Source organism: Evansella sp. AB-rgal1 (genome assembly GCF_041820985.1).
In the GTDB taxonomy this organism is placed as follows: domain Bacteria; phylum Bacillota; class Bacilli; order Bacillales; family Salisediminibacteriaceae; genus Evansella.
In genome coordinates this window covers 1-57671 of record NZ_JBGUAU010000008.1, presented here as the reverse complement: position 1 = coordinate 57671, position 57671 = coordinate 1, and the positions used below count along the sequence as shown (strand labels likewise).

The 57671-nt window shown below is 35.5% G+C and carries 67 protein-coding genes and 1 tRNA gene (1 of these 68 running past the window's edge); 28 read left to right on the top strand and 40 right to left on the bottom strand.

The window, feature by feature from the left end:
* Window positions 1–1066 carry the 5' portion of a PhoH family protein gene (locus ACERII_RS08435; RefSeq protein WP_373641531.1) on the bottom strand. It extends 266 nt beyond the left edge of the window, so 1066 of the gene's 1332 nt are visible here — the first part of the coding sequence; the start codon lies at window positions 1064–1066; the stop codon falls past the left edge of the window.
* A 128-nt stretch (window positions 1067–1194) separates the two neighbouring features.
* On the opposite strand from ACERII_RS08435, the gene ACERII_RS08430 reads away from it, so the two are divergent.
* Complete coding sequence (locus ACERII_RS08430; RefSeq protein WP_373641530.1) at window positions 1195–1821, top strand: YhcN/YlaJ family sporulation lipoprotein; 627 nt, start codon at window positions 1195–1197, stop codon at window positions 1819–1821.
* Window positions 1822–1887: 66 nt separating this feature from the next.
* Here ACERII_RS08430 and ACERII_RS08425 read toward each other — a convergent pair whose 3' ends face one another.
* A complete protein-coding gene (locus tag ACERII_RS08425) occupies window positions 1888–2343 on the bottom strand; it encodes a pyridoxamine 5'-phosphate oxidase family protein (protein WP_373641528.1) in 456 nt (151 codons plus the stop codon).
* A gap of 154 nt (window positions 2344–2497) precedes the next feature.
* Here ACERII_RS08425 and ACERII_RS08420 point away from each other — a divergent pair, with 154 nt between their 5' ends.
* On the top strand, window positions 2498–2860 hold the full coding sequence (locus ACERII_RS08420) for a DUF5665 domain-containing protein (protein ID WP_373641527.1): 363 nt from the start codon (window positions 2498–2500) through the stop codon (window positions 2858–2860).
* Between the two features lie 75 nt (window positions 2861–2935).
* A complete protein-coding gene (locus tag ACERII_RS08415; protein ID WP_373641525.1) occupies window positions 2936–3142 on the top strand; it encodes a YlaI family protein in 207 nt (68 codons plus the stop codon).
* A 312-nt stretch (window positions 3143–3454) separates the two neighbouring features.
* Here ACERII_RS08415 and ACERII_RS08410 read toward each other — a convergent pair whose 3' ends face one another.
* Window positions 3455–3799 carry a YlaH-like family protein gene (locus ACERII_RS08410; protein ID WP_373641523.1) on the bottom strand — a complete coding sequence of 115 codons (345 nt, stop codon included), beginning with the start codon at window positions 3797–3799 and terminating at the stop codon, window positions 3455–3457.
* A gap of 157 nt (window positions 3800–3956) precedes the next feature.
* Here ACERII_RS08410 and ACERII_RS08405 point away from each other — a divergent pair, with 157 nt between their 5' ends.
* Window positions 3957–4145 (top strand): DUF5325 family protein, encoded by a 189-nt coding sequence (locus ACERII_RS08405; RefSeq protein ID WP_373641522.1) that lies wholly within the window; start codon window positions 3957–3959, stop codon window positions 4143–4145.
* 178 nt (window positions 4146–4323) lie between these two features.
* On the opposite strand, the gene ACERII_RS08400 is transcribed toward ACERII_RS08405, so the two are convergent.
* Together ACERII_RS08400 and ACERII_RS08395 are read right to left on the bottom strand one after the other, a co-directional pair.
* Window positions 4324–5106: an inositol monophosphatase family protein gene (locus ACERII_RS08400; RefSeq protein WP_373641521.1), complete on the bottom strand. Its 783-nt coding sequence runs from the start codon at window positions 5104–5106 to the stop codon at window positions 4324–4326.
* Window positions 5107–5218: 112 nt separating this feature from the next.
* On the bottom strand, window positions 5219–5407 hold the full coding sequence (locus ACERII_RS08395; protein WP_373641519.1) for a hypothetical protein: 189 nt from the start codon (window positions 5405–5407) through the stop codon (window positions 5219–5221).
* A gap of 263 nt (window positions 5408–5670) precedes the next feature.
* Between ACERII_RS08395 and ACERII_RS08390 the strand changes: the two genes are divergently transcribed.
* Window positions 5671–6288 (top strand): YktB family protein, encoded by a 618-nt coding sequence (locus ACERII_RS08390; RefSeq protein ID WP_373641518.1) that lies wholly within the window; start codon window positions 5671–5673, stop codon window positions 6286–6288.
* Window positions 6289–6343: 55 nt separating this feature from the next.
* On the opposite strand, the gene ACERII_RS08385 is transcribed toward ACERII_RS08390, so the two are convergent.
* Window positions 6344–6616, bottom strand: coding sequence for a UPF0223 family protein (locus tag ACERII_RS08385; protein ID WP_373641516.1), 273 nt, complete (start codon window positions 6614–6616; stop codon window positions 6344–6346).
* Window positions 6617–6759: 143 nt separating this feature from the next.
* On the opposite strand from ACERII_RS08385, the gene ACERII_RS08380 reads away from it, so the two are divergent.
* Complete coding sequence (locus ACERII_RS08380; RefSeq protein WP_373641735.1) at window positions 6760–8244, top strand: aminotransferase class I/II-fold pyridoxal phosphate-dependent enzyme; 1485 nt, start codon at window positions 6760–6762, stop codon at window positions 8242–8244.
* 494 nt (window positions 8245–8738) lie between these two features.
* On the opposite strand, the gene ACERII_RS08375 is transcribed toward ACERII_RS08380, so the two are convergent.
* The 6 genes from ACERII_RS08375 to ACERII_RS08350 form a co-directional block, all read right to left on the bottom strand.
* Window positions 8739–8876: a GapA-binding peptide SR1P gene (locus ACERII_RS08375; protein ID WP_373641515.1), complete on the bottom strand. Its 138-nt coding sequence runs from the start codon at window positions 8874–8876 to the stop codon at window positions 8739–8741.
* 257 nt (window positions 8877–9133) lie between these two features.
* Window positions 9134–9436, bottom strand: a complete 303-nt coding sequence (locus ACERII_RS08370) for a DUF3055 domain-containing protein (protein ID WP_373641514.1) — start codon at window positions 9434–9436, stop codon at window positions 9134–9136.
* A gap of 315 nt (window positions 9437–9751) precedes the next feature.
* Window positions 9752–10201 carry a hypothetical protein gene (locus ACERII_RS08365; protein ID WP_373641512.1) on the bottom strand — a complete coding sequence of 150 codons (450 nt, stop codon included), beginning with the start codon at window positions 10199–10201 and terminating at the stop codon, window positions 9752–9754.
* A gap of 143 nt (window positions 10202–10344) precedes the next feature.
* On the bottom strand, window positions 10345–10545 hold the full coding sequence (locus ACERII_RS08360) for a hypothetical protein (protein WP_373641510.1): 201 nt from the start codon (window positions 10543–10545) through the stop codon (window positions 10345–10347).
* A 473-nt stretch (window positions 10546–11018) separates the two neighbouring features.
* Window positions 11019–12155, bottom strand: coding sequence for a M23 family metallopeptidase (locus ACERII_RS08355; RefSeq protein ID WP_373641508.1), 1137 nt, complete (start codon window positions 12153–12155; stop codon window positions 11019–11021).
* Between the two features lie 39 nt (window positions 12156–12194).
* Window positions 12195–13076 carry a polysaccharide deacetylase family protein gene (locus ACERII_RS08350; protein ID WP_373641506.1) on the bottom strand — a complete coding sequence of 294 codons (882 nt, stop codon included), beginning with the start codon at window positions 13074–13076 and terminating at the stop codon, window positions 12195–12197.
* A gap of 201 nt (window positions 13077–13277) precedes the next feature.
* Between ACERII_RS08350 and ACERII_RS08345 the strand changes: the two genes are divergently transcribed.
* A complete protein-coding gene (locus tag ACERII_RS08345; protein WP_373641504.1) occupies window positions 13278–14792 on the top strand; it encodes a glycine betaine uptake BCCT transporter in 1515 nt (504 codons plus the stop codon).
* Window positions 14793–14983: 191 nt separating this feature from the next.
* Window positions 14984–15397 (top strand): hypothetical protein, encoded by a 414-nt coding sequence (locus ACERII_RS08340; protein WP_373641502.1) that lies wholly within the window; start codon window positions 14984–14986, stop codon window positions 15395–15397.
* A 203-nt stretch (window positions 15398–15600) separates the two neighbouring features.
* Here ACERII_RS08340 and lpdA read toward each other — a convergent pair whose 3' ends face one another.
* From lpdA to ACERII_RS08315, 5 genes are all read right to left on the bottom strand, one after another.
* A complete protein-coding gene (lpdA, locus tag ACERII_RS08335; protein WP_373641501.1) occupies window positions 15601–17010 on the bottom strand; it encodes a dihydrolipoyl dehydrogenase in 1410 nt (469 codons plus the stop codon).
* 3 nt (window positions 17011–17013) lie between these two features.
* Window positions 17014–18321 (bottom strand): dihydrolipoamide acetyltransferase family protein, encoded by a 1308-nt coding sequence (locus tag ACERII_RS08330; RefSeq protein ID WP_373641499.1) that lies wholly within the window; start codon window positions 18319–18321, stop codon window positions 17014–17016.
* A gap of 89 nt (window positions 18322–18410) precedes the next feature.
* Complete coding sequence (locus tag ACERII_RS08325) at window positions 18411–19388, bottom strand: alpha-ketoacid dehydrogenase subunit beta (RefSeq protein WP_373641498.1); 978 nt, start codon at window positions 19386–19388, stop codon at window positions 18411–18413.
* Window positions 19389–19391: 3 nt separating this feature from the next.
* Window positions 19392–20480, bottom strand: coding sequence for a pyruvate dehydrogenase (acetyl-transferring) E1 component subunit alpha (gene pdhA, locus ACERII_RS08320; protein ID WP_373641496.1), 1089 nt, complete (start codon window positions 20478–20480; stop codon window positions 19392–19394).
* Window positions 20481–20956: 476 nt separating this feature from the next.
* Window positions 20957–21610 (bottom strand): YkyA family protein, encoded by a 654-nt coding sequence (locus tag ACERII_RS08315; RefSeq protein WP_373641495.1) that lies wholly within the window; start codon window positions 21608–21610, stop codon window positions 20957–20959.
* 213 nt (window positions 21611–21823) lie between these two features.
* Between ACERII_RS08315 and ACERII_RS08310 the strand changes: the two genes are divergently transcribed.
* The 4 genes from ACERII_RS08310 to rnjA all read left to right on the top strand — a co-directional run bounded on the left by ACERII_RS08310 (window position 21824) and on the right by rnjA (window position 25148).
* Window positions 21824–22015 (top strand): sporulation protein YjcZ, encoded by a 192-nt coding sequence (locus tag ACERII_RS08310; protein WP_373641493.1) that lies wholly within the window; start codon window positions 21824–21826, stop codon window positions 22013–22015.
* 159 nt (window positions 22016–22174) lie between these two features.
* On the top strand, window positions 22175–22756 hold the full coding sequence (gene def, locus ACERII_RS08305) for a peptide deformylase (protein ID WP_373641492.1): 582 nt from the start codon (window positions 22175–22177) through the stop codon (window positions 22754–22756).
* Between the two features lie 516 nt (window positions 22757–23272).
* Window positions 23273–23482 carry a DNA-dependent RNA polymerase subunit epsilon gene (locus ACERII_RS08300; RefSeq protein WP_373641490.1) on the top strand — a complete coding sequence of 70 codons (210 nt, stop codon included), beginning with the start codon at window positions 23273–23275 and terminating at the stop codon, window positions 23480–23482.
* 1 nt (window position 23483) lies between these two features.
* Window positions 23484–25148 carry a ribonuclease J1 gene (gene rnjA / locus ACERII_RS08295; protein ID WP_373641489.1) on the top strand — a complete coding sequence of 555 codons (1665 nt, stop codon included), beginning with the start codon at window positions 23484–23486 and terminating at the stop codon, window positions 25146–25148.
* Window positions 25149–25208: 60 nt separating this feature from the next.
* Here rnjA and ACERII_RS08290 read toward each other — a convergent pair whose 3' ends face one another.
* From ACERII_RS08290 to ACERII_RS08280, 3 genes are all read right to left on the bottom strand, one after another.
* On the bottom strand, window positions 25209–25874 hold the full coding sequence (locus tag ACERII_RS08290; protein WP_373641488.1) for a potassium channel family protein: 666 nt from the start codon (window positions 25872–25874) through the stop codon (window positions 25209–25211).
* Window positions 25875–26102: 228 nt separating this feature from the next.
* Window positions 26103–26549, bottom strand: a complete 447-nt coding sequence (locus ACERII_RS08285) for a redoxin domain-containing protein (RefSeq protein ID WP_373641486.1) — start codon at window positions 26547–26549, stop codon at window positions 26103–26105.
* Between the two features lie 105 nt (window positions 26550–26654).
* A complete protein-coding gene (locus ACERII_RS08280; RefSeq protein WP_373641484.1) occupies window positions 26655–27206 on the bottom strand; it encodes a peroxiredoxin in 552 nt (183 codons plus the stop codon).
* A gap of 278 nt (window positions 27207–27484) precedes the next feature.
* Here ACERII_RS08280 and ACERII_RS08275 point away from each other — a divergent pair, with 278 nt between their 5' ends.
* On the top strand, window positions 27485–28330 hold the full coding sequence (locus ACERII_RS08275; protein ID WP_373641482.1) for a mechanosensitive ion channel family protein: 846 nt from the start codon (window positions 27485–27487) through the stop codon (window positions 28328–28330).
* 99 nt (window positions 28331–28429) lie between these two features.
* Here the strand turns inward: ACERII_RS08275 and ACERII_RS08270 are convergent, their stop codons facing one another.
* The 6 genes from ACERII_RS08270 to ACERII_RS08245 all read right to left on the bottom strand — a co-directional run bounded on the left by ACERII_RS08270 (window position 28430) and on the right by ACERII_RS08245 (window position 34125).
* Window positions 28430–28681 (bottom strand): YkuS family protein, encoded by a 252-nt coding sequence (locus ACERII_RS08270; protein WP_373641480.1) that lies wholly within the window; start codon window positions 28679–28681, stop codon window positions 28430–28432.
* Window positions 28682–29320: 639 nt separating this feature from the next.
* On the bottom strand, window positions 29321–30481 hold the full coding sequence (locus ACERII_RS08265; protein WP_373641479.1) for an N-acetyldiaminopimelate deacetylase: 1161 nt from the start codon (window positions 30479–30481) through the stop codon (window positions 29321–29323).
* 6 nt (window positions 30482–30487) lie between these two features.
* Entirely contained in the window at window positions 30488–31207 is a 720-nt protein-coding gene (gene dapD, locus ACERII_RS08260; RefSeq protein WP_373641477.1) for a 2,3,4,5-tetrahydropyridine-2,6-dicarboxylate N-acetyltransferase, read from the bottom strand.
* Between the two features lie 580 nt (window positions 31208–31787).
* A complete protein-coding gene (locus tag ACERII_RS08255; RefSeq protein WP_373641474.1) occupies window positions 31788–32417 on the bottom strand; it encodes a hypothetical protein in 630 nt (209 codons plus the stop codon).
* A 318-nt stretch (window positions 32418–32735) separates the two neighbouring features.
* Entirely contained in the window at window positions 32736–32984 is a 249-nt protein-coding gene (locus tag ACERII_RS08250) for a glutaredoxin family protein (protein ID WP_373641472.1), read from the bottom strand.
* A gap of 70 nt (window positions 32985–33054) precedes the next feature.
* On the bottom strand, window positions 33055–34125 hold the full coding sequence (locus ACERII_RS08245; RefSeq protein WP_373641471.1) for a mechanosensitive ion channel family protein: 1071 nt from the start codon (window positions 34123–34125) through the stop codon (window positions 33055–33057).
* A gap of 214 nt (window positions 34126–34339) precedes the next feature.
* Here ACERII_RS08245 and ACERII_RS08240 point away from each other — a divergent pair, with 214 nt between their 5' ends.
* The 3 genes from ACERII_RS08240 (at window position 34340) to ACERII_RS08230 (ending at window position 37194) form a co-directional block, all read left to right on the top strand.
* Window positions 34340–34996, top strand: coding sequence for a potassium channel family protein (locus ACERII_RS08240; RefSeq protein WP_373641469.1), 657 nt, complete (start codon window positions 34340–34342; stop codon window positions 34994–34996).
* 170 nt (window positions 34997–35166) lie between these two features.
* Window positions 35167–36270 (top strand): radical SAM protein, encoded by a 1104-nt coding sequence (locus ACERII_RS08235; RefSeq protein WP_373641468.1) that lies wholly within the window; start codon window positions 35167–35169, stop codon window positions 36268–36270.
* Window positions 36271–36507: 237 nt separating this feature from the next.
* Entirely contained in the window at window positions 36508–37194 is a 687-nt protein-coding gene (locus tag ACERII_RS08230; protein WP_373641466.1) for an ATP-binding cassette domain-containing protein, read from the top strand.
* A gap of 193 nt (window positions 37195–37387) precedes the next feature.
* Here the strand turns inward: ACERII_RS08230 and ACERII_RS08225 are convergent, their stop codons facing one another.
* Window positions 37388–38008, bottom strand: coding sequence for a hypothetical protein (locus ACERII_RS08225; RefSeq protein WP_373641465.1), 621 nt, complete (start codon window positions 38006–38008; stop codon window positions 37388–37390).
* A gap of 243 nt (window positions 38009–38251) precedes the next feature.
* On the opposite strand from ACERII_RS08225, the gene ACERII_RS08220 reads away from it, so the two are divergent.
* The 6 genes from ACERII_RS08220 (at window position 38252) to ACERII_RS08195 (ending at window position 43344) form a co-directional block, all read left to right on the top strand.
* Entirely contained in the window at window positions 38252–38674 is a 423-nt protein-coding gene (locus ACERII_RS08220; protein WP_373641462.1) for an Hsp20/alpha crystallin family protein, read from the top strand.
* Between the two features lie 13 nt (window positions 38675–38687).
* Window positions 38688–39212, top strand: a complete 525-nt coding sequence (locus tag ACERII_RS08215; RefSeq protein ID WP_373641460.1) for a YppG family protein — start codon at window positions 38688–38690, stop codon at window positions 39210–39212.
* Between the two features lie 118 nt (window positions 39213–39330).
* Complete coding sequence (nfsA, locus tag ACERII_RS08210) at window positions 39331–40080, top strand: oxygen-insensitive NADPH nitroreductase (RefSeq protein WP_373641458.1); 750 nt, start codon at window positions 39331–39333, stop codon at window positions 40078–40080.
* A 134-nt stretch (window positions 40081–40214) separates the two neighbouring features.
* Window positions 40215–41789 (top strand): catalase, encoded by a 1575-nt coding sequence (locus tag ACERII_RS08205; RefSeq protein ID WP_373641457.1) that lies wholly within the window; start codon window positions 40215–40217, stop codon window positions 41787–41789.
* Window positions 41790–42085: 296 nt separating this feature from the next.
* Window positions 42086–42559, top strand: coding sequence for an S-ribosylhomocysteine lyase (locus ACERII_RS08200; RefSeq protein ID WP_373641456.1), 474 nt, complete (start codon window positions 42086–42088; stop codon window positions 42557–42559).
* 287 nt (window positions 42560–42846) lie between these two features.
* Window positions 42847–43344: a CBO0543 family protein gene (locus tag ACERII_RS08195; protein WP_373641454.1), complete on the top strand. Its 498-nt coding sequence runs from the start codon at window positions 42847–42849 to the stop codon at window positions 43342–43344.
* A 110-nt stretch (window positions 43345–43454) separates the two neighbouring features.
* On the opposite strand, the gene ACERII_RS08190 is transcribed toward ACERII_RS08195, so the two are convergent.
* The 6 genes from ACERII_RS08190 to ACERII_RS08165 form a co-directional block, all read right to left on the bottom strand.
* On the bottom strand, window positions 43455–43556 hold the full coding sequence (locus tag ACERII_RS08190) for a GNAT family N-acetyltransferase (RefSeq protein WP_373641452.1): 102 nt from the start codon (window positions 43554–43556) through the stop codon (window positions 43455–43457).
* 102 nt (window positions 43557–43658) lie between these two features.
* Window positions 43659–43886 carry a hypothetical protein gene (locus tag ACERII_RS08185; RefSeq protein ID WP_373641450.1) on the bottom strand — a complete coding sequence of 76 codons (228 nt, stop codon included), beginning with the start codon at window positions 43884–43886 and terminating at the stop codon, window positions 43659–43661.
* A 95-nt stretch (window positions 43887–43981) separates the two neighbouring features.
* Window positions 43982–45127, bottom strand: a complete 1146-nt coding sequence (locus ACERII_RS08180) for an MGDG synthase family glycosyltransferase (protein ID WP_373641449.1) — start codon at window positions 45125–45127, stop codon at window positions 43982–43984.
* Window positions 45128–45291: 164 nt separating this feature from the next.
* On the bottom strand, window positions 45292–45744 hold the full coding sequence (locus ACERII_RS08175; protein ID WP_373641448.1) for a GNAT family N-acetyltransferase: 453 nt from the start codon (window positions 45742–45744) through the stop codon (window positions 45292–45294).
* A 190-nt stretch (window positions 45745–45934) separates the two neighbouring features.
* On the bottom strand, window positions 45935–46360 hold the full coding sequence (locus ACERII_RS08170; RefSeq protein ID WP_373641446.1) for a GNAT family N-acetyltransferase: 426 nt from the start codon (window positions 46358–46360) through the stop codon (window positions 45935–45937).
* Window positions 46361–46363: 3 nt separating this feature from the next.
* The gene (locus ACERII_RS08165; protein ID WP_373641445.1) at window positions 46364–46879 is read right to left on the bottom strand and encodes a YjcG family protein; all 516 of its coding nucleotides are present in this window, start codon (window positions 46877–46879) and stop codon (window positions 46364–46366) included.
* 340 nt (window positions 46880–47219) lie between these two features.
* Here ACERII_RS08165 and ACERII_RS08160 point away from each other — a divergent pair, with 340 nt between their 5' ends.
* From ACERII_RS08160 to ACERII_RS08150, 3 genes are all read left to right on the top strand, one after another.
* Entirely contained in the window at window positions 47220–47780 is a 561-nt protein-coding gene (locus tag ACERII_RS08160) for a phosphatidylglycerophosphatase A family protein (protein ID WP_373641444.1), read from the top strand.
* 155 nt (window positions 47781–47935) lie between these two features.
* Window positions 47936–48133: a hypothetical protein gene (locus tag ACERII_RS08155; protein WP_373641442.1), complete on the top strand. Its 198-nt coding sequence runs from the start codon at window positions 47936–47938 to the stop codon at window positions 48131–48133.
* A 199-nt stretch (window positions 48134–48332) separates the two neighbouring features.
* Window positions 48333–48407 (top strand) — tRNA-Val (locus tag ACERII_RS08150).
* A gap of 208 nt (window positions 48408–48615) precedes the next feature.
* On the opposite strand, the gene ACERII_RS08145 is transcribed toward ACERII_RS08150, so the two are convergent.
* The 7 genes from ACERII_RS08145 to ACERII_RS08115 all read right to left on the bottom strand — a co-directional run bounded on the left by ACERII_RS08145 (window position 48616) and on the right by ACERII_RS08115 (window position 53798).
* Entirely contained in the window at window positions 48616–49131 is a 516-nt protein-coding gene (locus tag ACERII_RS08145; protein ID WP_373641440.1) for a DUF4279 domain-containing protein, read from the bottom strand.
* Window positions 49132–49146: 15 nt separating this feature from the next.
* Complete coding sequence (gene spoIIP, locus ACERII_RS08140) at window positions 49147–50025, bottom strand: stage II sporulation protein P (protein WP_373641439.1); 879 nt, start codon at window positions 50023–50025, stop codon at window positions 49147–49149.
* Window positions 50015–50566, bottom strand: coding sequence for an RNA polymerase sigma factor (locus ACERII_RS08135; RefSeq protein WP_373641437.1), 552 nt, complete (start codon window positions 50564–50566; stop codon window positions 50015–50017). The genes spoIIP and ACERII_RS08135 overlap by 11 nt, the downstream gene beginning before the upstream one ends.
* 428 nt (window positions 50567–50994) lie before the next feature.
* Complete coding sequence (locus tag ACERII_RS08130; protein WP_373641436.1) at window positions 50995–51417, bottom strand: VOC family protein; 423 nt, start codon at window positions 51415–51417, stop codon at window positions 50995–50997.
* A gap of 294 nt (window positions 51418–51711) precedes the next feature.
* Entirely contained in the window at window positions 51712–52260 is a 549-nt protein-coding gene (locus tag ACERII_RS08125) for a hypothetical protein (RefSeq protein ID WP_373641434.1), read from the bottom strand.
* A gap of 261 nt (window positions 52261–52521) precedes the next feature.
* Window positions 52522–53673, bottom strand: coding sequence for an MFS transporter (locus ACERII_RS08120; RefSeq protein WP_373641733.1), 1152 nt, complete (start codon window positions 53671–53673; stop codon window positions 52522–52524).
* Window positions 53670–53798, bottom strand: coding sequence for a hypothetical protein (locus tag ACERII_RS08115; RefSeq protein WP_373641433.1), 129 nt, complete (start codon window positions 53796–53798; stop codon window positions 53670–53672). The genes ACERII_RS08120 and ACERII_RS08115 overlap by 4 nt, the downstream gene beginning before the upstream one ends.
* A 387-nt stretch (window positions 53799–54185) precedes the next feature.
* Here ACERII_RS08115 and ACERII_RS08110 point away from each other — a divergent pair, with 387 nt between their 5' ends.
* The 3 genes from ACERII_RS08110 (at window position 54186) to ACERII_RS08100 (ending at window position 57151) form a co-directional block, all read left to right on the top strand.
* Window positions 54186–55103 (top strand): YVTN family beta-propeller repeat protein, encoded by a 918-nt coding sequence (locus tag ACERII_RS08110; protein ID WP_373641431.1) that lies wholly within the window; start codon window positions 54186–54188, stop codon window positions 55101–55103.
* 202 nt (window positions 55104–55305) lie between these two features.
* On the top strand, window positions 55306–56721 hold the full coding sequence (locus ACERII_RS08105; protein WP_373641731.1) for a SulP family inorganic anion transporter: 1416 nt from the start codon (window positions 55306–55308) through the stop codon (window positions 56719–56721).
* A 16-nt stretch (window positions 56722–56737) separates the two neighbouring features.
* Window positions 56738–57151, top strand: a complete 414-nt coding sequence (locus ACERII_RS08100) for a universal stress protein (RefSeq protein WP_373641430.1) — start codon at window positions 56738–56740, stop codon at window positions 57149–57151.
* The last annotated feature ends 520 nt before the right edge of the window (window positions 57152–57671 follow it).

Below are 57671 nucleotides of genomic sequence, written 5' to 3'. Positions count from 1 at the left end.
TTCTTCCACGTATATACGTTAATGCCTCTACTTGAATAGAACCCATCCCTGCAAGTATTTGTTCTAATTCCCCTGGTTTTTTTGTATTAAATAAGAATTCTAAATTATCAAAGATAGGCTGCATCCAAGGTCTTAATTTCTCTTCTTTTTCTCCTGGTAGAAATCCAATGTCTTTTCCTACTGGAACAACAGGACGGGCTACGAGAAGTTTCTTATACTTCTGCATATCTTCTGTTTGATATAACCCTGCTGCAAGCGACAATAAAGTTTTCCCTGTACCAGCTTTTCCTGCTAGAGTAACTAGTGGAATATCGTCTCTTGTTAATAGCTCCATTGCCATCCGTTGCTGAACATTCCGTGGTCGAATCCCCCACATTGTATCTTCATGTGAAAGAAATAGCTTAACCTTCGTACAATCACTATTAACCACACCTAATGCAGATCGAGAGCTATTCACTTCATCTTTAATAATAAAAAAGTGATTTGGATATACCAACTTTACATTCAAATCAGCTAAAGAAAGCTGCTTATTTTCATACAAATCTTCCACCATTTTTGATGGCACATACAGTTCCTGATAGCCTGCATACATTCTGTCATACTGAACTACTCGATCACTCAAAAAATCCTCTGAATGTATACCTAAGGCGTCTGCTTTTACCCGTAGTAACGCATCTTTACTTACTAACGTTACACCTATTCCAGACTCGTTCTCCTCTTCCTCTACACTCATGTTAAGAGCAACTGCTAATATTCGATTGTCATTCGTACTTTCAAAAAAATAATCTTTCATTTTAGAAAAGGAACGGTGGTTCAATTCAACTCGAAAGCTACCTCCATTTGGCAGTGGTACACCTAAATGGAGTTTTCCTTTTTCTCGTAGGTCATCAATTAATCGTGCAACATATCTAGCATTTCTTCCTATTTCATCCATATTTCTTTTTTTTGAGTCTACTTCCTCCAGTACAACCGCTGGTATTACCACTTCGTTTTGCTCAAAAGAATAAATCGCCAACGGATCTTGTAGTAGGACGTTCGTATCTAAAATATATCTTTTTGTACTCAATCTCTCGCCTCCTACAACCTAGTAATAGTAAAAAATCCTGCATTTACTATAATGTATGTTCTTAAGAATAAAGATAGACTTTTAAACGAACAATACATTACAACAACATCAAAAAGTGAGGGATAAATATGATTAAAAAGTGGTTAATCGTAGCATCTGCACTATTATTTACGACTGCCTGTCAACCTCAAGATGATGTTTCCGATCCATCTGCTGTTGAAGGGCAAGGAGGACAATATTCTGCATATAATGAACCAACTGCAACAGAGGTTGCAAATCATTTAGCTCAACTAAGTATCAGAGTTCCAGAAGTAAACAATGCGACAGCAATTGTCATTGGTCCTTACGCCCTTGTTGGAATCAATGTAAGTGGCGAAATAGATCAATCTGAGGTTGGCTCTATTAAATATCAAGTTGCTGAAGCATTAGCAAGTGATCCATATGGGGCATCTGCAGCAGTTACAGCTGATCCAGATGTAATTGACAGAATAAAGGAAATGAGAGTAGAAATGGGGCAAGGCAGACCAATTGCAGCTATTATGAATGAATTAGCAGCAATCATAGGTAGAGTAATACCGGTAGTGCCAGGTCGTGAGCACCGCCAAAGCGAAAGTGAAGACCCAACAAATGTAAATGACGATAAGATAGACGGACAACAGCAAGGTGAATTGAAAGAAATACAAGATGAACAAAGTAAAGGTCGCATGAGTGAAAAAAAGAAGGATAGAAACGAACATCCAAATGGACAAGAATAGAACAATGATTCATTAATATAAAACAAGCCACTCTCGTTGAGTGGCTTGTTTTCCTAGTCATTTTGCTTATGCTTTTTTCATTGCATCCATTACTTGTTTGTCAAGCTTTGCTGCAGCATCTTTATCGTACGTTTTTTCGTATTTTGGCTCAGTTGTAATTCGTGCTCCATAAAACATTACATCTCGAACTTCTGCAACATCTATTTCTAATAGCGCTAATTTTAATGGAACATCGTCAAGTTTCTCTGACAATACAGAAGTCTTCCCTGTTATGCCATATGTAGAGCCTGCCCCAATCAATGTAAGTGTTACTAATGGCTCTTTTTTAATATTCTCAACGATACGGGAACGATTATCAACAGAGAAGCGAATTTTTGACTCATCCATTGCATAAACCCAGGAGATTGCATTTACGTTAGGTCCACCTGTTTCATGATCCACAGTCGCAATCGTAACATAATGTTCTTTTCTTAATAATGGCAATAATTCTTCCGTTAATTTTGTTTCAACTTGATTAGCCATACAAAAATACCTCCTTTATTTGATTCAATATTACTATACCTATATTTTCCTTAAGATGAAACTATTCAAACTTATATCGCAAAAAATATAGTACTCCGTTATTGTGACCTATTTATTTCTTCTTCATGAACGAAACATTTGAAAAAGGAAGGAAATGAAAATGAATAAAAAAGAAGAACTAGATATTCAGGAAATTGAACGTTTAGTCCATGAGCTTCAAAAGTACACAAGAAGCCTTGAAAAAGCAGATAAATTAGAGCATCAATTAGAAAGAATTTCGCGTGCCTTAGAACGCGCAAAAATTACTGATGTGTTATTAAATTACACACACCCACGAAGAGTATTTTTCATAAATATATTAGTTGGAGTCGGGAGAGGTCTTGGTTTGACTATAGGAACGGTGATTGTCATCTCTTTATTAGGTCTTATATTAAAACAGTTTGTAGATGTTCCTTTAGTCGGAGAGTGGATCAACAATTTATTACAGTATATAAATATTGATAATCACCAATTTTAATATGGCTACTATATCATCCTTTTCCATGCTATAATACATGTTAAGTATGACAAGCTTTGGATAATGAGGTGTACTATGAGAGTAAAATGTGTATTATGTGATACAATTGAAAATATAAATGATCATTCACCATTAGCAAAAAAGCTTCGTAATCGCCCTATCCACACATATATGTGTGACACTTGTAGTGCTAGAATAGAAAAGCGAACTCATGAACGGAAAGATACTGGTAATTTTCGTGAACATTCTAGTCAAGAGAAACAGGATGAGTATATTGTATAATAGCAGATAATAAAAAACACATGGACTTCGTGATGAAGATATGTGTTTTTTTACATGTTATTAACTTTTTTAGTAATTCTACCCTAAAAATAGAGGTGTTCTCATCTAATTGTTTAACTTACCTAGTAATGCTAACTTTGTTGATAAGTATTCCATTCGCTACTACCCACCCCCTATTCTGTGGGGAGTTGCCGAACCTCCTCAACATTCCGCCTAAGTACTTGCCCCCGGTTGTGGGCACAGTGTCAGGTTTGTAGTTCAATTCACCATTTACACTTTAATAAAGTCTGTTTATTTTTGGAGAAGTATTTCTTATTCCTCTGGCGTTGCTTCTTCTTGTTTATGTTTTCTTAATTGTAGCTTGTACACTCCTAGTACAAGTCCAGCTACAAAAAGCGATTCAATTATTGGTAATGTTAAGGCTAAAAATGTAATTACTATATTACCGATAAACATAACAACATATACAACAATCGTTTTTAAAATAGGTAGCTTACGTGCAAAACCAAGATTAAATACAATAATAGATAGAGCATTTACGATTAAATAAAGAATAGGAAATACAAAGAAAAAATTCTCTGGATCAGTTGCACCGAGCCAGGTTGCAATGGGGGACATATTAGGTGATACGGTATTAGTAACCGCTGCTATTAACATAATTTCACTCCTAAATAATACAAAATAATAAAATCACTAATTTCCACCACTCATTATATCATAAAAAAGAGAAAGGTTTTAAAGAACGATTACTTCCCTAACATCAATTTTTCCGCTAAACTAGTATCAAGGAAATTCTATCTTTGGAGGTTTTAGTATGGATTCATTTAACTGGCGTTTTTTTACACTAGCACTACTTGGAATTATCGGCTTAATGGGCATTGGCGTCGGCATTGCCGAGGGGAGTGCCCTCATTGCTGTAGGTTCATTTGTTTTTTCCATTGTATTTATTGCGTGGGGGTTCATGCTAAAACGAAAATATAGACAAACTGAACAACAAGGATAATTAAAAAGTGCAATGTGTCTTCCTATGGGAGAAAAACAACGATCTTACTGATAAAAGCGGTTTTTGCTTTTCTTTTACAAGTGGCTCGACACCATATGATGGAGCTCGAAGCTAGACATTATACTTTCATTCAAAAAAAGAGAGCGGCTGAAGTCAATTTAGACTGCCACTCTCTTTTTTAGTTATTTTGAACTCGTTTCAAAACATCTCTATGAATCGATGGATTTGCTGCTATAAAAGTATCCTTTTTTAAATAAGTCTGTTCACCCCCATCATAATTAGAGGAAACTCCACCTACTTCAGCTAATATTACACTTCCGCCAGCAATATCCCAAGGTGCTAAATTATTGCAAATATAACCGTCTAGTTTTCCTGCTGCTACATAAGCAATTTCTATTGCTGCTGATCCGTAGCAGCGTACAGCTCGTGATTCCGTTATTAGTTTTTCAAATCCTCGATTTTTTAATATCCACCTTGGATTAAAACTTAAAATAGATTCTTCAAATGATACTTCAGAAAGCTTGTTTAACTTCTTCTCATTTAAATAAGCTCCTTTTCCTACCTGGGCCGTAAATAGCTCGCCATTCATTACATCATAGACAATTCCAATCATTCCTACCCCTTCATGGAAAATACCTAAAGAGATCGCAAAAAAACTTTCTTGATGAACAAAGTTGATCGTACCGTCGATCGGATCTAAAATCCAAACTACTCCTGTTAAGTCATGAATAGATTCGTGAGAACCTTCTTCACCCATTAGGCGATGTTCAGGGTAACCTTCTCCTATTTTTTGTTGAAAAAACTGTTCAACACTTTTATCAACGTCGGTAACTAAATCATTTTGATTTGCTTTCGTATCAATAGAGTAAGATTCCTTCATCTTTTCTTTTATGTATTCTCCAGCTTCACGAGTCCATCGTAAAGCATCATCATATAGTTGATCCCAATTAATATCAGTCACAAGCAACACCCTCTCTATTATGTATCACTTTTATATCATACCCCGTCTCATTATAGCAAATGATTCTTCGTGCAAAAAAAATGAACCAATTAAGGTTCATATAAAAAGCTTATTACGCTTTGTATGAAATCCATTCTCTTCGAAGTTTTTCTAGTTTTCTTTTACTGAATTCAATTTGCTTTTTATCTTTGGATTGTAGGGCATCATATAGTGTAAGAAGTTCATAGTCAATCTCCATTTTTAATACAGGCATTCGTTTATCCCCTTCAATACGTTTCAATGTTTGAATGACCCTCTCCATGATAACACCCCTTTACGAAGTTTTTTAATTTCAGATAAAAAAATTCTACTCTTTTATCATTAACAAACGTTTTTTATGGGCCTTGTCTCTATAGTTCTGAAGATTTACTATAGCTTATGTTAGTAATGACAAAATGGGAACTCCTTATTCTAATGTTTCTTTATCTTTTCCACTACTACCTTCGTAGTAAACCAGTTTTATAATATCTATTATTTTGTTCTTATTTATCTGTATGATAAACTTCAAGAAAGGAGTGATTTTTGATGAATTTTGACGGATTTCAGAAAGAAGATTTTGAAGTTTTTTATTTGGAGGGCCTTGATGAGCGGATGGCTGCTATTCAAGAAAAAATCCAACCTAAATTTAAAGAGATTGGCGAATCTGTAGCAGAAGACCTTTCCTCTTATGTTAATAATGAAATGTTTTTACATATTGCAAAGCACGCGCGAAGAAGTGTCAATCCACCGAAAGACACTTGGATGGCTCTTTGTCATAATAAAAGAGGCTATAAAAAGCACCCTCATTTTCAAGTTGGTTTGTTCGATGACCATGTCTTTATTTGGCTTGCTTATATTTATGAGTTACCAAATAAAACGGATATAGCACAGCGGTTTTTAGATGATATGGATTCAATAAGGTCTAATGTTCCTAGTGATTATGTAATTTCTTTAGATCATATGAAAAAAGATGCAGAGTCATTAGAATCAATTGATTTACACCATTCTTTACAACGATTCCGGGATGTGAAAAAGGCTGAATTCCTTATTGGACGTCACGTAAAAGCAAATGATCCTATTCTTGAAGATGGAGAAAAACTCATAGAATTTATTAAACAAACGTTTAAAACTTTATCTCCACTATATAAAATTTCGATGCGATAGAAAGAACGTAGCTGAGTATAATTTTAGTCAGCTACGTTTTTTTACTCTAAACCTGTTACATTTTTATGACTTCAGCATCTGTTTCTCTTGCTTTCTTCATTACGAGATATGGGGATTGATTTGTTTGTTCTTCATATTCCTTAAAATCTCTTTTTTCATCTGCTTTACCGGGTACAACCTCTTTAAAACGTCGATATAAAGTAATCAAAAGGTTTCGATCTACACCCTTTTTGTAAGCTTGATCAATTACCTCATAGAAATTCACAACATCTACTATTTCATCTTTCGACCAATCGATTGAAATAGGTATAGATACGTTATCACTCATATTAATCACCTCATAAAAAATTCTTCTTGTACAATAAGAGCGTAATTTGGTATACTCTTCATGTTTTATAAGAAGGATATCAAATATATGCTACAGATGAAACTATTATGTATCTTTATTATTCCCACGAGGTGATATGATTGATAAATAAAAAACAACAAACAACTCCATTATTTGATGGATTGTTAGCACACGTAAAGCAAAAACCTGTCCAATTCCACATTCCTGGCCACAAAGGTGGCAAAGGTATGGACCCAGAATTCAGAGAATATATTGGTGACAATGCTTTGTCACTAGATTTAATTAATATTGAACCACTAGATGATTTGCATCATCCTAGCGGAATGATACAAGAAGCCCAACATTTAGCGGCAGAGGCATTCGGTGCTGATTACACGTTTTTCTCCGTACAAGGCACAAGTGGAGCGATTATGACAATGATCATGAGTGTGTGTGGACCCGGTGAAAAAATAATAGTACCAAGAAATGTTCATAAGTCCATCATGTCTGCTATCGTTTTCTCAGGAGCAACCCCTATTTTTATTCATCCAGAAATAGACGAAAAGCTTGGGATATCACACGGGATTACTACAGAAGCAGTGGAAAAAGCTATTCAAACACACCCTGATGCTAAAGGTCTACTAGTAATTAACCCTACCTATTTTGGGGTAGCAGCAAATTTAAAACAAATCGTAAAAATTGCTCATTCTCATGACATCCCAGTACTTGTAGATGAAGCTCATGGGGTTCACATCCATTTTCATGATGAATTACCTATTTCTGCAATGCAGGCTGGAGCGGATATGGCAGCAACAAGTGTACACAAGCTTGGTGGATCGTTAACACAAAGTTCTGTGCTAAATGTACAAGGAAATTTAGTCTCACCAAATCGGATTCAAAGTATCATAAGTATGTTAACAACAACTTCTACATCCTATTTGCTATTAGCATCGTTAGACACAGCTAGAAGAAACTTAATGATGAAAGGGAAAGAGCAGCTAACAAACACTATTCGTATAGCTGAATCTACAAGAGAAAAACTAAATCAAATCCCTGGAATTTATTGCCCAGGAAAAGAATTGTTAAATGACCATGCAATCTTTGATATAGATCCTACTAAACTTATAATTTCTATTAAAAACCTTGGAATTACTGGTCATGACGTTGAACTCTGGTTACGAGACAAGTACCGTATTGAAGTGGAACTATCTGACTTGTACAACATTCTATGTATTATCACGTTAGGTGATTCGGAAGAGAAAGTAAACATTTTAATTGAGGCTTTAAAAGAACTTTCTAAAGAACGATTCCAAGACAAAACAGATGGACAAGAAGAGAAAGTGAATGTTTATGTTCCTAATATTCCAATGCTAGCTCTATCTCCGCGAGACGCATTTTATGCAGAAACAGAGGCGATACCATTAGAAGATTCAGCTGGAAGAATTAGTGCTGAATTCGTTATGGTTTATCCCCCTGGAATACCTATATTAATTCCAGGTGAAGTTATTGATGAGGAAAATTTACATTATATTGCAAAGAACATAGAAGTTGGTCTTCCAGTTCAAGGACCACAAGACCACTCATTACAATCAATTAGAGTAATTCAGGAACGAAAGGCGATATTTTAATATATATTCATTAATTTTATTAAAACTAAAATTTTTTTGGATTTGCCCAACACTAATCGGTTAGGCAAATCCTTTTCTAATGTCTACACTGAAAAGACAAGAGTTAGTGGTAGTAAAACTTATCTAGTATTACTATGTTGATTGTTGTACATCCGCTACTGTCCACTCCCTTTTTACTCAAGGGCACAAGTGCGGACATTCGTTCATACTTACACGGTATCTACTATGCTGTGGTTAGCTGTCGAGCTACTTTCGAGTGCAAGCACTCTTCGGTATCTCGCCTCTGCTCTGATTCCCACTGGAGTTCGAGAGCATCCCCTCATACCCTCGCAAGTTTTATTGCACTGATCTTCTTCACAACGTATTTTCATCCGTCATGGCGCAAATTTTCACTTGCATGGATGTCTACCTGATAATATTTCTTTAATAGAGCCAATTCTTAAAGTATAAAAAAAAGAGCTCCCTAATAAAGGAGCCCACTACAAACTAGATCATCAATCTACTGTGTCTTCTGAATAGTGATTCCCACAACTCTCGCAGCATTTTCCATACAAAACGGATACTTTTTCACTCTCATAGTAATCAATGACTTGCTCACAGCTTTGGCATACGATACTACCCAAGTAAGACACTCCCTTTCAGTATTGTAAACGCTTAAATATCCTGTAACTACATTTTAGTATGTCACATTTAAATAGTCAAGGGTTAATTGTGTAACATTAATATTTAATTTCTCTTATTTAACAATACTATATTGTACAGTTTGTACACACTACGTCTCTCAATGATTATTATCTTACGTGTAATCCACAGGGGTTATATTATATTTTCTAGCTACACAATAAAAAGAAGCACATTTTCGCAATGTGCTCCTAATTTACGTATTTCATTAGTCATGATATTGTGGTTCCACTGACATAAAGGGAAGTTGAACCTTAAAGAACTCAGATAATGTTTTGGCTTCTTCCTTCTCTTTCAGTTTTAACATTCTCTGAAGATAATCATAATCTTCAGCATCTTCAGCGCACATCAAGAAGGAACGACCTGTCTGCATACAAGTTATGAGTGGCTTACCAAAAAACATGTTCGTATACATCATACTAAAATCATACCGAGTTGAATCTGTAGTCAAACCAATAAATCTAACGTTCACACGCTCCGTCTCGTCATAAAGCCTCTCATAAGTTTCCATTACAAATCCCTCCTTTAGATTAATCTGAATATTCTCAATTATAAATCAAATGATAAAATAATGCAAACAATAGCCCAGACATTGTGAAAAGAGTAACAAACTATTAGTATTTAGTTTAAAGGAAATACGAAATAAAATATAGTCCTTTTTGCCAATAAATATGAAAGTTCAATATATTGTCAAAAACTAAATTTTATAAGTAACAGGATTTGTAATGTAACGTTTACAACATTTTTTTGATTTCGAAGAAAAGGATCATTGGGGTGGAGGTAGAAGTACAACACCCCGGGGATATTTGAAAAGTGTAAATGTCATTTAAAATGAATTGTCATTTTTGTTACAATAAGATGCCCGCTTTACTTCAATAAACCTTGTCAATTCATCAACAAAATCAATGTCTTGTTGTGTAAAATTATATTGATTGTCATATGCACAGATAGATATTATGTACTCTAATGTGCCTATATAGTGTACAGGAGCAAAGATAACTTGATTTTTATTCTTTTTCAATAAGACAGAATACCTCATCTCACATAATGAAATAAAACCTAGCCAATCCTCAGCTTCTTTTCTTCTCTTACCTAATACATAATTTCGTTTAAACTCGGAATTCAATGGACTGTATACTGTAATAACAAAATTATCATCTAATTTCTGATAAATGGTATAAAGTACTTTAAGAAAAAAATCCTCTTTATTTTTTGCGTGATCATATACCATTCCAACCTCTAATCTTAATTGGTCTAAAAAATCTGATTTCTTCAACAAACGTCACCACCTATATTTTCCGCATTCATAAGAAGGGATGGTGGAATTATCATAGCACATATTTTTTATTTTTTTTGTCGGCATTTGTCTAGCACATAAATTAAATTAATTAAATATAACACTTACTTATCTGGATAAGTCTACCCTTGATAATACGTGTTATCAAGTGGAGTTAAACTATCAAGTATTAACAACTTTCTTGGTTTGTATTCAATTCGCTCCACCTGCTCGCGTTCCTTTCGGCAGCTGGCGAGCCGTCCACTAGAGTCTCGTTGGCTTACACTCATCGCATACAAAATGGCTAGTTCTAAATTACTTCTCAGCGTACTTTCATTCTCCATGGTGTAAATAAACGCGCTCAAGAAAAAGAGGAACAGGTTTTCTTCAGAGGTGCAAACAAGCCATTCACAAGCAAAAACACATGCGATTTTTCTGCTGAAATCACATGTGTTTTTTTGTTGTTATATCAGTATTTTACAGTTAAATATATATATGAAATCACAAAATATTTCACCACACGCCTATTCACATAGATGGAAATATGATTTTCCCTCATTGGTCCAAGTGGGTCCGCTCTTTTATGGATGAGTGGGGCCATGAACCAGAATAAGGAATGATTTGAACAAACGGGTATTTGTTAGTTAAAGATGCAAATATAATCAAAGAACTTAGAGAACTGAGCACCTCTAAGTCCTTTTTGTTGTGATTTATTCTGTGAAATATATTGTGAAACTTACCTGAAGCTAGACAACTTTCTAATTCCAAAAATGTTATACTTATCTTTTAAAAAAAGAGAAGGGTGTTCTCCTTCTCTTTAGTCCCAAATAGTTCTTAAAATTTGTTGAACTTCTGTTGGTGAGTATGGCTTCCAGAACAACTGACCGTATATTAATAAATCTTGGTGAAGATGTAAACCAAGGTCAGGTTGATTATCTACCGAGTAACTGGTTCCTGTATTTCCAACATATCCAATAATTGTTGAAGCGTCCACTTCTTGACCAATCTCTAAATTGTCTGGAATTTCGTGTAGGTGTGCAAAACGATTCATTACACCATTTTCATATTGAACCCAAACTTGTTTCCCTCTTAGTCTATCTAATATATATTCGGGAGTTAATCCCATGGATGCAGATAATTGTAAATCAAGGTTTCTCACTTCTGCAGATTCATATTCAGCAAAATTATGGTCTACTCTAACAACAACACCTGGGCCCATTGCGTAAATAGGGGTTTCTGTTGTAATTTCAACATCTGTACCATAAGTGTACCAATCGATCCCTTCATGTGTTCCATTACGATATGGACGTGGTGCTCCAGGTAGATGACTCTCTACCGTACTTACCTCAGCACTTTCTATTGGTCTCTCTAGAAAAGAAAGATAGTCAATCATATCCTCTACGCTCATTGCATACAAGTCAAAATGTTCTTCCCCTCGAGGACTCCATGCCTGGACTACTTCTTCTTCCCAAAGGAACGTCATTGTGTTTTCTTCCTCTATAAGAGTTCCTTCCGTTTCTAAACCTTGAGTTAAGAATCCCACCGTAACATATGGGATAACTTCTTCTTCCTCCTCTTGAATAATGAAAGCCACTTCATCAGTCGGTAGGTACTCTCCATCCACTTCGAGTACAGGAACTTCATATACAAGGTAAAACTCTCTACCCGAAACTTCCATCACTAGCGTACGATTTACCTCATCAAATTCATAAGTACCTTCCACAGTATTCATTAATTGAGCTACATTGACAACAAGTTCGTCATCTATGTGAACCACATCTACGGAAACCTCGTTAACAATTTCCTCTAATGCTTCTCTTTCTGAATCCTGTTTAGCAGAATGATCCTCTCCTGCACTTTCGTTTGTAGTGTTATTTGGATCTTCGTTGTTTTCAACAATTGTACATCCTACTATAAATAATGTAGATAGTACTAGAAGTAAAATTAATTTCATTGTAACCTTCCTTTTTCCATAAAACATTTATATTATCATTTATTTTATTAACCCTGGATTAACAATCTCAAAACCTTTTTCGCGTAATCCAATAACAATATCTCTGAGTGCATCACGTGTAAAATGGCGATCATGCATTAATAAGTTTGCACCATCTCGGAGGTATGGGGTTTCCACCATAATTTCTGCTAATGGTTCAGCTTCCATATAACCCTGCTCCCAATCATACCCATACGACCAGTTCATCCACTGCATCTCTTCTTCTTCTACTATCGCTTTAGAAGTATCCGTATTCACCCCAAACGGAGCGCGGAAAAAGCGTGGTCTTTCCCCTGTAATCTCTTCAATAATATCATTTAATTCAACAATTTCATTTCGTTGTTGTTCTTCTGAAATTTGTGAAAAATTTGGATGCGTCATAGAATGGTTGCCAATTTCAAAGCCCATATTATAAATCTCTAATAATTTCGCTCTATCTTCCTCAGATTGAAGTCTTTGTCCATTAACAAAGAAAATAGCACCTGCATCTAACTCCGTTAAAATTTGAGCCATTTCAACAGAATAGTCGTTATTGGTGGAGAGAAATGCATCATCTATTGTTAATAAGACTATATTTGCTGGTGCGTCATCAATTGGAACAACTGATGCTCCACTCATTTCATATAAAGGGTCCACTACTTCTATAACTTCCTCTTCTTCGTTACCTTGATTACCTTCATTATCAGCGTTGTTTTGATCTACCTCTAAATCATCATTATTATTATTTTCATCGACTTCTACTAATTCATTATTATCTTCGTTTTCCATGTCTCCATCGTTTTGTTCGTTTTCATTTGGTTCGTTGTTAACTTGATTATTAGAGCAACCAACTACTATGAATATAAAAACTATAACAAAACAAATTAAACCCCATTTCTTCATACGTTTCACCCTTCCCTTCTCTTCGTTTGCAATTCTAACACACAATGATAGAGGATAAAATAATCTTTTTATACCAATTATTGTTGAATAGAAATAGAGTAACTACACATAATGAAATTGCATCTTTCCATGATAGCACTTTTGCTTTAGCTATTACTATAGTACGAAAGAAGACTATAAACATTCCAAGAGGTGATATTAATGAAAAAATTAACTCCCGTTTTTATTATTTCCGTTATAATAGCATTTTCATTTATTATCTGGGGAATAGTAGCTCCAACGAACCTCGATAGAATAACTTCAGATATACAAGGGTTTATTACAGATCAATTCGGTTGGTTCTATCTACTAGCGGCTACTGGTTTTTTAACATTCGCATTCATACTTATTGTAAGCCCTATAGGAAGGATTAAATTAGGCAAAGAAGAAGACGAACCTGAGTACAACTACGTAACATGGTTTTCTTTTCTATTTACAGCTGGAATGGGAATAGGTCTTGTTTTTTGGGGTGTTGCAGAGCCAATAAATCATTTCTACGCTCCTCCAACATCAGAGAACATTTTAAGTCAACAGCACGCTGCAGGCATTGCCCTTCGCTATTCGTTCTTTCATTGGGGTTTACACCCTTGGGCAATATATTCTATTGTAGCTCTTTCACTAGCATATTTTAAATTTCGTAAAGGCTCACCTGGAGTAATTAGTGCAACCTTTGAACCATTACTGGGCGAAAGAATTAATGGGGCAATTGGTACTACAATCAACGTTATCGTTGTGTTTGCCACGATATTTGGGGTTGCAACTTCATTAGGATTCGGAACTGCTCAAATTAGTGGAGGTCTCTCTAACTTAACGAACATACCAAATAATACGACTACCCATATGGTAATTATTGTTGTTATTACAATATTATATATGGCATCCTCACAAACAGGTCTGAATAGAGGAATACTAATATTAAGTAAAGCGAATATTTTCTTAGCTGTTGGATTAATGTTATTTTTGCTTTTTTCTGGTCCGTCAAATTTTATTATGAACTCATTTACTCAAACGATTGGTAGTTATATTCAAAACTTGGTAAGGATGAGCTTCCAATTAGATACCTTTAATCCAGATTCCAATTGGGTTCAAGGCTGGACTATCTTTTATTGGGCATGGTGGATTGCCTGGGCACCGTTTGTAGGAACATTTATAGCTCGGGTTTCAAAAGGAAGAACGATTCGCGAATTTGTCATTGGGGTAATTGCGGTTCCAACCATTTTCGGCGCTCTATGGTTCTCTATTTTTGGAGGTACAGCTATACACCTTGAGTTGTTCGAAGGAGCTAACTTAATGGGAGTTATTAATGAATATGGAACAGAGGTAGCATTATTTGCAGTTCTTCAACAGTATCATTTTGGCACCATCATGTCAGGTATAGCAATCTTGCTTATCGCATCTTTTTTCATTACATCTGCGGACTCTGCTACATTTGTTCTAGGAATGCAAACAACAAACGGAAGCATGAATCCTCCCAATACGGTTAAATTTATTTGGGGGATTATCCAATCTTCTACTGCTGCAGTTTTATTATTATCCGGTGGATTAGATGCCTTACAGACTGCTTCTATTATAGCGGCATTTCCATTTACTATTATCATGATTTTCATGATATTTAGTTTAGTAAAAGCCTTGCGTGCGGAACGAATCCCACCTAGAAAAATTAAAGAATATGAGTAATGAATTATAAGTGGGAACATCAAAGGGAGAAATATCCTGGAAAGATGTTCCCACTTTTTACAGTTTCTTTTTTAACAAAGTGTTTCTATAGCTTTCATTTATATAACAGTTGTGTTACGAACGCTATTCTTTCAAAAAAAAATGATACTATTTAGTAGAGATGTGAGATATTTGTTGAAAGGATGGCTGGAATGAAGAAAAATATTACTTTGTTCTTATTTTCTTCTATATTATTACTAATTAGTTGTCATTCAAAAGAAGCGGTAGAGTCTAAAGTAGATCCTACAATGTATTATAATCTTCAATCAAATAATACAATCACATTCTTGTTTTCCAATGACGAACGTATTAAAGAAGAAAGTAGTTATTACGACGCTCTTTTAGAATTTAAGAGACAACACCCAGACCATATTCAATCTATCAATTTCGTCACTGAACATGACGATGCTGAATTAGCTCGGCACTATGAAATAAAGACATATCCCACTCTACTCGTTATATATGATCAAAATGTAAAAGTTCGTATAGAAGGTTATAAAGAGTCCTTTGAAATATACAATATGTTAGAAGGTAACCTTATATATGTAGACGAGGAAACTTCCTAAAATGTACATATGGCCGTTCTTATTGTTGCTGATGTAGCAGGCATAGAGAACGGTTTTATGTTTTATAAAGCATTCCAATTTCCCTAATCACTTACATTATCTTTTAAATTAATTAGAACTACCATATATCAATATTTAAATGAAAAACAGCCTTGATACCTCCAAATTTGGAAATATCAAGGCTGTTATTAATTTTATTCGGTTTACTTCATAATATGAATCGGCATTCCTAATGCAACTTCAGCAGTTTCCATTGTAATCTCACCTAAAGATGGATGTGCATGGATAGTTAATGCTAAGTCTTCGGCAGTCATACCAGCTTCAATTGCTACACACGCTTCAGAAATCATATCAGATGCATTAGCACCAGCAATTTGTACACCTAACACAAGACCATCTTCTTTGCGAGTTACCATTTTCATGAACCCGTCCGTCTCATTAAGAGATAGTGCACGTCCATTTGCAGCAAATGGGAATTTCGATACAACGACATCATATCCTTCATCTTTCGCTTCCGCCTCTGTAAGACCAACAGTAGCTAATTCAGGACCAGAGAACACTACAGCAGGAATAGCAGTGTAGTCGATTACTGATGGGTGGCCTGATATTGCTTCTGCAGCTACTTTTGCTTCATAAGATGCTTTATGAGCTAATTGTGGACCAGGAGCAATATCACCGATTGCATAAATGTTCTTCGATGTTGTGCGGCATTGCTCATCAACCTTTACAATACCTCTTTCATCAAGCTCAACACCCGCTTGCTCTAAGCCAAGCTCTTCCGTGTTTGGACGACGACCAACTGTAACAAGTAAGTAGTCCCCTTCAAACTCTTCCACTGTACCCTTAACTTCCGCTTTTACTTTCACACCGTCTTTTGTTTCTTCCATTTCTTGTGCAAATGCTTCTGTTTTAATTGTTACACCATTGTTCTTCAGACGCTTCGCAACTAATTGGCTCATTGGCTTTTCAAATCCTGGAAGAATTGACTTCGTTCCTTCAAGAATCGTTACTTCCGAGCCTAAGTCTGCATAAGCAGAGCCTAACTCTACACCGATGTACCCTCCACCGATAACAATTAATTTCTTAGGAACTTCTTTAAGAGCAAGTGCACCAGTAGATGAAACTACTCGCTCACTAAACTTGAATTTAGGTAATTCAATAGGACGAGAACCTGTAGCAACAATTGCATTGTTAAACTTGTATGTTTGAGAAGATTTTTCATCCATTATACGAACAGTAGAATCATCTACAAAGAAAGCTTCTCCTCTTACAATATCTACACTATTCCCTTTTAAAAGTCCTTCTACACCACCTGTTAACTTGCTAACAACAGATGCTTTCCATTTTTGCACTTTTGAAAAATCAAGCTTTACCTCACCTACAGAAATACCCATGTCTTCTGAGTTATTTGCACGGTGATAACGGTGACCAGCTTCAATAAGTGCTTTTGATGGGATACATCCAACGTTTAAACATACTCCACCAAGGTTTTCTCTCTCTACAATTGTTACTTTTTGTCCAAGCTGCGCTGCACGAATCGCTGCAACGTAGCCTCCAGGACCAGAACCTATGACAAGCGTATCTACTTCAATTGGAAAATCTCCTACTACCATCTATTACCCCTCCATTACGATTAATTGTGGGTCATTCAATAAACGTTTAATATGATTTAATGCATGCTGTGCTGTTGCACCATCTATAATACGATGGTCAAAGCTTAATGATAATGCAAGTACTGGAGCTACAACTACTTCCCCATCGCGAACAACTGCTTTTTCCGCAATACGTCCAAGACCTAAGATAGCTACTTCTGGGTGGTTGATAACTGGAGTGAACCATTGACCACCTGCAGATCCGATGTTCGTAATTGTGCAAGATGCACCTTTCATTTCATCAGAAGCTAAAGATCCTTCACGAGCTTTGCCTGCAAGTTGGTTAATTTCATCAGAAATTGCAAAAATCGATTTACGATCTGTATCTTTTACTACTGGTACAAGAAGACCTTTTTCTGTGTCTGCTGCAATACCAATATTATAATAATGCTTGTGTACAATCTCATCTGTAGAGTCATCTAAAGAGGTATTTAGCATTGGATACTCACGTAACGCAGATGTTAAAGCTTTTACCACATATGGTAAGTACGTAAGCTTAATTCCTTTTTGCGCACCCACTTCTTTAAATTTCTTACGATGTGCAACTAAATCAGTTACTTCTATTTCATCCATTAATGTTACGTGTGGTGCAGTATGCTTCGAGTTAACCATTGCACGAGAAATCGCTTTACGAATACCTGACATTTTCTCACGAGTTTCAAGTTCAGCATTTCCTGGCTTGTATGGAGTAACTGGTTTTTTCTCTGCAGCTGGAGTTTCTGCTGTTGGAGCTTCTGTTGCAACTGGAGCTTCAGTAGCTGTTGTAGCTCCACCATTTAAAAATGCATCTATATCTTCTTTTACGATACGTCCGTTTTTCCCACTGCCAGCAACTTTCGCAATTGTAACACTCTTTTCACGAGCATATTTACGAACAGAAGGCATTGCAATAACGCGACGGTTTTCATCAACTTCAACATGAGCAGCTGGCTCAGAAGCTTCTTCTGCTTTGGTTACGTCCGTTGCTTCCGCTTTTGCTTCTTCAGCAGGTACTTCTTCTTCATGGTCTCCATGTGCTGAAGGAGGTTGAACTGCATCTGTTTCAAACGTAATAATAACAGTACCTACAGTTGTTACTACCCCTTCTTCTACGTGTAATTTCAATACTTTTCCATCAACAGGGGATGGAATTTCTACCACTGCTTTATCGTTTTGCACTTCACAAAGAACATCATCTTCTTTTACTTCTTGTCCTTCTTTTACTTCCCACTTTACGATTTCACCCTCGTGGATACCTTCACCAATATCAGGCATTTTAAATTCATATGCCAAGATTAACGCCTCCATTTCATTTTCAACTTTGTAATAATGCGAGGAGGACTGAAAAGATTGTATAACTTTCCAGTCTCGAGATTTGTTTATTAGAAATTAATTACTTTTTTCGCTGTCTCCGTGATGTCTTTGTAACTTGGTAACCAAGCATCCTCTGCAGAAGCAAATGGGAAAATCGTATCAGGAGCTGTTACACGTAATACAGGTGCCTCTAAGCTTAGAATCGCACGCTCTGTAATTTCTGCAACAACATTTGCTCCAATACCAGCTTGTTTTTGTGCTTCTTGAACTACAATAGCACGATTTGTTTTTTCAACAGAAGCAATAATTGTGTCGATATCAAGTGGGCTAATTGTCATTAAGTCAATTACTTCCGCTTCAATTCCTTCTTTAGCAAGCTCTTCAGCTGCCTTTAAAGAAGAGTGAACCATTGCACCGTAAGTAATGATAGAAATGTCTTTTCCTTCTCGCTTGATATCAGCTTTCCCTAATGGAATAGTGTATTCCCCTTCAGGAACTTCACCACGGAATGAACGGTATAATTTCATGTGTTCTAAGTAAACTACTGGATCATTATCACGAATGGCAGAAATTAATAATCCTTTTGCATCATAAGGTGTAGAAGGAATAACTACTTTTAAACCTGGTGTTTGTGCAACTAACCCCTCTAAGCTGTCTGCATGAAGCTCAGGAGTTTTCACCCCACCACCAAAAGGAGAACGAATTGTTACTGGAGAACTGTATACTCCACCAGAACGATAACGCATACGAGCCATTTGAGCAGCGATTGAATCGAATACTTCAAACACAAATCCGAAGAATTGGAGTTCCATCACTGGACGGAACCCAGTAACGCTTAAACCTATCGCTAAACCACCGATACCAGATTCAGCTAATGGCGTGTCAAAAACACGATCTTCTCCAAATTCTTTTTGTAAACCTTCTGTTGCACGGAAAACACCGCCGTTTTGTCCAACGTCTTCCCCGAACACAAGAACTTCTTCATTATTTTTTAATTCCACACGCATTGCGTCTGTAATCGCTTGGATCATTGTCATTTGCGCCATAGCTTACTTCGACTCCTTTGCAATATATTCTTCCTTTTGCTCCTTCAAGTTGTGAGGAAGTTCCTCAAACATTAAGTCAATTAAATCCGTAACTTTTTGTTTTGGAGCACTATCTGCTTTTTTAATTGCTTCCTTAATATCTTCTTTCGCTTGTTCTACAACTTCCGCTTCTTCCTCTTCGGACCAAAGTTTTTTGCCTTCAAGGAATTTTCTGAAACGTACTAATGGATCTTTCTTTTCCCACTCATCATCTAGATCAGATGTACGGTATCTTGTAGGATCATCCCCTGCCATTGTGTGAGGACCATAACGGTATGTTAATGTCTCAATTAATGTAGGGCCATTTCCATCAAGACCACGTTTACGTGCTTCTTGTGTTGCCGCATAAACAGCTAAAATATCCATTCCATCTACTTGAACTCCGTGAATACCAGCAGCAACAGCTTTTTGAGCAATTGTTTTTGCAGCTGACTGTTTCTCTACTGGTACAGAGATAGCAAAGCGATTGTTTTGTACTACGAAGACTGCAGGAACGTTAAATGCACCAGCAAAGTTAATCCCTTCATAGAAATCACCTTGAGATGCACCACCGTCTCCAGTGTAAGTAATTGCAATTGCATCTTTATTTTTACGCTTTAATCCCATTGCAACTCCAGCAGTTTGAATGATTTGAGCACCAATGATAATTTGTGGCATCATAACATTCACGCCCTCAGGCATTTGACCACCAGCAAGGTGACCGCGCGACCATAAGAATGCTTGCTCTAAAGGTACACCATGATAAACAATTTGAGGAATATCACGGTATCCTGGAAGAATCCAGTCTTGTTGTTCTAATGCAAAGTGAGTTCCAATCATGGAAGCCTCTTGACCAGCTACTGGTGCATAGAAACCAAGCCGACCTTGTCTATTTAGTGAAATAGCACGCTGATCCCAAATTCGCGTATATACCATACGCTTCATTAATTCCTTTAATTGCTCATCTGATAATTCTGGCATCGCTTTTTCATTTACTACTTTGCCATCCTCATCAAGAATTTGAAATGTTTTGAATTGATCTTCAATTTTTTGTAATTCTTTTGTTTTTTCCATGAAACAATTCACCTCTTCCTTTCTTTTTGCAATGGGTTATTAGCATTTAGTTAGTAACAGCCATTCATTTTAATTGCCATTGTTTAGGATACCCACATGATAAAAAACAATGTGGGTTAACTTCACTGTTTTCTTCATCTAAACGTTTCATTACCCTTCAGCTTGTTCTTTTAATCACTAGTATTCATGTACCCTCTTTTGTTCTGTGATAGTATTTTTTTAATATGACTAATACAACTCTTTCTACGAAGATTAGTTTACATGAAAGTTTTACTAATAGTCAACGATTATTTACTTGATATTATAGATTTTTTATTATTTTTATGTTGCTTATGTAGTTAACTACAATACCAAACTGTTATACAAGTAATTTTATTACTGTTATATATAAAATTCAAATTTAATGCTCATTAAACTCCAAAAAAAATACTACGGAATTTTCCGCAGTATTTTTATCATTAAAGAAATAAATTGTGTTAGTCATTAAATACAACATTTAACCCTGAAATCTCATAGAACGATCTCTTAGAATCGTTAAAAGCAGTAGTATAATCATTGAATTCTCTATTTAACTCATTGATTTTTTGGTATGCTTCATTTACTATATCATGTTGCTCTTGTAGTTGTTCTGTTGTTAAATCTTCTTGGAAATACATCGTATATAACTCAATATCCATATCAATTGTTTCCATGTATTGATCATAAAGTTGTTGATATGTGTCATATCGATCTTCCATTGTCTGAATCATAGAATTAGCAGATTCAATTACTTCCTGCTCTTCTATATCTTCCACAAAAGGTATAGCTAACTGAAATTCCTCAAATGCTTCATCGATAATTTCTTTCTCTTCAATCATAATATCTCGCCGTGACTCTGCTGATTCGATAGCTTGATTTGCTAAACTTTCAATTTCCTCTATATCAGAAGTTTCAGCCATTTCTTTGTACCATTCTAATTCATTGTCCTCAGCTTCTGTAAGTGGATCTTGCTTTTCTCCTACTGCTCTCTCAATACTTACAGCTTCTTCAAGATGCTCGTACATGAATTCTGCAGGGTTTTCTTGTTCTGGAGTACATGCTGCTAACAAGGTAATTAAAGATAAAATAAAAATAGTATAAACTTTCTTCAAGTTTCCTTCCCCCCTAAGATCGATGACAAAAACGGACGTTTAATACCAACCTATCTTACTTTCTCTTATTTGACAAGTAGTTTTTTCGATTAACAGATAAGCAAAATCGCAAAATATAGGTATATATCCATTCAACCTTGGTACAGATGCATAGGATATTAGTATCGCAGCACCTTGCGAACGAAATTTCCGTTAAGAAGGAGGCCGCTAACCATGTATGGATGTAATCCGTGTTCATATGGATATAGCTATGGAGCACCTGTTTATGGAGCACCCTCATACGCACCTCCAGCGTATGGTGCAGGTCATGGGGTTGGTGCTATAGGAATTGGATTAGCGCTTATCGTTGTACTCTTAATCTTACTTGCCATTGTTGGATTTGGAGCTAATAGATACGGACGATAAACATGTGATTGAAACGAGTAGGGAAAAATTCCCCTCGTTTCTTCTCTTTTTGTCTATTATATTATATGATGTGAATGTTAAATAATAATTATAATGTAATTTTTTTAAATAATTTTATCATTTTACAAAGTTCATTTACGAAATGAAAGGAGTTTTTATATGTTAACGATGGAAGATGTAATAAAAGAAGGTCACCCTACGTTACGAAAAGTAGCAGAAGAGGTAGAATTACCTCCGTCTGAAGAAGACCAAGAAACCCTCCGAAGAATGATGGATTTCTTACTACATAGTCAAGATCCTGAAATTGCAGAAAAATTTGGTCTACGCCCTGGAGTAGGTATTGCTGCACCACAAATAAATGTGAGTAAACAAATTATTGCAGTAAGAGTGGAAGATCATAATGAAGATCTATTAAACATAGGCATATTCAACCCAAAAATCATTAGCCATTCCGTAGAGACAACTTTTTTGGAGACTGGGGAGGGTTGTCTTTCCGTAGATCGTGAAGTACCAGGAATAGTACCAAGGTATGCTCGAATAAAGGTTGAAGGAACAGATATGGAAGGAAAGAAAGTACAATTAAAATTGAAAGGCCTACCAGCAATCGTTTTTCAACACGAAATAGACCATTTAAATGGTATAATGTTCTATGATAGAATAGAAGAAAATGATCCATTAAAAAAGGAATTACCTCCGAAGGAAATCATAAAAAGAAGTGAGTTCGACGGTCCCCTTGCATAACAAAGGGGATTTTTTTATGAAATAGTATCCTAAAATAAAATAATAATATCAATCCTTATTTCCAACGTTTCCCTCTCAAGTTTTAAAGAAATATTGCTAATACTAAGATACAAAAAGAAAATGTCAGTCTTGAATTGCGATCAAGGAGGGTTTAAAATGTTGAAAAGGTGGAGAGAACGATTATTAAAACGATGCAGAGATTTACTTCCCAAAAATATGTATGCCTAAAACGATAATTCCTTCTTCCTCTTCAAGGGAAGAAGGTTTATCCTGTGATGCAAAATAATGTATAATAAAACATGGGTTTATACATTGATTACATTTGGGGAAAACTTACATATGGGAACTGGATAATAAGAAGATTATAAATGTGTTAAATATATTGAGTCATGTAGCGGCAGAGCCATGCTTTTTACTAGTTCGAATACTTACTTACAAAAGCAATTAGCGAAGCAAACAAGTCAAGAGACATTTAATACATTAATTAATAAATATAGAAAATAAGGAGAGGATTTTATGATTTTTAAAGTATTTTTTCAATCATCTATTTATGAAGCACCGGTACGGGAAAAAACGAATACACTCTATGTCGAAGCAGAATCAGAGGAAGAAGTAAGAAAAAAACTGAAGGACCGTGATTATAATATTGAATTCGTAACAGCCTTAAGTAAAGAAGCACTTGAATACGAACAACAAAACGAAAACTATAAACTGGAGAATGTCTAACATGAAAGCAAAAAATCATCAAGTTTCGGTCTTTGCCCTTGGTGGGTTAGGCGAAATCGGTAAAAATATGTACGGAGTGCAATTCCAAGACGAGATTATCATTATAGATGCCGGAATAAAGTTTCCTGAAGATGAATTATTAGGAATTGATTATGTTATTCCTGATTATACGTATTTAGTAAAAAATGTAGATAAAATAAAAGGATTATTTATTACACATGGTCACGAGGATCACATCGGTGGAGTTCCCTATTTATTACGCCAATTAAATATCCCTATTTATGGTGGTAAACTAGCATTAGCTCTTATTCGAAACAAATTAGAAGAGCACGGGCTTCTGCGCCAAGCTCAATTAATAGAAATACATGAGGATCAAATTGTCAAATTCCAAAAAACATCTGTTTCCTTTTTTAGAACGACCCATAGCATTCCAGACTCTTATGGTATTGTGGTGAAAACACCTGCAGGAAATATTGTTCATACAGGAGATTTTAAGTTTGATTTCACTCCAGTTGGTGACCCAGCTAACTTAACGAAAATGGCGAAAATTGGTGATGAAGGTGTCCTGTGTCTTTTATCTGATAGTACGAATAGTGAAGTTCCTGGATTTACGATGTCCGAGCGAAAAGTGGGTGAAAGCATTGATCAAATTTTCCGATCTGTTGAAGGACGAATTATTTTCGCTACGTTTGCATCGAATATCTACCGGTTACAACAAGCAGTTGAAGCTGCTGTAAAATACAGAAGAAAAATCGCTGTGTTTGGAAGAAGTATGGAATCTGCCATCACTATTGGACTAGAACTAGGATACATTAAAGCTCCAAAAAGTACATTTATTGACGCATCTCAATTAAATAAATTTTCAAATGATCAGGTTGCTATACTTTGTACAGGAAGCCAAGGAGAACCGATGGCCGCTTTATCTCGCATCGCGTTTGGAACACACCGTCAAATCCAAATCATACCTGGAGATACGGTGGTATTTTCTTCCTCCCCAATTCCGGGTAATACATTGAGTGTTAGTAAAACAATAAATCAGCTATATCGTGCAGGTGCTGAAGTAATTCACGGATCTTTAAATGATATTCATACATCTGGCCACGGTGGACAAGAAGAACAGAAGCTTATGCTTCGATTGATTAAGCCTAAATATTTCCTTCCGATTCACGGTGAGTATAGAATGTTAAAACAACACGTGAAATTAGCTCAAGATTGTGGTGTACTAGAAGAAAATTGCTTTATCATGGATAATGGTGATGTACTAGCTTTAGATAAAAATGAGGGTACACTAGCTGGTAAGATACCATCTGGCTCTGTCTATGTAGATGGTAATGGAATCGGAGACATCGGAAACATCGTATTACGAGATCGTCGTATCCTTTCTGAAGAAGGACTAGTTGTAGTAGTTGTTAGTTTAAATATGAAAGAATTTAAAGTGGCAGCAGGACCTGATATTATTTCACGAGGATTCGTTTACATGCGTGAATCTGGTGACTTAATTAATGAAGCACAAAGTAGACTTTCCGACCATCTAGACGGCTTAATGGAACGTAAAACATCTCAGTGGTCCGAAATTAAAAACGAAATCACAGACATGCTTGGTCCGTTCCTATACGAAAAAACAAAACGTAAACCAATGATTTTACCAATCATTATGGAAATCTAAGTTAACATGAATATATTGAAAAAGGTGAGCTAGATCTAATTTCTAGCTCACCTTTTATTATTAATCATCATCAAATAATACTTGTTCCATTCGGTTAATATCCGAATCTGCCCCAATAACGATCAAGATATCACCTCTAATTATTGATTCATCAGCCACTGGAGAAACATTGATTTCATCCCCTCGTTTAATGGCCATAATATTACAGCCATACTTAGCACGAATGTCTAATTCGATGAGAGTTCTGCCATGTACCGCTTCCCCTGCCATTAATTCAACAATACTATATTCGTCTGAAAGTTCTAGATAATCTAAAACATTTTTCGAAACAATATTATGAGCAATTCGGATTCCCATATCTCGTTCCGGATGGACCACTTTATGTGCACCGATTTTATTTAACACTTTTTCATGATAATCATTTTGCGCTTTTACTGTTATGTGCTTTACTCCTTGTTCTACTAACATTAGTGTTGTTAAAATACTAGATTGTATATTATCTCCAATTGCTACAATTACATGGTCAAAATTTCGAATACCTAGACTCCTCAATGTTGTTTCATCAGTTGAATCAGCTACAACAGCATGTGTAGCTATCGTAGCAAATTTATTCACTTTATCTTCATTTGTATCTATCGCTAAAACTTCCATGCCTTGTTTACTAAGAGATTCACAAATACTACCACCAAATCTTCCGAGACCAATTACTGCAAATTGTTTTTTCATCCACTGTTCCTCCGTTTTAATTGAAACATGTCCTTTTCTTCATCATACAAAGGTTTTGGTCAAGGTGCAATTATGTTTTTTTAAGAAATGAAGAAACTGACCCAAAATTAGTATTTGGATCAGTTTTCTTCGCTTGTTGGCCCCCGCGGTTCAGAAAGGAGAAACGATCAGAACTGTATGAACTCTTTTAAAGTCTACTACTATAACATTTTGCTTTATTGTATCAATTTACTCTTTAATACCTAATACTCGATTTACACGTTTTGTTAGCATTTTCATACCTCCGCTACCAGCTTGAAAATGGCGCAATTGCCCCTCTTCATCAAATACATAGTAGCTAGGAACATATTGGTTTTCAAATGCATCTGTAAGCTTGTGTGAGTTGTCAATATAGATTGGTTGAGTAATATCATGCTGTTCTGCAACCTTTTTTATTTCATCAAGATTTAAATCCTTTTCAGACCTTGGCATGTGGACTGCAATAACATTTAATTCATCCTTATAATTATCACGGAACTCATTTACATTTGGCATTACATCCTTACAAAGACCACAACTTATAGACCAAAAGTGAATAAGTGTTGGTTTATTTCCCACTAAATCCTCTCGAGTTACCTCTCCATTTAACCAAGTTGTTGCTCCATCTAATTCTGGCATTGGTGACCTTAATTTCATCTTTTTCACTCCATCAATATTCATATTGTATTACCTTTTTTTATTATTACATTTTCTAAGAAAAAGACCTAACAAAAAAATGCTAGGCCACTTTTCATTATTGAATTAAACGTTAAGTGTATCTTGACCTGGTTTCCAATTCGCAGGGCAAAGACCACCAGTTTGTAGCGCTTGTAATACACGTAATGTTTCATCAACGTCACGACCGATATTGTTATGGTTAACTACGGAATACATTAACTCACCTTCTGGGCTAATAATGAATAGACCTCGTAGAGCAATACCTTCATCTTCCACCAATACACCATATTCACGAGAAACAGTATGATTTGTATCAGCTGCTAGCGGGTACTTAAGGTCTCCAAGTCCGTTGCTATCACGATCTGTGTTAATCCAAGCTAAATGTGTATGAATTGTATCAGTGGAAACACCAATAACTTCTGCATCTAAATCTTCAAACTCATCGTAACGATCACTTAAAGATGTGATTTCAGTAGGACAAACGAAAGTGAAGTCCATTGGATAAAAAAATAGAACAGTCCACTTATCTTGTTTCATATTTTCTTCCAAGCTAACTTTACCGAATTCTTTATTCACTAATACTGCATCCATTTCAAATCTTGGTGCTTGTTTTGCAACCATACGCTTGTCTGACATATGTAACCCTCCTAATTTAAAAACCCTAAATTACACGAAATATTATAGAATAGACAATTTCATCGGTCAACCAATTTGTGAGGAAGTTTGCTAATTTTCACTATTATCCTACCCTTTTTCTTCTAAAATAAACGACAAAATTATAATGGATAATCATAGTTTCGGGTCTGTATGAAATTCCTATACTCACAATGTATATTATTTTTGTCGAAGTAAGAGTTATGGTAAACTTGATAAGCATGTTAGTTAAAGTTGTAATTAGAAAGGAGCTTACCTTTATGACAGAACTGATTGAAGAAATTAATTGGGCTGAGATTGGTACACAATTATTAGCTACAGGTATTCAATTATTACTAATTTTAGTTATCTATCTCATTGTAAAATTTATCGGAAACCGTATTATTTCAAATAGCTTCGAACGTATGAGTAAGCAAAAAAACATATCTCATGGACGAGTAAAAACCCTTGAGAAATTAGCACACAATGTCTTTAATTACATAATTTTATTTATTGTTGCTACGTTCCTCATTGGTATTTTCGGCCTTGACGTAACCGCATTGATAGCCGGTGCAGGTATTGTTGGTTTAGCCATTGGTTTCGGGGCACAAGGGCTTGTAAGTGATGTTGTTACTGGTTTCTTTATTTTACTAGAAAAACAATTGGAAGTAGACGAATATGTAACAGTTGCTGGGGTAGATGGAATTGTGGAAGAAGTCGGCTTACGTACTACAAAAATTAGAGGTTTTGATGGTACTGTACACTTTATCCCAAACCGTGAAATCGGAAGTTTAAGTAATCATTCTCGTTCCAATATGCGTGCACTTGTTGATATAAGCATTGCCTATGACGAGAACATCGATGAAGCAATGTCTGTGATTCAAGATGTTTGCGATCGTTTTGCATTATCAGACAACGCTATTAAAGAAGGTCCTAACGTTGTCGGTGTTCAAAGCTTAGGGGATAGCGACGTTGTTCTTCGTGTTGTCGCAAAAACTGCAAATATGGAGCAATGGGCTGTGGAGCGAAAGTTGCGTAAAGCTATTAAAGAGGCATTGGATGATAACAACATTGAAATTCCATTTCCACATCAGGTTTATGTACAAAAAGATACCAATAGTAAGTAGTTGGTTTGAAGGGTGTCCCTCGGTGGATGCCTTTTTTATGTATCAAAAAGGCTCGTTCGCTTTTTCAAGACAAACTGAGCCTTTATGTATCTTCTTATATTATTGTTGTTGATTGATTTTTTGTTCTACTTCTTGGCAAATCTCTTCTGCAGTTCTCCCGTGTGCATCAATTATAGGCGCTTCTGTTGTTGTATCTTGCATACCCATTACATTTCGATCTTGCCCTGTAATAACACAGCAATCACAACCAGCAGCATCCTGTTCTTGGTTTAACTGAATAACATCATATCCTTTTTCTTGAAGTGCTTGTTGTACGTCTGTTAGAGATTGTTCAACACCAACTTTAGCCATATCATTCGACCTCCTTTAATGTGTTACAACATATAAGATGACCAAAATTTTGGAAGCTATGCAAAGTTTTTTTAAAAGTGAGGCAATATTAATAATCTCCTTTAGACATCTCCTACTGTTCTACTGATGGTCTGTGTTTTCTATCTATGAATTGGTGTCTACTGAAAATACGTTGCTCACTTGGTGGTTAACTTATCTAGTAACGCTAACTTTGATGGTTTATCTTCCATTCGCTACAGTCCACTCCTTTCCACACAAGGGCACAAGTGCGACATCCGTTCATTCTTCACGGTGTCTTCTATGCTGTGGAGAGTTGCCGAACCACCTCACCTTAAGAAAAGCGCAAGGCACCCTCTCAGGACCGAAATGCAAATGTTCTGGACGAACGAAAAGCTTAATCCGTTGCATATCTGCAAAGAAAAATGTTCTTTCAGTTGAAAAGTGCTTTCTACTTTTCTAACTCGAAGGTTATTTTTCACATCAGATAGCGGATGTAGTTAGACATAAAAGTGCTTTTTACTTTTTAATCAGCCAGGTTATTTGACTCGAGGTCCTGGCGCCTGGAGCTAGACACCTTTCTAACTTCAAAAAAATATTATAAATTCTTATCCTTCATAAAGAAAAAGCATGTAGATTAATCTACACGCTTTCCTTTCTATTTAGCTCCACGAACAAATAATCGATTAATAATTGAATCGCATGTCCAATAGCATCTTCTTTTGCATTTAATTTTGATGAATGTAAGCTATGCTCACTATCCACGCCAAGCCAAAACATAAATCCCGGTATTTCTTCTAAAAAGTATCCGAAGTCTTCACCAGTCATCGCCTTGTCACAAATTTCGACCTTCACATGAGGGGAAGATTCAGCAAATTCAATAAATTTTTCTGTGACATCTGGAGTATTGAATACTTGGCAATAATTAGCCCCATAATCAATCTGAGTTTCACAGTCAAAACTTGCTTCAATTCCTTTAGCCATACCTTCAATACGTTGTTTTACCAACCGCATTGACTCCATGGACAATGTACGAATGGTCCCCTCTAGACGAGCTGTTTCAGCGATGATATTTTGTTTCGTTCCACCTGTTATTTTCCCAACAGTAATCACTGCGGAATCAAGTGGAGATACGTTTCTAGCTACAATGGATTGTAACTGTGTTACAAAATAACTTCCTGCAACAACCATATCATTTGTTAAGTGTGGATATGCAGCATGTCCACCTTTTCCTTTTAAGTCGATAAAGAGCTCGCTTGTATTAGCAAATAGAAGTCCTGTTTTTGTTGCGATTGTTCCCACTGGAAGCTCAGGTGCAATATGAAGCGCAATCATTCGATCTGGTTTCCAGTCTTTAAATTCGGAAGACTGTAGCAATGGTAGAGCCCCACCAGGACCCTCTTCCGCTGGTTGAAAAACAAACAGAACATTATCCTTTGGACGGTTGGTCACAAAGTAAGTTAATACCCCCAAAGCAATACTCATATGAAGGTCATGTCCACAAGCGTGCATCATTCCTTCATGTTGGGAAGAGAAGTCAAGTCCTGTCTCTTCTGTCATTGGCAAACCGTCCATATCAGTTCGGTAACCAATTGTTTTCTTAGGATCAGATCCATTTAACTTTACAAGCACCCCGGTTTTCCAAGTACGTATTTCCATAAAATCGACAGAAATACTGCGCAAATAATCCAAGATAAAGGCTTGTGTCTTTACTTCTTCGAACCCAGACTCTGGGATTTGATGAAGCTGTCGACGAATTGTAAGAAATGGTTCAATGGAGAAAGTTGTCTCAACTTGACTCATCTACTCTTACTCCTCGTTTAACTTACGAAGTTCTTGCTTAATTTCTGTTTTCCCTTTTGTTTTCTCATCAATTTCTTTAATTACTCGAGCTGGAGTACCTGCAACAACCGTGTTTGGTGGTACATCCTCTGTAACAATTGCACCTGCAGCAACTACTGCACCTTGTCCAACTGTTACACCTTCAAGTATTACAGCATTAGCACCAACAACTACTCCATCTTCAACGATAACAGGCTTAGCAGAAGGTGGCTCTATAACACCTGCAAGTACTGCTCCTGCTCCGATGTGACAGTTTTTACCCACAGTTGCTCTTCCACCTAATACAACGTTCATATCAATCATTGTACCTTCACCAACAACAGCACCAATATTAATAGAAGCACCCATCATAATTACCGCGTTGTCACCAATTTCAACTTGATCACGGATAATCGCCCCTGGCTCTATACGTGCTTTAATGTTTTTCATATCTAACAAAGGAATTGCCGAATTACGACGATCGTTCTCCACTACATAGTCTTGAATCTTCGCTTCGTTTTCTTGGATTGCTGTTTGAATTTCTTTCCACTCACCAAAAAGAACACCTGTATTACCTTGGATAAACGACTTTGTATTTTCACCAAAGTTAATACCATCAAGCTCTCCTTTTATATGTACCTTCACAGGTGTAGATTTTACACTGTTAGAAATAAAGCTAATAATTTCATTTGCATCCATCATTTTCATAATAGAACCTCCTTGATTTTCATATATAACACTACTAATAATAGACATTCATACATAAAAATGCAATTGTAAAAGTTCATTTAAAGAATAGTGTTTTTGATATACGGTGTTGCTAGTGTTTTTTACCGTAAAAAACATGGCCGCATATAGTAACCAGGTTTACTTCAAATGGCATAAGAGGAAATTTTTCCTTTAATATAGCACAATAATCAAATTATCATGTTTATTAAGTAAATAGCGAGATTTGCCCTTCTATATCTAACTCTTTTCAGTGACGTTTCCTATTTAAAAGAAGTTTCTTCCCTTATGTATCAACCCATGTTGTTGATTCCCTCATTGGTCCGAGTGGGGCCATGAATAAGGATTAAGGAATTATTTGAACAGAACGGATAAGCGTTAGATGGATAAGTAAATATGAAAAAAATGGCATGAAGACGATCTTCATACCATTTTAATATACGAATTGTACTGTAAGTTCGATCGAAGGTTGTGTGATTTAGCGTGTGAAATTGCCTGTGTTTCTCTGTTTTGCACCACTGAAGTAATCCCGTTACGCATATAGCCATGCTTATTATTAATACTATTCAGTAAAAAGGGAGTCTTCAAGTAACCAAATATAGATCGGTGATGAACCTTCCTCTATTCTTTCTACCAGGATATCATACTCTTTCCAATCATATATTTCCATCCAAAGACCGTCCATTTCGTTCATTCCCTCTAGTTTCAGACTGTCTTTTAAGCTTTCTTCCAGTTCTAACCATACGTTCTCTGGAATTTTTTCACCTGGAACTGCGATAGCATTTATTTGCTCGGTTTCTGGATTAACGAAATACGTCTTATCACCATAATCATAGAAGTGACCACCTTCATACATTCCTTCTTCTAGTGGTTCACCGAACACATCTAATAGCTTTTTTCTAACATCTCCCAATCCAATTTCTTTCTCTATAAAAATCGATGCAAAATCTGTTGTGCTTTTATTTTGCTCTAGTGCTTTATCATCATTATCACTGTTTGAAAGAGTTATTACTTCCATCCTTTTATCATTGGAAGAATTCACTTGTTTTTTATCTACTAGAAAGTCAAGTTTCTCATTTTCATTAGCTTGACTATTTGGAGTTTCTTCTGCTGCAAATGAAAAAGAATAATATGCAGATATAAACAAGAATAGTGCACTCGCGCTGATGATCCATTTTATATTCCTTCTCATGCTTTTGATCCCTCCCTTATTATTGGCATACCCTGTTATGTAGTAAATTAATCTTCATTCTCTACTAACTATATTCTTCGGTTACCAAATTATTCTAGTAACTTTTTTGTATGTTTTTCTTTAATAGAGAAATACTATATTTATCAAGGGATGAAGCTGAGAAAGCAAAGGTCAAGCTTTTATTCGAAGCTGAACTGAGCAGGTGCAACTCCTGACCATCCCACCAACTATTTCCTACTATATAAGACGTACATAGCTATAGAAAAGTTTCAAATGAAAGCAAAAAACTGACGAAGAACTCGTCAGTTTTATATTTGCTTATTTACTTTTAAAATCCTCTATGGCTCTCAGTAAGTTGTTCTTATCTAACCCCATTACTACAGTATTATTATCAAAAAATGTAGCTGGTGTTCCCATTACATCTTTCTTTTTCCATTCTTTAAAGTGTAGACCATTATTAGAAATATTCTTTTCCTCAAAACTCACATTGTTTTCCTGTAGTATTTCAATTACTTTGGAGCAGTAAGAACAACCTTCACTAGTATAAATGATTACTTTCTTCTCCATCTCTACACTTCTCCTTCTCTATCCCACGATATATTTTCATTATAACCGATAAAAAAATCCAGTTACTCTTCTATTTTGTTTCTTTCTTGCTTGGTGTCTCCATATATATACTGCGACTTGGAAAAGCTACTGAAACCCCTTCTTCTTGTAAAATAGACATAATACGAAGATTAACATTTTCTCTAACACGCAGAAACTCCGTCCACTTCGTTGTTTTTGTAAAAAAGTAAAGAAAAATATCTAAGCTGCTATTATTAAACGCATTAAAACGAACCATAATTAACTCTTGGTCAATTTCATCATGATTTCGAAGCATGTCATCAATTCTCTGAACACACCGCTCTACTTTTTCTCTCGGGGTAGAGTATGTCACTCCTAAATTGAAAGAAATTTGTCTTTTCCCCATTCTCGTCCAATTTGTGATCGCTTCGTTTGCCAATTTGGAGTTAGGAACAGTTACAAGTGCTTGAGCAAAGGTACGGATTTTTGTACTTCGAAACGTTATGTCTTCTACTGTTCCTTCTACACTAGGAGTAGCGATCCAATCCCCTATCGAAAATGGTTTTTCTGTAATGATGACGACACCTCCGAAGAAGTTACTAATAGAGTCTTGTGCCGCTAATGCAAAGGCCAGTCCACCTAAACCAAGACCAGCAACAAAGCCGTTTACATTATAGCCCCACAAATCTGCGATGATACTTAGCGCCATCGCAACAATCGCAAAGCGAATCAACTTAGAAATAAACGGAAGTAATATATCATCTACTTCTAGATTTAATCGATCTCCAATTTTCACAAAGACAGTCGATGTACTAGCAGATAAATTGTATAGTCCCCACGCAATATTAATTATTACAAAAGACATAATTATACTTTTCGCTGGTTCATTGAATGCCTCTGGAAATGGCAAATATAGAAACGCTGCATAAAAACCAATAAACGTAAAGAAAACACGTATAGGTTTTTCAAATGATAGAAGAACGTTTGTCAGCATTTCCGTAGGTACTTTGCGAGACATGCGTAAAATAAGCTTAAAAATATATGTAGTAAATAACTTCCGGAAAACGTGAAATAAAATAATAATTCCAAGTGCAATTCCAATCTCTGTCCATTCAAATATTAGATACTTCTCATACCACAATGTAATACACCATCCTTTACTGCAACAATTCCATTATACTATTCCATAAAAATAATGGAACCAAAAATCTCGCATATTCCTGTCCTAGTGAATGAATACCAATAGGAAATGGAAATAATAGAACATAACGTTGAAACGTTACAATCTTGTTATTAAATTGTATTAGAAGTGGAGAAAATAGTCTAGAATCATTCGAATTTAATGAGGGAATTACATGAAAAAACAATTTGCGGTAATTGGAATAGGTAGATTTGGTGGAAGTATTTGTCGAGAATTATATTTGATGAATCACGAAGTCTTAGCAATTGATCATCGGGAAGAAAAAATAAAAAACATTTCTCCTTATGCTACCCATACTGTGGTTGGCAGTGGAACGAATGAAAAGTTATTAAAAGAAGTAGGCATCCGCAATTTTGAATACGTGATTGTAGCAATTGGAGATAACATACAAGCTAGTATCCTGTGCACGTTACTACTAAAAGAATTCGAAGTAAAGAATGTATTAGTAAAAGCACAAAATGATTATCATCATAAAGTTCTCAGTAAAATAGGAGCAGACCGTATTTTTCAACCGGAAAAAGATATGGGATTGCGCGTCGCGGAATTTTTATCATCAGAAAAAGTTATCGATTATATAGACCTTTCCCCTGAATATAGTATTTTAGAAATATTAGCCACGAAAAAAGTGAATGGACAAACTCTTGTTAATCTTGATACGAGAGCAAAATACGGCTGTACCATCCTTGCCATTATTCACAATAAAAAAGTAGATGTAACTCCCCAACCTACCGATGCATTACAAGAGGGAGATATCATGGTGATTATCGGCGAAAAAAGAAATCTACGTCGTTTTCAAGAAGTAGAATTATAACGGTCGAATGATGGTTTAATACTTTCCAATTCTTTTTTTCATATAATATTATTAACTTTTTGACGTTTATGTGAATATTTCACATTGAGATTGAAATTTCTGGTTATGAAAGGATATTCTTACTATAAGGTCTGTCTACCTAATTCTTTAAGTGAACTTAGGAGGTTACTATGACACAAACACATGAATTGCCGCAACACCTTGTACATTTTTCTAACGAGATATATAAACCGAGAATTATATTCTGGGAGTTAACAGAGGGCTGTAATCTTAAATGTATTCATTGCCGAGCAACTGCTCAACCCATAAGAGCGAAAGACGAGTTAACGACGAAACAAGCCTTTGATGTAGTTGAACAAGTTTCTGAGTTAGGGAATCCTATTTTAATATTAACAGGGGGAGAACCATTATATCGTCCAGATTTTTTCGAAATCGCTTCCTATGCAAATAAAAAAGGAATAACTTTGGCAATGGCCTCCAACGGTACATTAATCAATGAGAAAGTAGCACAAAAAATAAAACAGTCTGGAATACGACGAGTTGCGATTAGCTTCGATGGACCTAGTCCAAGTATTCATGATAAGTTCCGAGGTTTACCTGGTTCTTTCGATGATGCTTTGCGAGGGTTAAAAACTGTCCAAAGCATAGGTATACAAACACAAATGAATACTACCATTACAAAGCATAATGTTGATCACGTAGAGAAAATGCTTCAATTAGCTGAGTATAATAATGTCGATGCTCTTCATTTGTTTATGCTAGTTCCTGTTGGATGTGGTGTGGAAATTGTAGAAGAAAATATGCTTACAGCAGAGGAATACGAAGATGTTTTGAGCTGGTTTTATGAGAAGTCTAGAGAAGTAAGTTTTGAGATTCGTGCTACATGCGCACCTCATTACTATCGAATAATGAGGGAAAAAGCGAAAGAAAAAGGGGAACGAATCACAAGAAATGCGCACGGTATGTCTGCTGTAACCAAGGGCTGTTTAGCAGGTTCAGGTGTATTCTTTATATCTCATAAAGGGAGAGTGCGTCCATGTGGTTATTTACCATTAGAAGCGGGAAATCTATTAGAACAACCATTACAAACAATATGGAATGATTCAGAACTCTTCCATATATTACGCTCGAAGGATTCATTGGAAGGAAAGTGTGGAGTTTGTGAATTCGTCAATGTTTGTTCAGGTTGCAGAGCACGTGCTTATTACGAAACAGGTAATATGATGACAGATGAACCTTATTGTACATATCAACCAAAACGTAATTTCATTTAATAAAAAAGCACCGATATGAGAAAACCACTATTAATTCAAAAATAGTGGTAAGTACAAAAAATAACAACGTTTTTCTTATTTACCATATTGGATATGTTCTTTTACATAAATGTATATAAATTTGTCAAACTTTTTTGATGATAGCGGTTTCATTCGTTGCATATAAATGTTTTAATAGTACTAAGGGAGTTTCTAGTTATCAATAGAGTTACATTATGTTGTGGGGGTGAACCATCCATGTTTGTTGTCGACTTACAAAATGTTTTAAAACAATTTCATAACGGTTCTGAAATGAAAATTCTGTTCAACAATATGAATTTAAGGGTTTCTGAGGGGGAACTCGTCGTTATAACTGGTGCAGAGCAATCTGGGAAATCCACATTACTTCGTATGATTGCAGCAATGACGCCACCAAACAAAGGTACTATTCAAATTTTTGGAGAAGACATATTGAGTATTACAAGACGTCCTGAGTGGCGTTTAGAAACAATCGGTTTTGTTACAGACGAAGGCTGTCTCATTCCTTATTTAACAGCAAAGCAAAATGTATTAATTGGAGTTTCTCAGGATGACCCTTTGTATCCAAAAATGGAATTACAAGCAGAGCAGATATTAACAGATCTAGGATTTACAGATGCTCTCATGAATGAAACATTAGAAGGATTAGATACGAAAGAACAAATATTAACAACAATTGCTAGAATTTATATGACTAACCCAAAACTTATATTAGCAGATGATCCAACGAAAGAGTTAACAGGTGAAGAGGGCTACGAACTGCTAACTCAGTTAATGAGGTTTGTGAAGAAAAAAGGCTCGACTGTTATTATGACAAGTAATGATCCGACCATTATTGAAGGTGCAGATAGAGTACTACAATTAGAAAATTGCCAACTTTCAGAAACTAAAAGGGCTGCTCAATAACACTTAGTGCCAAATAAAGTTTACAAAATAAAAGAAAAGAGGGTGCTCATATGAGTATACCCTCTCTTTAACTGTGTTCACAGTAAAGAATGGCTAGCATTGTCAAATCCATACTTTTTTAGAAAAGGAGCAGATGAAGCTTGGAGCTAGGCACCTTTCAAAGTCCAAAAAAGTTTTACATTCTGGTTACCTTTTAAATATGATAAAGGAACGAATAAACTGCTCCAATAAAAATAAGTGCAACTCCATGAACGATTACTCTCCTACTAAAGGAACGATCCATTCGTTTTTCACGTAACACATCTACCATTATGGGAACAAAAGGTTCTATGATACTACCTACAGAATATTGCACTTGAATAGTGTGTTGATAATCTTGATTTAAAAAATGTGATTTCCAAGCTATCCGAACATCGGTATCATCGTCTATTATGTAATGAATCGTACTCCCCGTCTTCCCTTCCTTACCAAGTTTATAAGAAATATTTTGCTCATGAAGTGTTCGTTTAAAAACTTCAAGAAACTCATCGACAGATCCATTATGGACAACTAACTCTCGCTTTTTAACTAAAATGACAACAATAACACTAACAATAAGAATGGAATAAAAAAGAAGTAATAGAACTTGACTCGGAATAGTAAATTGAAACGATTCAATGAAACCTATGATGACAGCAAATAAGCCACACAAAATAATAACAAGTTCACTAACAATATAGTCTTTATAAACCCCTCTTCCAACCATTATTTGCACCAATTCATACAACATTGCAATAAAAATTGGCACTAATGACAAAAGTACCGCACTTATCATATTATCATACGCCCCCCCCCTTCTCTTTACGAGTCTCCTGATACTAATCTGTTTTTTATGAATGATATCCATACGTCCTATTCTTTAAATAGTTTCATTTTTTTACATAAACAAGTTTCAATATCATTAAAACATAAATAGGATATAGTGGAAGAAAAAAATTGTTTTTCTCCTCATATACCCAACCTTTCGGGTACATTGTTTCATAAGATAGTATTGGAAAAAATAGTGAGGTGATGTCCAGTGAGTATTGATAAGAACCGACCTTCCTTACCAGAAGGACCAATTAGCGATATTTTAAATTCGTTAGATTCCTTTTTCCAAGATGCTTTTCGTCACTTACAGTCTCCGCGCTTCATTCCAACAAATCAATATGAAACAGACAACGAATACATCATTGAGGCGGAGCTTCCAGGTGTAAATAAGGAACAGCTATCATTAGATATTTATCGTAACTACATTCGTATTAGTCTTCGAGCGGAGGAAATATTGGAGCAGAAAGATGATAAGAACAAGGTTATAAGACACAATAGTAGGTATGAACGTGCAGAGAGAGTCGTACAGTTACCTTTTGTTGTTGATGAATCGGAAGTGAAGGCAGAGTTAAAGGATGGTCTACTGACTATTCGTATTCCAAACAAAAGAAAAAGAATTCAGATTGATTAAGGAGGGATGAAGGATGTTTCCCCCTAATTTCTTTAGACAAAATGGATATCCACAACAGCAATATCCACCACATCATTATTGGCAACAAATGACGCAGTCTCAACAACCAATGCAGCAAGTACCTGTGCAACAAGCAGCACCACAACCGCAACCTCAACCAGAACAACAACAACAGAGTCAAGAAGCTCAACAACAAGCACCTGTACAACAAGAACAGCAACCTCCACAAGGGCAAGCACAGTCACAACAGGCACAGTATGCACAACAACCACAATATGGGAACCAGTACGGACAGATGCCACAAGGACAGCAACAATTCGGCCAACAACCGCCTCCTGTTTTTCACGGTGGGTACGGCGGCTACAGTCACCCATATCAAGGCGCACAACGACCAGGGTTCTTAGCTGCTTTTAAAAACAAGGATGGTCAATTTGACTTTGAAAAAGCATCTACAACTATTGACCAAGTAGTGAAAGTAGGAAACCAGATTACTCCAATTGTAAAACAAGTTGGCAGCTTCTTTACAACAAAATCATAATTTAATTTTGGGATAACGGGGAGTAAACATACTTCCCGTTTTTACATGCTGTATGATTCTTGTGAAATACCAATGTATGATACACTAATCAAAAAGACTTATAGGAGGATTTGATAATATGAATGATGTAATTAAAACAATAATAGATCACCGTTCCATTCGTAGTTTTAAAGATGAACCTTTATCGGACAAGCAAATTGAAGCAATTGTATCATCTGCACAAATGGCATCAACCTCTAGCTACATACAAGCATATACGATTATTGGCATCAAAAAGAAAGAAACAAAAGCTACATTAGCAAAGTTAGCGGGAAATCAATCTTATGTAGAAAAAAATGGTCACTTTTTTGTCTTTTGTGCTGACCTCCATCGCCATAAAGTTTCTGGAAAAATGGAGAATGTTGATGTAGAAAAGTCATTGCAAACAACAGAAAAGCTCTTGGTTTCGGTCGTAGATGCATCCCTTGCAGCTCAAAATGCTACATTAGCGGCAGAATCTATGGGGCTGGGAATCTGTTATATCGGAGGAATTCGAAACGAAATCGAAGAAGTATCTACATTGCTAAAGCTCCCTTCTCACGTCATTCCTTTGTTTGGACTTGCTGTTGGCGTTCCCTCATCCGATACGGAGCAAAAACCAAGATTGCCTATGGAAAATGTATATCATGAGGAAATTTATCAAGAAAATGAAAAATTGTTCATTGAACAGTTACATGAGTATAATAAGACGATTTCCTCTTACTATGAACAACGTACAAACGGGAAACGAAAGGATCGCTGGACACAACAAATGGCAAGTATGCTTGAAACACCTAAGAGAACGCAAATGAAGGAGTTTTTTCAAAAGATAGGATTTATAAAAGATTGATAAAGTTTTCCCCTTACTCAGCGATGCAGTGCATCCTGAGTTTTTTATTTAATCAAGTTTACTAAATTAGGAATATTATACCTATTTTGGTGAAAAATAAATTTGTATTACATACATAAGGGAGGGTTTATTTTATGAAGCATGAGCGAGATGAAAGAGATGAAAAGCCAATGTCAGACGATATGCTAACAAATCGTCAAGGTCACCCTGTTACGAATAATCAGAGCGTTCGCACTGTTGGAAATAGAGGACCGACAACATTAGAAAACTATGATTTTTTAGAAAAAGTAACACACTTTGATCGTGAACGTATTCCAGAACGTGTCGTACACGCACGTGGAGCAGGAGCACATGGTTACTTTGAGTCCTATGGTAAACTTGGAGATGAGCCCATTTCGAAATATACGAGAGCGAAAGTTTTTACTAATACAGAAAAACAAACTCCTGTATTCGTTCGTTTCTCCACGGTTGTTCATGGTGGAAACTCACCAGAAACGTTACGTGATCCACGAGGATTTGCTGTTAAATTTTATACAGAGGACGGAAACTGGGATTTAGTTGGAAATAATTTGAAGATTTTCTTTATCCGTGATCCCTTAAAGTTCCCTGATATGGTCCACTCGTTTAAGCCTGACCCTGTGACAAATATTCAGGATCCTGAGAGAATGTTTGATTTCTTATGTCAAACACCAGAATCTATGCATATGATCACGTTCTTGTTTTCCCCATGGGGTATTCCTTCTAATTACCGTGAAATGCAAGGCTCTGGAGTACATGCATACAAATGGATAAACGAAGAAGGAAAAGCTGTGTTAGTAAAATATCATTGGGAGCCTGTTCAGGGAATCAAAAATTTAACTCAAAAAGAAGCAGATAGTATTCAAGCAAAAAACTTTAACCACGCTACTCAAGATTTATATGAAGCCATTGAAGATGGAAATTATCCCGAATGGGAATTATACGTGCAAATAATGGAAGATGATGAGCATCCTGAATTAGATTTCGATCCATTAGATCCTACTAAGCTTTGGTATAAAGAAGATTACCCATGGCATAAGGTTGGAAAAATGATCTTAAATAAAAATCCTGAAAATTACTTTGCTGAGGTAGAGCAAGCTGCGTTCGGTACTGGTGTACTTGTAGACGGACTTGATTTCTCCGACGACAAACTTCTCCAAGGAAGAACGTTCTCTTATTCTGATACACAACGTTATCGAGTTGGTTCGAACTACTTACAACTTCCCATTAACAAAGCGAAAAAACATGTGGCTACAAATCAGGAAGGTGGCCAAATGGATTTCCGTACAGATTTTGGAAAACATCAAAATCCACACGTTAACTATGAACCTTCTGTAATTGGAGGTTTAAAGGAAGCGGAGAATCCAGGGAAAGAACATGAGCCTTATGTAGAAGGTAATTTACAGCGAGAAAAGATTTCTCGTGAAAACAACTTCGGCCAAGCTGGAGAAACGTATCGTCGTTTTAGTGATTGGGAACGAGAGGAACTTATTTCCAACCTTTCTGGTGCTTTAGCTTCATGTCGACAAGAAATCCAAGATCGCATGGTTGATATGTTAACACAATGCGATGAGGGCTACGGAAAGCGAATTGCAGAAGGAATCAAAGTAGCTGGAGAAGGTACTCACTCCAAGATGGATGAAGCGGTAGCAGAAGCAGAACAAAAGGGTCATCCGTCTGATCCATATTAACGTAAAGATATAATTTGTAGATCGCCTACTAAGTTCGGTAGGCGATTTTTTATGTACAGAGAGATTGATTCGAATTGGTTGATCAACTAATCTAAGAAATTTGCTCTACGAAATGACGATATACAAATCTATGAAAAAGCTGGTAAAACAGTAGTACTGGCTGATACAATGTTTATAATGAAATTGGAAAAGCTAGAATAAAAGAAAACATACTTAATGAAAGAACCCAAGATTTACTGGCTACACTCCATTTTTTCATCGTTGTTACTATCGCTATAATCTAAGGAGGAAAAAATATGACAAAGAAGATGAACGTGGAAAGCTTTAATTTAGACCATACAAAAGTAAAAGCACCATACATTCGTTTGGCAGGAACAACAGAGGGTGCAAACGGAGACAAGATTTTCAAATATGATATTCGTTTTTGTCAACCAAACAAAGAGCATATGGATATGCCTGGGCTACACTCTTTGGAACATATGATGGCAGAGTTTAGCCGCAATCATCATTCCCAAATCGTAGATATTAGTCCAATGGGGTGTCAAACTGGGTTTTATCTTGCAATTATCAATGATGACAACTACGACAACGTTCTTGAGCTTCTTGAGAAAACATTGAATGACGTTCTTGTCGCAATAGAAGTTCCAGCATGTAACGAAATTCAATGTGGTTGGGCTGCATCTCACTCTTTGGAAGGCGCGAAAGAAATCGCGAAGAAAATGCTTGCTCATAAAGACGAGTGGACAGAAGTTTTTGCAACGAAAGCTTAAAATAACCTATAAACCTTAATCATTGAATTCAGACACTTTTTTTCAAAATTAAAATGATATTCCTAGTATTACACCTGTTTTCTATAAATGTGAAAACAGGTTTTTTTTTTTTAATTTGACATGGTCGATACGGCTTCAAAGAAAAAGTTAGTACTGATAAAAGAATTTACATAATTGTTTTTAGCATAAGAAAAGAATTATATTTAAGCCTTAAAGCAGGTAATTTACATATTAAAGCAAAATGGTGAGCATCATAATAAGAACTGATTCAGAAGAGGATGACATATATGAAGAGAAATAAACCTCAAAGGAAGTTCTTACGAATTTCACTTATTCTAAACTTAGCGTTACTTATTCCCTTACTTCTAAGAAAACCACCAATTAAAGATTGGGTTATCGTTTATTTATTTAATGCCCTTACCAACATTCTTATCGATAATACATTGGCAAACTATAAAATAGTGAAATATCCCTTACGATTATTTTCAAAATCGTTCGATACCCATATACTATTTGACTGCTTCATTTATCCTACTTTTACAATTTGGTACAATCAGTTGACATACAAAGATAAAATTATCCCGATTATTTATAAACTCGTACTCATTACAATACCTCCTTTTCTTATAGAACTTTGGGCAGTGAAGAATACAGATTTAATTAAATGGAGCAATAAATGGAAATGGTATCATACATTTTTTGGCCTCATTTTAAAGTCGCTAATGACCAGACTTGTGATAGCAACAGTAAGAAAGGTAGAAAATGGGGTTAAATTTCAACAATAAAATAATATTAATACTACATCATAACAACAGAAAATAAAAAAGGGCGATCGCAAAAAATGAAACTTATCTTTTTGCGATCGCCTTCAAATCAATAAAAATTACCTAGAAAATTAATTGAATGTAATGATCTCATCCACCCCTTTTTGTAGTAACGCTGTACCAATCCCTTTTCCTTGATGGGTAGGAATAAGATAGATAGCGCCTAATTCCACTTTTCCATCTTCCCTAACCGGAGAGAAATTCCTAATTTTAACATGGACGATGAAAAAATAAAGCACATGTAGGTTATTACTCACATGCGCTTTCAATAATCTCTATTGTATTTGAGTCTTTCTTTCGTTATAAGATGCTGGGAGGATTGCTAGGATATTTTCTCGCTGAAAACGACGAAAGGATTTTCGCAGATGGCAATAGCCTTGCATCCATTGTTCACTGTACCCCTCAATGGTCACCATTCGTTTTGTTACTAACCCTTTTTTTGATAAGTACATCAATACTACTGGATGACCAGATTCCTTTGCCTTTTTAATGATTGATTCCAACACAATATCCTCCTTAAAATACATAAAATAGAACATTCGTTCTCACTAACATTATACGAACGAATGTTCTGAAATGCAAGTGTATATAATTGGTGTCAGGAGCTCCATTCTCGTTTTCGACCAAAAGAAGTGAACCACCTTTTCGTTGCAATATGTTGGTTTTGTGTCACTTGATCTGATTCCACTAAGTTAATCATCTCGTCAATCACTTTCACTCTTGAAAGCTCCCCTGTCTTATTTCTGGGGGATTTGTCCAGTTTTTTAATGATAGAAGATAGGTTGGTTTCTTTATTCAACATAATCATTGTCGGGTATGCAGCCAAAACGGTTTGATTTATTTTTTCCTGTCCTGGAAGTGGACACAGGATGCCAGTTGGAATTCCCCATGCAAGTGCTTCCGCCATGGAAACACCACCAGGCTTTGATATAAAAAAATCAGCTACCTTAACGTATTCATGATATTGATCTGAAAAAATAAAATATCGGATTTCTGTACCATTGTCTAATTTTACTCGCGGTGGAATCTCCGTCTGTTTCTTTCCTAAAAACCATAGTACAGTGCTTGGCTTCGTATCTTTTTCAAGAATAGACCAGATTATTTCTTTGGAAATAACACCTTCTCCCCCACCAGAAACAACAATAATTTGTTCTTCTTCAGAGAGTGCCAACTTCTTACGTAATGCGTTTCTTTCCCATGAATGATCCCATATCTTTTTTAACGGAATTCCGTGTGAAAAGAATCTATTTTTCGGCGCTTTGTTTTTTAGAATTCCTAACTCATTTTTTCTAGCAATAAAGATTGCATCAACTTCTTTAGAAAAAGACAAAGAATGTGTTGAAAAGTCGGTTAACACAGCAAATAATTTTATCGGTCGAGTCACATGTTTTTTTAGCATGACACCTAATTGTGTTGCTATTGGGTGTGTTGTAACGATGATGTCATATGACTTATTTGTCCATTTTGCGACAGCCTTTTTCCACCATAAAAAAATTAGTGGTTTCACTAATAGTCCGGCCAGCTTGCAATTCGTTAATCTATAAGTGGTATCCCAAAGTATAGGATATCTAATGCTTTGAAAATACGATTTTCGAATTTTCTCAGCTTTTTTACTACACATTAGAGAAAAAATGTCGATAATTTCTGCTTCATATCCCCGCTCTTCCCATTCTTCTTTTAATGCAGCACTAACTTGGTGATGTCCTTCCCCTATGGATACAGTAAAAATTGCCATACGTTTCATATACAACACTCCATGATTAGCTTCTCTCTCTAGTATCGCAGAATATTGGCAAATTCATACATCAGAAAACACCACACAGACAGTCTTAACCTAATAAATATTCGTCAATAATTTTTAGAGTGTTAGCAAAGGAACAATTGATATTAGAAAAAGCCTTGCCACATTTAGCAAGACTTTCTCAATTCCCATTTTAATAAATTTTCTTCTATTTCTACGTTCTTCATGTTTAATTTTTCTAGCACTCGGATGGATGGAAAGTTATCATGATAGCATTCGGCAATTACTTTTTGAACCTCTTCACTAGTAAATGCCCACTGTATAATTTCGTGGACTGCTTCTGTTGCATAACCTTTCTTTTGAGCAGAAGGGATAAATCCATATCCAACCTCTACGGTACCCTCCATATCAGGTTTCCCTTTAAATCCGATATCGCCAATGAGCTGGTTCGTTTCTTTTTCAATCACAAACCAGACGCCCCATCCTAATTGAGAGGGATCCTCTTGCAACTGCGCTAAATACAAAGGTATATGAGGACCAATTTTGTACCTATCTGCAACGTTTGCTACTAAATCTTTCGTACAAGGTATGATTCTTAGTCTTTCCGATTGTAAGTCCATACTAATTCTCCTTCTTTATAAAAACATCAGATTAATACGTAAACAACACTAATTATGTAATAGGTAATTATGACTATTATAAACATCTAAACTATATTATTGTTTTCTCAAATTTGCAAGAAGATTAATTCATTCCAAACAGAAAACAGCTGATACTTTATGATCAGCTGCTCTAGTGATTTTATATTAGTTAGTTCAACTCTTTTTTCATAGCTACATGGGGAATTCCTGCATCATAAAACAGATCAGAAACAGTTTCGTACCCGATTCTATTATAGAAGGCTTCAGCATGGGTTTGAGCATTTAATTTTAATTCGTGCTTCCCTTCTCCTAATGCTTTTTCTTCCATTTTTTTCATTAATAAATATCCTACACCCTTTTTCCGATATTCCTTCATGACACATACACGCTCGGCTTTTCCGTATCCATCAACGAAACGGAGTCGTCCTGCTCCAACTGCTAGGTCTCCATCATAAACCACAAAATGTATGGAATCCTTTTCGTGACTATCAATTTCAATTTCTTCTGGTACACCTTGTTCTTCAATAAAAACTGTTCGACGAACTGTATATGCATCCTCTAATTGTTCTTTTGTAGTTACTATTACTGCATCCAAAGTCTACTCTTTCCCTTCTAATAAAAACGTTTCATATACTGTCCAGGTGCCATTTTCTAGTTGATATAGTAAGGAAAAACGGTCCACGGTTTCTTCATGATGTATCGTTTCTAAACGTAATCTGCTATATACATCGGAACACTCATCGTTGTCCATATCTTGCCCAATAGTAATGTGCGGTACAAATTGATAATCACTACTATGTGATAAAATTCCTGCGTTTAGCTGCTCTTGAAGAGAGAATAATGTAGGGTTTTCCTTCACTTTCATATAGATCGTATTTGTTACAGGAAAGAAGGAGCTAAATTTATATACTTCCATTGTAAATGGAGATACGCTTTTTGAAACCTGACGAATATACGAGATAATTTCTTTTGCCTCATCCTCTTCCGCAAAAAATGCTTCTTTAAGTGTTAAGTGCGGTGGAATTTTTGTATAGTGTGAATCATAGCGTTTACGAAATGAATTAGCTACATCCTGCAAATTTTTTGATGGAAACAAAGCGATACCGTACCTCATCATATTCCTCCTTTTAGCTACTCTTTATTATGACTCCCTGATCATATGTATTGTTAACTTAACTAAGTTACAACTTTCATCCGCCATGGTGCAAATTTTTCACTTGTATGGAAGTCAATCTTTAAATTACATAGTCTCCATTGTTAGCTGACTTATATATACTATAGTTTCTACACAAAATGCATAATTCCCTTCAATTTTAATACAAATAAGTATTCTGTCACAACTTCTGCCTACATCACGTAAAATAAAGAAAACACTCAGTGAACAGTAAAATTATTTGATTTTTCTTAACTATGGTAAAATATACTAGAAAGCATTTACTGGAGGAGTGGAGAAGATGGCAAATAGAGAACCGGTACACTGTCGTGTTGTTGAAAGAGCAGCAAGAGATTTAATTGCAGAGCGTGGAGTTACAATGAAAGATATCGCACAAGTTGTATTCGATATGCAATATCCATATAACAACCAACTAACGATGGATGAATGTATAGACAGTGTTGATAAAGTGTTAGAAAAGCGCGAAATTCAACATGCAGTTTTAGTTGGAATCGAGTTAGATAAATTAGCAGAGAAAAAAATGCTATCTGAGCCTCTGCAGTCTATTGTAGAAATGGATGAAGGATTATTTGGTGTTGATGAAACAATTGCGTTAGGATCTGTGTTTGGATACGGGAGCATTGCGGTTACAACATTTGGGTATTTAGATAAAGAGAAAAAAGGAATTATTAAAGAACTAGATACGAAATCGGATTCTAGCGTGAATACATTTCTAGATGATTTAATATGTAGTATCGCAGCAAACGCATCTGGTCGCTTAGCGCACCGATTACGCGATCAACAGGAACAGCTTCGGGAAGAAGAAATCAAACGAAGAGACGACGAAGAACGAATTGGATAGAAACTTTTTCAAAAGCTTGCATAATATAAAAAGAAATTCACTTTCCTTAAAACACCTCTAGGAAAACATTTCATCTAGAGGTGTTTCTTGATTGTTTTACCAACTAATGTTATTATTTTGTTCATTGACTGAAATTACTTATGAGGTGAATTGTAGTGAACCCATCAGAATCTCTTCCGAATAAAACACGCTGGATTTATTTCAAGCAAATATTCAACTCCAAATTCCAAGCAAGTTGCCTCAAGGCAAAGATCGAAGACAACTGGGAAAACGGGTATGAAATTGGCCCTTGGGTAGAAGTTCGTAAGCTTAGTAACGATCGGTATGTTGTTCGCTATACGTACGATGAATAGACCTTTTGTTTTCATAAAAATGCTATTTCAGGATAGCTATAAAACTTAGACAGTAAGTTCAAATGACTGTAATTTAGAAGGCGACTGTTTTTCTATCAACTTCGTTTGAAAACTATTGACTATTAGCACATAATCTTATATATTAGTAATTATTGATTGATAAGTATACTGCTCTGTCAATTGATACCTTTAATTAAATGAGACTGTAGCTCAGTGGGAGAGCACTTGCTTGACAGGCAAGGGGTCGTTGGTTCAATCCCAATCAGTCTCACCATACATAAAAACACAAATCCTATAAGGCATTTTGCTTTATAGGATTTTTTATTTCAAAATTGCTGTATGGGTTCCTTGATTTCAAAAAGAGGATGCTCCAATTTTATTGGAACATCCTCAGTTGATATCTAGAATATCGTCCTACATCTAATATTAATATACATCTACATACATAGTATTTTACTCTCAAACGGAGATAGTTGGCGTGTTTAGAATTGATATAATTTTTGCTCTTTGTAAGCCTTATAATGATCTATATTTTTGCTATGTGAACATACCTCTACTTCTGCATTTGTCTCGGCTAAATTCCTCATCACTTCTTTAGGGATATTGATACGCGTTATATAATCACCCAAATCAAAACAAGAAATTCTTAAATAACAACATGCATCATAATCATTCATTATTTTTCTAATAAACTTCTTCTTTTCCACTGTAAATAAAGACGAAATGGTTTCCGTTAATAATCTCTTTAACACAAAATCAAAACATTCGTCTTCTTCCTCGTTAACTATATCTGCAATACGATATATCCAAGAAGCAGTGTAATTATTGCTCGGAATTTTCGTTATTATATTTCCTGAAAAATCTGGATCATACTTTTGATAATAGATGGGGATTACTTTGAGATTTTTTGTAATTGTATTAGGGTTAAAGTGTTTAAATATAAGATCAGGATCAAAAGTAGACTCAATATGAAAGCTAACAATAATTTTTGTAGTCAAGTTTATATTCTCCTTTTAATTAAGTATTTCACCAATAATCTCCGCTAAGAATTCTACAGATCGATTTACTTCCTGTAGTGTGTTATCTACACCACCTATATCAAGTAGGACAGATTTTTCATGTAGATCTTGATTATAATTTGAGTTACGTTCTGAAGATGAAGACGCAGGTATATATACTCCTCTTGACAGTCCAGGATACCGCTCCTCAAGAAGTTCGTGGAGTTTATGAGCAAATTTTAAATTTTGTTGATAGTTTGGATGATTTCTACTAATTACAAAAACGATTTTAGCGACTTCCTCACCATTAATTGTAGTAGTTGTTATTTTTCGCCGTTGACTATCACGATGAATATCAAAAACCATTTTTATACTATCATGATTATTTATAGTAGTGTTTATATTTTCCCTAGCCACATTATGGGATTCACCAAATTCAAGATTTTGTTCTTCAGTCATTTTCGTGTAATCTGTATCATCCCATAATACCGGAATACCTTTACTTTCTAATGTTTTACCTAAATGTTCACCTAATAAAGTAATATTAACAGTTTTATCAAAAGCTGTGGCAAGGTTGTTATCATCCTTCTCTTCTAATTCTGGAAAAAACGATTCGTGTGTGGGGGTATGATAAATATATACTAATGGCTCGTCAGTAGTAGTTGACGTCTGTGATTCTTCAAATACATTGTCATTACTTACAACTAATAATAAAAAAACAATTGTAGCAAATATTGTTGCTAAACTAGGTACAAATAATTTGTTTTGATTTTTCCTAGTAAAACGGCGAACTAGTTTTTCTTCTAACTCTTTTTCAAAACCTTCTCGAATAAAAATAGATTCTTTATTTCTTCGTAGATTTCCCAATATATCTTTATCATCCTTATTTCCCATTATTAAGCCACCCTTCTCCCTTAAAGTCTCCTCCTGTAACCATCTTTTTCCTAAGTATCATCAGTGCCCTATGAAAAGAAACTTTAATATTTGTTTCTGAACAATTTAAGATACTAGCGGTCTCTTTTATGGAAAACTCATTTAACCCTCTAAGAATTACAATTATTCTATAACTTGGTTTTAATTCTTGTAAATAGCTATAGACCTCAGATATAGATTCTTTATGTTCTACTATCTCTTCTGTCGATTTGTTGTTAGATGGTACAATCTTCAAGAATAAATCTCCTAAAATCATTCTTCTTTTTACTTTTCGATAATGGTCAACCTCCACATTTCTTGCAATAGAAAATATAAATGTTTGTAATTCTGATTCTCCTTTAAACTTAGAAATTGATTTAAACAGTCTAATAAAAACTTCTTGAGTTAAATCTTCGGCTTCATCATGATTATTTGTAAATGAAACAATAAAATGGTAGACCTCTTTAAAATATTGTCGATAGATATGGCGAATTTCTTCCTCTGTTTTATTTTCTTCGTTCAAATTTTCCCCTCCCTTACATTCAATTTCTAATTAGTCGTATCAACTTGGAAAAGGTTACAATGTTTTTCCATAAAATATATTTAATATATAACGCTCAACAAATACCCAATTATACTATTCAAAATTACCAATACTCTTATATTGTATATTAGGTTCGGATACTATATAAGGACAAACTGTATATGAAAAAGTACACTCACTCTTCCTTTTTAAGTAATTTTTAAACCCTACAAAAATTAAAAACACTCACTATGGTAAGTGAGTGCCTACACTATCTCCTATTTACGTTCATCACCATTATTCCTTATAAATAGCTTACTAGCACATTAATTAGACTATTTCCTCTCACTAATTCAAATGCCTTTACGTCTATGTACTCCTATGATAATAAAATTTTTACAGTAACTATCCTGTTTTTTATTTTGTAATTAAGAGGTTCTATCAGGATAATCGCAATACTCAATAATGGTTCCTTCTGTATCAGCAGGATTTAAGTAAATAAGACGCCTCCCGTGCTTGTTGATACGCAACGTCTCTTCCATTACCCGAATTCCTTGCTTCCTCAATTCCTGTAATGCTTCATCTAAATCATCCACTCGGTATGCTAGGTGATGAACTCCTTTTCCCTTTTGTTTAATGAATCTAGCAATAGGAGATGTGGTATTATTGGTAGGTGCCAGGAGCTCTGTTCGCATTCCGTTCACCTCCATAATTGCAATCTCACTTTCAACTCCTATTGCTTCACTTGTATATCGATCAATTAATTCCCCGCCTAATACTTTAATATAAAATTGAATACTTTCCTCTATATTTCTAACTGCTACCCCAATATGATCTAACGTTTTCTCCATGCTGGTCTCCTTCTGTTGAGAGATAGTTCTATACTCAGATAACTATCCATTACACCTAAATTATGAATGGCTTATTTGAAATATGAAAGCTCCTTTGTTGTTTTTGAATGACAAGCAGCTTTTATCATTTTATCAAAATAGCACTAAATTTTCTTGGATAAACTATTTGATTAATCGAATATATAATATTGCTTGCTTGATACAAATTGATAAAAATAGCAATGGCTCGTATAGAACCATTGCTTGTTATGCATTAGCTGGTATTTAATGTATCAATATTGTTAACATTAGTTGTTATCTTTGAGTTCCCGTTCTTCCACCATTGTTATTTGTTTCAATTCCAAGTTGTCTATTACAATAACGCTCTATTGTTTGACTTGTTTCAGTGTCTAGTGATTGAGCTTGTCCACCATAATGCTCATTCCCATTTTGGCTTGCTGCTTGGCTACCAAAGTAGCGTTGACCGTTCGAACATGTTCCACCTTGGTTATTTTGACCAGTTGTTTGTCCGCCATACATTCCCGTTCGACCTTGATTGTTCTGACCTATTGGTTCCCCAAACATTCCTTTTCCACCTTGGTTGTTCTGGTCGGAAGTTTGTCCACCGAACATTCCTGTTCCACCCTGGTTACGGTTATTTGTTTGTCCTCCAAACAACCCAGTACCGCCTTGATTATTCTGCCCTGTTTGTTGCCCACCAAATAATCCGGTATCATTTTGTCCGGCTTGGCCTGTATGATAATTATTTGCACCTACGTCATTGTTTTGATTCATATCTCCACAACCAGTCATACCTACTAGTAGTAGGGTTGCCATGGAAATAGAAATTGCATACTTTTTCATTTATTAATCTCCTCCTTTCTCTTATATGATGCCTTTACAATTAACGTAATACGCAGGTTAGTCTTGGAAGTTTTTCAATGAGGAAAATGAGAAAAGCGTAATCAGCTACTAGTAAAGGTAAACACAAAAAAAGTAGCCAGCAATACAACTCTTCGTTGAATCCTGGCTACTTATAGAGAATTACGGAGTAACGTCTCAATCCTTTTTAGATCGATCAGATTCTTCACTATTGCAAATTTCATTATTCTCATAAAAGTGGTTCTAATGAGTTTCTATAGTTCCATCTAATTTTACTGGTTTCTTCGCTATCAATGAGCAAACAACACCGATAACTGGAAAAATAAGTATACCAAGAAGGACCGGTGTGTAGCTATTAAATAGATCAAACCCTACACCAAATGGAAGCGGTCCTAGAGAAGATCCGATAACACCCATTGTTACACCAAATCCATTAATACTCCCTATATATCGTCTTCCAAAATAGTTTGGCAAAATGATAGTTAGTCCTATTCTTTCAAGTCCTCCAGCAATTCCCCAAAGCAACCCAAAGGCAATTGCTAAAGAATAATTAGTTACGAAAATAAGAAGGAATAAAAGAATAATTTCTATAACAAAGATAGCAGTAAGTAAATAATTGGTCTTCACTTTCTCTGTTAAAAAACCAGAAACTAACGTCATCGGTATCCCAACTACCGCCATTAAACTTAAAACAGTTGCTGCTATTTGTGGTGATAAGTCATTGGAGCCAAAGATAGAAATGATATGAAAGGTGATACCTGTATTCACCATTCCGGGGATTCCAACACACACGAGAATAGCCCAAAAAGCCCTTGTCTTCATCGCTTCTTTCAGTGTCCAATTTTGCTCTGCTTGCACTACTGGAATTCCTAGCAAACCTTTCTTTGTTTTTTCCTTACCTTCTTTTCCATCAGGAACTAATCCAATTTCTTCAGGCTTATTGCGTACACCGAAGAATGCAATTGGTACAAAGATAACAAGCAGTGCAATTCCCCAAACTCTCCAAGCTGTTTGCCAATCATATGTTTCAATGATCCATGTATTTATAATTGGAAATAACATAGCACTAAGAAAACCACCTAATGACATGATGCTTAGTGCCAACCCTCTTTTTTTAACAAACCATTGGACAACAAGAGTACTTGATAATAGCCCCATACTCCCCTGACCTAATAAGCGTATAAGAAAGAAACCAACTGCCAGCATCCACATGCTGGAAACGATACTATTAAAGAAACAAGCAATTGCTAAAAATGTACCGACAATTACCATCATTGATCGTTGCCCAAGTTTATCTATAAATCTACCCACAAAGATCATAATGCACCCTGCAACGAGTGTGGCTGCAGAATATAGACCCGATACTTGTGAACGAGACCAACCAAAGTCATTTATATACTGATCAATAATGCTGAATTAGAATACGTTTGACCAGGTCCTGAGAAAAACACACCGATTGCAGCAATCAAAACAATTACCCAGCCATAATATATATTTTTTAAATAGCTAAATTTCCCCAAATTATTTACACCGTCCAATACATATAACAAATAAAGAAATAGACCATAATGATAGTTATACCATAGTTTACACGCACATATGTAAATAGAAAGTACTATTCAAATGAAAACGTTGATACTTATTTTATATCATCAACATTTTTTATAGGGATATGAAGGGAGTTCAGTGTTGCCATAAATTGTGTTAGTGAAAAACGACTATCATAACTAAATTACTTTTAAATTCTCACTAATGCTTTCATTTCGTATAATATTTTACAAAATAGACACCAATATAAAAAGTTAAACTCATAGGTGAGCACTTATATATATTTATTCTACAAACTATTTCTATTATCGAAATATATATGATAAGATTTTTATATTACAATGTTAAGGAGTGAGAACATGTCAGAACATCTTATCGTACTAAATAAGGATGAAGATACGATATCTATCGTTAATCTAGAGACAAACGAGGTTATAAAAACGATTGAAACAAGTCATAATCCTCATGAGATAGTAGTTACTTTAGACGGAAAAAAATCATATGTGGCCTGTTCGTTAGGAAATAAAGTAGATATTATTGATAATGATACTTTCGAAATTGTGAAGCGACTAGAACACCCTGATTTCAATTTTCCACATGGTGTTGGTATTACAAAAGACGGAAAGAAATTATATTTAGCATCTACATATAGCGAAAAGGTTTTTATCATTAATACAGCAACAGATGAGATTGAAAAAGTTATTCCAACATATCAAAAATACTCTCATATGATTTCTTTTTCGCCTGATGGAGAAACAGTTTATGTACCGAACATTGGCAGCAACAACATTACTGTCATGGATGTTCAAAAAGAAGAAATTGTCACTCATATTCCAGTAGGTCCTGGACCAGAAGGGGTTGCTGTTCATCCAAATGGAAAGCACCTTTATGTTGCGAACCAAGAGGATAACACGTTATTTGTGATTGATACAAAAACATATGAAGTACTCTTTAAACGCCGTGTTGGTGGCATTCCAGTCCGACTCGTATTTTCACCAGACGGAAAGTATGCTTTGATTGCAAATCGTGAATCAGGTGATGTTTCTATCATTCAAACAGAGCAACATATTAATGGACAAGTACGTCCATGGGAAATTAAACGGCTTCCTGTAGGCGTTTGGGCTGGGGGAATTGTTTTTAACCAAAATGGTTCATATGCCTACGTTGCAAATAATAAAACAAATGATGTCTCGATCATTAATATGGCTACTTTAAAAGAAGAAGGACGTATAGATGTTGGGATCCACCCAGATGGAATTGCTTACGTAAAACGCTAAGAATTATTTCAAGAAAATGCCTGAGCTACTCTCAGGCATTTTTTTAATTCCCCCCCTCTACATTTCTATAGGGTGAAAACTTGATTATAAATGTTCTACTATTTTCCAATATAAACTTTCCTTTTTTTCACAAATTAAGTAAAGATATTACTTAAAGAGGAGGTTTATTGTGGAATCGATAAAAGAACAATGGTTTGGGAACATGAGAGGAGATATTCTAGCTGGAATCGTTGTTGCTCTCGCATTAATACCTGAAGCAATTGCGTTCTCTATTATTGCTGGCGTTGATCCCATGGTTGGATTGTACTCATCATTCCTAATTCCCCTAGTCATCGCCTTTGTTGGTGGTAGACCAGGGATGATATCAGCTGCTACTGGAGCCATGGCTCTCCTAATGATTGATCTTGTAGCTAGACACGGATTGGAGTATTTATTAGCAGCAACCATATTAACGGGAGTATTACAAATCATTTTTGGTTTATTAAAACTTGCTCGATATATGAAATTTATCCCCCGTTCGGTAATGATTGGTTTCGTAAATGCATTAGCAATTCTAATATTCGAGGCTCAAATTCCTCACTTATTCGGTCAAGGCTGGATTGTTTTAGCTATAGCTTTAGCTACACTTGCGATTATTTACCTTTTTCCTTATATTACAAAAGCAATTCCATCTACGTTAATAGCGATTGTAGTTATTACGGCATTTGTTATGACTTCAGGAACGAATGTGTTTACGGTGGGTGATATGGGAACATTGACCCGTACCCTTCCGATTTTTCTATTTCCGCAAGTTCCTCTATCATACGAAACGTTAGCGATTATCTTTCCTTATGCATTTGCTTTAACTGTCGTTGGTCTTTTGGAATCACTTCTTACAGCTAGTATAGTAGATGATATGACCGATACAGATAGTAATAAAAACAGAGAAAGTAGAGGACAAGGTATAGCCAATATCGTTGCTGGTTGTTTTGGCGGAATGGCGGGCTGTGCGATGATTGGTCAATCTGTCATTAATGTGAAATCGGGCGGACGCGGTCGATTGTCAACATTAGTTGCTGGAGTTGTATTGATATTACTGATTATGATATTAGGTAACATCGTTATTCAAATACCTATGGCTGCACTAGCTGGAGTAATGGTAATGGTCTCTATTAGTACATTTGATTGGAATTCATTACGAACTTTGTTGATCGTCCCAGCTACGGATTCTATAGTAATGGTCGTGACTGTTGTTACTGTAGTACTTACTCATGATTTATCAAAAGGGGTATTTGCAGGTATTTTATTAAGTGCTATTTTCTTTGTATCAAAAATTTCAAAAGTGGAAATCAAAAGTAAACTGGATGAAAACAAGGAAAAACGCACCTACTTTATTAAGGGACAATTATTCTTTGCGTCAGTGACAGAGCCTATTTCAGAGTTTGATTTTAAAGAAGACATAAATAAAGTTGTCCTAGATTTTACGTACACTCACATATGGGATGACTCTGCAGTTGCAGCTATGGAAAAAATTATCACGAAGTTTGAAGAAAATGGTACGGAAGTTGAAGTTACAGGATTAAATGAAGCGAGTACACTTTTAGTGAATAAGCTGCGGCATAAATTAAGTAGTCATTAACAAAAGGAGGGATAAAATGTTTAACAAAATATTATTAGCATCGGATGGTTCAGAATACGCAGTTCGTGCTACAGAAAAAGCGATAGAAGTTGCAAAATGTAATCCTGAAACAACCATTCACATTGTGTATGTTGCTGATGATTCCAAATCCGATGTGTTAAAGAATTGGAATACTCTCGGTGCCCAAGAAAAACGAAAAGAAAAAATTAGACCTAGTGTGGAAAAAATAGAAGAAGCAAATATAAAATATCAAGTGGAATATTTACATGGTGAGCCTGGTCCTGCCATCGTAAAACATGCAAATAATCATGACTTTGATCTTGTTGTAGTAGGGAGTCGCGGTCGTAATCGACTGCAAGAACTAGTATTAGGTAGTGTTAGTCATAAGGTTGCGAAAAGGGCTTGCTGTGCTGTGATGATTATAAAATAAAGAAACCCGTCAAAAGTTGTAACAGGTTTACTTCAAAGGTGCAAACAATCCATTCACAAAGCAATCACATTTGTTTTATTGTTATATCAGTATTTTATTACTAAATAGATTTGAAATCACGAAGTAAAGTAATTCACATCTCTTTTCGCATAGGTGGAAATAAATATATCCTTCCTGTGATTGTGATGTGATTTGCCGTGAGAATTTTAATGGGAAAGGGAAGGACTTGGATTATTTCAGTATATGAAAAGATATATAGAATTTTTTAAGCAATGTAATGAAAGAAACGAGGAGCAATGTTCAATGGAATAAATAAACGGAGAATTTTCCCTTATTTTATAAATAGCACGGAAAACAGTCAGAATAAACGGAGAAATTCCACTTATTGACTCGAATCAATTTAAAAAGGGGGTATTTCCTTTGCATAGGCGGAAAAACTCCACTTATTTGCCAAGAAATTTGGTGAATTTTGATTTTAAACGGAAATTCTCCGCTTATTTTATTTCACTTGTAAGGATAG

What these genes read in the sequence shown, in the direction of transcription:
- ACERII_RS08430 (WP_373641530.1), top strand. Translation starts at nt 1,195, where the DNA reads ATGATTAAAAAGTGGTTAATCGTAGCATCTGCACTATTATTTACGACT.
- ACERII_RS08425 (WP_373641528.1), bottom strand. Translation starts at nt 2,343, where the DNA reads ATGGCTAATCAAGTTGAAACAAAATTAACGGAAGAATTATTGCCATTA.
- ACERII_RS08420 (WP_373641527.1), top strand. Translation starts at nt 2,498, where the DNA reads ATGAAAATGAATAAAAAAGAAGAACTAGATATTCAGGAAATTGAACGT.
- ACERII_RS08415 (WP_373641525.1), top strand. Translation starts at nt 2,936, where the DNA reads ATGAGAGTAAAATGTGTATTATGTGATACAATTGAAAATATAAATGAT.
- ACERII_RS08410 (WP_373641523.1), bottom strand. Translation starts at nt 3,799, where the DNA reads ATGTTAATAGCAGCGGTTACTAATACCGTATCACCTAATATGTCCCCC.
- ACERII_RS08405 (WP_373641522.1), top strand. Translation starts at nt 3,957, where the DNA reads ATGGATTCATTTAACTGGCGTTTTTTTACACTAGCACTACTTGGAATT.
- ACERII_RS08395 (WP_373641519.1), bottom strand. Translation starts at nt 5,407, where the DNA reads ATGGAGAGGGTCATTCAAACATTGAAACGTATTGAAGGGGATAAACGA.
- ACERII_RS08390 (WP_373641518.1), top strand. Translation starts at nt 5,671, where the DNA reads ATGAATTTTGACGGATTTCAGAAAGAAGATTTTGAAGTTTTTTATTTG.
- ACERII_RS08385 (WP_373641516.1), bottom strand. Translation starts at nt 6,616, where the DNA reads ATGAGTGATAACGTATCTATACCTATTTCAATCGATTGGTCGAAAGAT.
- ACERII_RS08370 (WP_373641514.1), bottom strand. Translation starts at nt 9,436, where the DNA reads ATGGAAACTTATGAGAGGCTTTATGACGAGACGGAGCGTGTGAACGTT.
- ACERII_RS08360 (WP_373641510.1), bottom strand. Translation starts at nt 10,545, where the DNA reads ATGGAGAATGAAAGTACGCTGAGAAGTAATTTAGAACTAGCCATTTTG.
- ACERII_RS08355 (WP_373641508.1), bottom strand. Translation starts at nt 12,155, where the DNA reads ATGAAATTAATTTTACTTCTAGTACTATCTACATTATTTATAGTAGGA.
- ACERII_RS08350 (WP_373641506.1), bottom strand. Translation starts at nt 13,076, where the DNA reads ATGAAGAAATGGGGTTTAATTTGTTTTGTTATAGTTTTTATATTCATA.
- ACERII_RS08345 (WP_373641504.1), top strand. Translation starts at nt 13,278, where the DNA reads ATGAAAAAATTAACTCCCGTTTTTATTATTTCCGTTATAATAGCATTT.
- ACERII_RS08340 (WP_373641502.1), top strand. Translation starts at nt 14,984, where the DNA reads ATGAAGAAAAATATTACTTTGTTCTTATTTTCTTCTATATTATTACTA.
- lpdA (WP_373641501.1), bottom strand. Translation starts at nt 17,010, where the DNA reads ATGGTAGTAGGAGATTTTCCAATTGAAGTAGATACGCTTGTCATAGGT.
- ACERII_RS08325 (WP_373641498.1), bottom strand. Translation starts at nt 19,388, where the DNA reads ATGGCGCAAATGACAATGATCCAAGCGATTACAGACGCAATGCGTGTG.
- pdhA (WP_373641496.1), bottom strand. Translation starts at nt 20,480, where the DNA reads ATGGAAAAAACAAAAGAATTACAAAAAATTGAAGATCAATTCAAAACA.
- ACERII_RS08310 (WP_373641493.1), top strand. Translation starts at nt 21,824, where the DNA reads ATGTATGGATGTAATCCGTGTTCATATGGATATAGCTATGGAGCACCT.
- def (WP_373641492.1), top strand. Translation starts at nt 22,175, where the DNA reads ATGTTAACGATGGAAGATGTAATAAAAGAAGGTCACCCTACGTTACGA.
- ACERII_RS08300 (WP_373641490.1), top strand. Translation starts at nt 23,273, where the DNA reads ATGATTTTTAAAGTATTTTTTCAATCATCTATTTATGAAGCACCGGTA.
- rnjA (WP_373641489.1), top strand. Translation starts at nt 23,484, where the DNA reads ATGAAAGCAAAAAATCATCAAGTTTCGGTCTTTGCCCTTGGTGGGTTA.
- ACERII_RS08290 (WP_373641488.1), bottom strand. Translation starts at nt 25,874, where the DNA reads ATGAAAAAACAATTTGCAGTAATTGGTCTCGGAAGATTTGGTGGTAGT.
- ACERII_RS08285 (WP_373641486.1), bottom strand. Translation starts at nt 26,549, where the DNA reads ATGAAATTAAGGTCACCAATGCCAGAATTAGATGGAGCAACAACTTGG.
- ACERII_RS08280 (WP_373641484.1), bottom strand. Translation starts at nt 27,206, where the DNA reads ATGTCAGACAAGCGTATGGTTGCAAAACAAGCACCAAGATTTGAAATG.
- ACERII_RS08275 (WP_373641482.1), top strand. Translation starts at nt 27,485, where the DNA reads ATGACAGAACTGATTGAAGAAATTAATTGGGCTGAGATTGGTACACAA.
- ACERII_RS08270 (WP_373641480.1), bottom strand. Translation starts at nt 28,681, where the DNA reads ATGGCTAAAGTTGGTGTTGAACAATCTCTAACAGACGTACAACAAGCA.
- ACERII_RS08265 (WP_373641479.1), bottom strand. Translation starts at nt 30,481, where the DNA reads ATGAGTCAAGTTGAGACAACTTTCTCCATTGAACCATTTCTTACAATT.
- dapD (WP_373641477.1), bottom strand. Translation starts at nt 31,207, where the DNA reads ATGAAAATGATGGATGCAAATGAAATTATTAGCTTTATTTCTAACAGT.
- ACERII_RS08255 (WP_373641474.1), bottom strand. Translation starts at nt 32,417, where the DNA reads ATGAGAAGGAATATAAAATGGATCATCAGCGCGAGTGCACTATTCTTG.
- ACERII_RS08250 (WP_373641472.1), bottom strand. Translation starts at nt 32,984, where the DNA reads ATGGAGAAGAAAGTAATCATTTATACTAGTGAAGGTTGTTCTTACTGC.
- ACERII_RS08240 (WP_373641469.1), top strand. Translation starts at nt 34,340, where the DNA reads ATGAAAAAACAATTTGCGGTAATTGGAATAGGTAGATTTGGTGGAAGT.
- ACERII_RS08235 (WP_373641468.1), top strand. Translation starts at nt 35,167, where the DNA reads ATGACACAAACACATGAATTGCCGCAACACCTTGTACATTTTTCTAAC.
- ACERII_RS08230 (WP_373641466.1), top strand. Translation starts at nt 36,508, where the DNA reads ATGTTTGTTGTCGACTTACAAAATGTTTTAAAACAATTTCATAACGGT.
- ACERII_RS08225 (WP_373641465.1), bottom strand. Translation starts at nt 38,008, where the DNA reads ATGATAAGTGCGGTACTTTTGTCATTAGTGCCAATTTTTATTGCAATG.
- ACERII_RS08215 (WP_373641460.1), top strand. Translation starts at nt 38,688, where the DNA reads ATGTTTCCCCCTAATTTCTTTAGACAAAATGGATATCCACAACAGCAA.
- nfsA (WP_373641458.1), top strand. Translation starts at nt 39,331, where the DNA reads ATGAATGATGTAATTAAAACAATAATAGATCACCGTTCCATTCGTAGT.
- ACERII_RS08205 (WP_373641457.1), top strand. Translation starts at nt 40,215, where the DNA reads ATGAAGCATGAGCGAGATGAAAGAGATGAAAAGCCAATGTCAGACGAT.
- ACERII_RS08200 (WP_373641456.1), top strand. Translation starts at nt 42,086, where the DNA reads ATGACAAAGAAGATGAACGTGGAAAGCTTTAATTTAGACCATACAAAA.
- ACERII_RS08195 (WP_373641454.1), top strand. Translation starts at nt 42,847, where the DNA reads ATGAAGAGAAATAAACCTCAAAGGAAGTTCTTACGAATTTCACTTATT.
- ACERII_RS08180 (WP_373641449.1), bottom strand. Translation starts at nt 45,127, where the DNA reads ATGAAACGTATGGCAATTTTTACTGTATCCATAGGGGAAGGACATCAC.
- ACERII_RS08175 (WP_373641448.1), bottom strand. Translation starts at nt 45,744, where the DNA reads ATGGACTTACAATCGGAAAGACTAAGAATCATACCTTGTACGAAAGAT.
- ACERII_RS08165 (WP_373641445.1), bottom strand. Translation starts at nt 46,879, where the DNA reads ATGAGGTACGGTATCGCTTTGTTTCCATCAAAAAATTTGCAGGATGTA.
- ACERII_RS08160 (WP_373641444.1), top strand. Translation starts at nt 47,220, where the DNA reads ATGGCAAATAGAGAACCGGTACACTGTCGTGTTGTTGAAAGAGCAGCA.
- spoIIP (WP_373641439.1), bottom strand. Translation starts at nt 50,025, where the DNA reads ATGGGAAATAAGGATGATAAAGATATATTGGGAAATCTACGAAGAAAT.
- ACERII_RS08130 (WP_373641436.1), bottom strand. Translation starts at nt 51,417, where the DNA reads ATGGAGAAAACGTTAGATCATATTGGGGTAGCAGTTAGAAATATAGAG.
- ACERII_RS08125 (WP_373641434.1), bottom strand. Translation starts at nt 52,260, where the DNA reads ATGAAAAAGTATGCAATTTCTATTTCCATGGCAACCCTACTACTAGTA.
- ACERII_RS08110 (WP_373641431.1), top strand. Translation starts at nt 54,186, where the DNA reads ATGTCAGAACATCTTATCGTACTAAATAAGGATGAAGATACGATATCT.
- ACERII_RS08105 (WP_373641731.1), top strand. Translation starts at nt 55,306, where the DNA reads ATGAGAGGAGATATTCTAGCTGGAATCGTTGTTGCTCTCGCATTAATA.
- ACERII_RS08100 (WP_373641430.1), top strand. Translation starts at nt 56,738, where the DNA reads ATGTTTAACAAAATATTATTAGCATCGGATGGTTCAGAATACGCAGTT.